The following is a 56,296-nucleotide window of genomic DNA, read 5'->3' on the forward strand; positions in this document are numbered from 1 at the left end:
CATAGAGACCACCGTCGATCGCCAGGCCGGTGAGCAGAACGTCCTCAAATCCCAATGCAGGGGCATCACCCCGAGTACTGATATATCTCACGATGGTTTCCTGTTAACTGAAGTTTTCTGCCCGGATGCGCACCACGCGGCCGTCCACGTCGGCCAGAGCCTCAAGTTCCTCGATCGCGAGGTTAACCTGCCGCTCTTGAACGGTATGGGTCAGGATGATGACCGGGATGCGGCCGTCCTCCAGTTCGGACTCCTTCTGAACGATGGACTCGATGTTGATGCCCTGCTCACTGAGGATCGAGGCGACCTTGGCCAGCACACCCGGGTGGTCCAGCGCCTGGATCCGCAGGTAATAGGCCGACTGGATTTCCTCCATCGGCAGCACGGGCAGGTCGGCCATGGCGTCGTTGCTGAAGCCCAGGTAAGGCACACGCTGGGTGCTGTTGTTGGCAACGGCACGAGCCACGTCCACCAAGTCCGCAATCACCGCTGAGGCGGTGGCTTCATCGCCGGCACCGGGGCCATAGTACATAGTCTGGCCAACCGCATCGCCATCCACCAGCACAGCGTTGAGCACGCCGTCTACCTGGGCAATGAGGTTGTCCTTGGGCACCAGAGTGGGATGCACCCGCAGCTCGATACCGCTGTCACGGCGACGGGCGATACCGAGGTGCTTGATGCGATAGCCCAGGCCTTCGGCGTGGGTGATGTCGTACGGGGTAATGCCGGAGATGCCCTCGGTGTAGGCTTTCTCGAACTGCAGCGGCACGCCGAAACCGGTGGACGCCAGGATGGTCAGCTTGTGGGCGGCATCAATGCCCTCCACATCGAAGGTCGGGTCCGCTTCGGCGTAGCCCAGTGCCTGAGCCTCTTTCAGCACATCGGCGAACTCACGGCCGGCGCGCATCTCGGTGAGAATGAAGTTACCGGTACCGTTGATGATCCCGGCAATCCAGTCAATGCGGTTACCTGCCAGCCCTTCACGAACCGCCTTGATCACCGGGATACCACCAGCCACCCCAGCCTCAAAGGCAACGATCACGCCCTTGGCCTCGGCAGCCTCAAAGATCTCATTGCCATGGACAGCGATCAGCGCCTTGTTGGCGGTCACCACGTGCTTGCCATTATTGATGGCGGTCATCACCAGCTCACGGGCAGTTTCGTAACCACCGATCAACTCAACCACAATGTCCACGTCCGGATCGTTGACGACGTCAAAGATATCGGTGGTAAAGGTAATGTCCCCCAGCTCCAGGTCTTCGCGGGCAGTGCGGCTGGCAATCCGGCTAATTCGGATGTTGCAGCCTGCGCGACCGGCAATCTGGTCCGCGTTCCGCTTGAGGACATTGAAGGTACCGCCACCGACTGTACCCAGCCCGCAGATTCCGACATTGACGTCTTTCAAACTCTCACCTCTGTTCCTGTTGATTGGGGAACTCTTGACGCCTGATCACCGACCTGAACCTTTGCCGACCATCACCAGCTTCAAGAAGCTCCTTCGCTGTGGGACGGCATAGTATAACGACTATACCGGCCAATGTGTGCACATCCTGACCAGCCTGGCGCTTACAGTACGCCAAGCCCCTTGGCGAGCTGCTCCGCAGGGACATAGCCGCGAACCATGTTGCCGTCTTCCAGCACGATGGCCGGGGTGCCGGTGACGCCAAGCTGCCGGCCCAGTCGATACTGCTCCATCACCGGGTTGTCGCAACTTGCCGGCGTCACTGACTCGCCCTGTTTGGCCGAATTCATCGCAGACCGCTGATCCTCGGCACACCAGACCGATTCGTACTTGGCAAATGAGGAGGAACCGGGACCGGAGCGCGGGAAGGCGTAATAGTTGACGGTGATGCCAAGCTCGTTGAGGCGGGGAACATCGGCATGGAGTTTACGGCAGTAGCCACAGTCGATGTCGGTGAACACGTTGATTGCCGCCTTTTGCTCGCCGTCGGCAGCAAAGCGGATCACGCCGTCATCGCCCATGTCTGCCAGGGCGTTGACCCGCAGTTCGGACTTGGTCGCCTCGGTCACATTGACCAGCCCGCCCTCGGTTACCTGCAGCAATTCGCCGCTGATCAGGAACTGGCCGTCAGCGGTGGTGTACACCACCTCGTTCTGCTCGGTGATTACCTGATAGAGCCCCTCCGCTTCCGTTGGCTGGATATCCAGCTCCCCCAGCGCAGGCAGGGCCTGAGCAATCTGCTCGGCGATGGCATCCTCCACCTCGCCGGCAGAAACGGCCTGGGTAAAAAGTACCGCGCCGCCCAGGACGGTCAACGTCAGCGACCGGATCGCCTGTGTGCATACTGTCATAATAAATCTCGTGTGAATTGGGGTCCATGAATCCCGCCAGGCCAGGATGCCAGCGGTGAGCTCAGACAACAGTCATGCCCAACACTCACCGGGGATTCAGACAAACTCCCAATGTATCAGGCCCAACCGGCATTACCAAACCAGTGGCTCTCGCGGCCACAGCTCTGAAAACACGTCTAGCCCCGGGGATGGTGCTCCCCGTGCAGGGTTTTCAGGCGATGGCGGGCCACATGGGTATAGATCTGCGTGGTCGACAGGTCGGCGTGCCCCAGCAGCATCTGCACCACCCGCAGGTCGGCACCGTGGTTGAGCAGATGGGTCGCAAAGGCGTGACGCAGAGTGTGGGGTGACAGCGGCTTGTGGATACCCGCGCGGGCGGCGTAGCGCTTGACCCGGTGCCAGAAGGTCTGGCGCGTCATCGCACGGGCGCGATTACCCGGGAAAAGGTCATCCGAAGCCTGCCCCTTGAGCAGCACATCCCGCCCCTGATTGAGGTAGCTGAGCAACCAGTCCACCGCTTCCTCACCCAGTGGCACCAGCCGGTCCTTGCCGCCTTTACCGGTGACCCGGACCACCCCCTGGCGCAGATTGACCTGATCCACCCGCAGGGTCACCAGCTCAGTGACCCGCAATCCGCAGCCGTACAGAATCTCCAGCATCGCCCGGTCGCGCAATTCCAGCGGGATCTCGACATCCGGCTCACTGAGCAGCGCCTCGACCTCCTCCTCTGACAACGCATCGGGCAACCGCTGAGGCTGGCGAGGGCTGTCAATGCGCAGCGTCGGGTCTTCGGAGATGATCTGCTCCCGCAGCAGGTAGCGGTAGAACCGCCGCAGGCAGGACAGACGGCGGGCCGCTGTACTGCTCTTGCGCCCCTGCGCCAGAGCCTGGGACATCCATCCCAGCAGATCGGTGCGGCTTGCGGCCGCCAGGGGCACTGCGACAGGACGCTGATCAAGCCAGGCCGCCAGGCGAAGCAGGTCACTGCGGTAGGCGGAACGGGTCTGCTCACCGAGCCCCTCCTCCAACCAGATAGCATCACAGAACCGCTCTATCAGTTGGCTGTTGTCAGCCCCGGTCGTAGCCACTTGCGCCTCTCACCTCCCGCCATCGCCAGCTGCGACAGCCATAAAAAAAGGCAGCCAATGGCTGCCTTTTCTGATCCTGAACTGCCACAGCAGCCCAGTATCCTTGGATCTGTTCGACGCCCGGTCGCCCGGGCTGTCGACTCAGCTCAGCTTCTCTTTGATACGAGCAGCCTTACCAGACAGGTCGCGCAGGTAGTACAGCTTGGCCTGACGCACGTCACCACGACGCTTGACGCTGATGCTGTCGATCAGCTTGGAGTAAGTCTGGAAAGTCCGCTCAACACCCACACCGTAAGAAATCTTACGCACGGTGAAGGAAGAGTTCAGACCACGGTTGCGCTTACCGATAACAACGCCCTCGAACGCCTGCAGACGCTCACGGTTGCCCTCAGTAACACGAACCTGAATAACCACGGTGTCACCCGGCGCAAAGGCAGGGATTTCCTTGGTCATCTGTTCTGCTTCAATCTGACTGATGATGTTGTTCTTGCCGCTCATCGTATGCTCCTGATACCCAATCTCTCAATGCCCTGAACGTTCAGTGGCACCCGGTTCATTTAAAAATTCATCCAGCAGCTCACGCTCTTCGTCCGTCAACACCCGCTGTTCCAGCAGGTCCGGGCGTCGCTCCCAGGTTCGCCTCAGCGACTGCTTCAGCCGCCAACGCCGGATCTGATCATGGTGACCGCCTAACAAAACATCCGGCACCGCCTGACCTTCGTACACTTCGGGCCGGGTGTAGTGCGGACAATCCAGCAAACCGTCGGCAAAGGAGTCCTGCTCCGCCGACTGCGCATGACCCAGCGCTCCGGGGATGAGGCGAGTAACCGCATCAATCACTGACATCGCTGCCAGCTCACCGCCGGACAACACGAAGTCGCCCAGCGATACCTCCCGGTCGACTTCCGTCGCTATCAGGCGTTCATCCACACCCTCGTAACGACCCGCCACCAGAATCAGGTTTTCTGCAGCCGCCAACGACTCCACCACGGACTGGTTGAGCGTCTCACCCTGCGGTGACAGATAGACCACACAGGCCTTGCCTGGTGCCGCCGACCTGGCCGCATGGATGGCATCCCGCAACGGCTGAATTTTCATCAGCATGCCGGGACCACCACCATAGGGACGATCATCCACCGTACGGTGCCGATCGTGGGTAAACTCCCTGGGATTCCAGCTCTGGAAACTCAGCAACCCGTCACGAACCGCCCGACCGGTGATGCCGTAATCAGTAACGGCCTGAAACATCTCCGGAAAAAGACTAACTGCTGCAATCCACACCAGTCAGAACTCCGGGTCCCAGTCCACCACCATTTTTCCGGAAGCGAGATCAATCTCCCGGACCACCTGATCGGGGAGATAGGGAATCAAGCGCTCCCGCTGGTCGATGGCATCGACCGTCGCGTGAACCACCAATACGTCGTTGGAGCCGGTCTCAATCAGGTGATGAACCTTGCCAAGGCATTCGCCTTCGACCGTTTCAACCACCAGCCCCTCCAACTGATGCCAGTAGTACTCCCCGGCAGGGAGTTCTGGCATGACATCAGTGGGGACGACAATATCGGCACCGCAATAACCGCGAGCGACCTCGCGATCGCTGACACCCTTGAGCTGGACCACGATGCCCGGACCGTGCCGACGCCCCTGCTCCAGCTGGACGGGTACCCGCTTGCCGTCCTGAACCAGAGTCCAGTTCGGATAGTTCAGAATACCTTCAATGGGATCGGTATAGGAAAAGACCTTGACCCATCCCTTGACCCCATACACCGAGGTAATCCGGCCTATCACAGTTTCCTGCGAACTCACTGCCATGCCCTACCCCGGTCGAGAGTCGATCTTACTCAGCGCCTTTCAGCAGCTGCGCGACGCGCTCGCTGGCCTGAGCGCCCTGGCCCAGCCAGTAGTCAACGCGATCACGATCTACGCGCAGACGCTCTTCCTGACCACGGGCAACCGGATTGAAGAAACCTACACGCTCAATGAAACGACCGTCGCGGGATTTGCGGCTGTCGGTGACTGTCAGATGGTAGAACGGGCGCTTCTTGGAGCCGCCACGAGCCAAACGGATTGTTACCATTTCGACCAATATCCTGTTCAGTTGTACGAACTTTGTACGATTCGCATCAACCGCCTAACAGTCGATACGAAGACCCATACTCGAAAGGGGCGCTATTCTATGCCAAAAGAGCGCCAAAGGAAACAGCTAATACCTTCGACTTTTACATACGCCCGAACGGAGGCATACCGCCACCTCCGCCGCCCGGCGGCATCATCCCGCCCATGCCCCGCATCATGTTGGCCATGGCGCCTTTCTTGCTGAATTTCTTCATCATCTTGGCCATCTGCTTGTGCTGCTTGAGCAGCCGGTTGACGTCCTGGATCTGGGTACCTGAGCCTGTCGCGATGCGGCGCTTGCGGGAATTGTTGATGGTATCCGGGTAACGACGCTCTTTCGGCGTCATCGAGCAGATAATGGCTTCCATCTGCCCCATACTCTTGTCATTGACCTGCTGCTGCGCCACCTCGGCCATCTGCCCCATGCCAGGAAGCTTGTCCAGCAGGCCGCCGACACCGCCCATGTTCTTCATCTGCTGGAGCTGGTCGCGGAAATCCTCCAGATCGAAGCTCTTTCCTTTCTTGATCTTCTTGGTGAGTTTTTCCGCCTTCTTCTGGTCCAGCTTGCGCTCGGCGTCCTCAATCAGGGAGAGCACATCCCCCATACCGAGAATCCGAGAGGCAACCCGGTCCGGATGGAACGGCTCCAGGGCGTCACTCTTCTCGCCGACACCAAGGAACTTGATCGGCTTGCCAGTGATGTGTCGCACCGACAGCGCGGCACCGCCTCGGGCATCGCCGTCGGTCTTCGTCAGCACCACGCCGGTCAGCGCCAGGGCGTCATTAAAGGCCTTGGCGGTGTTGGCGGCATCCTGACCGGTCATGGCGTCGACCACAAACAGCGTCTCAATCGGGTTTACCGCCTGATGGAGCCGACGAATTTCCGACATCATGTCCTCATCGACATGAAGACGGCCGGCGGTATCAACGATCACCACGTCCAGGTGCTTCTTACGCGCCGCGTCAATCGCGCCCTCGGCAATCGCCACCGGGTCCTGGTCAGCGCTGCTGGGATGGAACTCAACCTCGACTTCCCCCGCAAGGGTCTCCAGCTGCTTGATCGCAGCCGGACGGTAGACGTCCGCACTGACCACCATGACCGACTTTTTCTCGCGCTCCTTGAGCTGGCGCGCCAGTTTGGCCACGGTAGTGGTCTTACCGGCCCCTTGCAGGCCCGCCATCATGATCACGGCCGGCGGCTGAGTGGACAGGTTGAGGGCCTCGGAACCATCCCCCATGACCCGCTCCAGCTCCTGCTGGACCACTTTCACAAACACCTGGCCCGGCGTCAGGCTGCGACGAACCTCCTGGCCCACCGCGCGCTTACGCACACTTTCAATAAAGGCCTTGACCACCGGCAGGGCGACATCCGCCTCCAACAGTGCTTTGCGGACCTCACGCAGGGTCGCCTTAATGTTGTCGTCCGTCAGGCGGGCCTGACCGGAAATTTTCCGCAGACTGCCAGAGAGTCGGTCTGTCAGGTTCTCAAACATAGTGAATCCGTACCCTGAAAAAATGGATGCATGAACAGGGAACCGGTTGATTCCGGTTGCACAATCGCGACATTATAACCAGACTATCGCGCTGAAACGACCAACCCGGTCAAATCTGCCCTCTACTGATGCCCGACCCGAGCAACTTGATTAAGGACGACATGGGAACGCTGATCCTCGCGGTAACCTCGCTTTTCCTCTATAGCGTCGGAACAGCCTTGCAGGCCCTCAGCTTTCGCGGCCGAGTCCACACCAATATCGCCGTCACCAGCCTGATCGGTACGCTTGCGCTGATCGGCCACGGCCTGTTGCTGTGGCAGACCCTCCATCACGACGGCGGGTTTGATTTCGGCTTTTTCCAAAGCTCCGTGCTGATCTCCTGGCTCATCGTTGCGCTGTTGCTGCTGTTCAACATCCGCAAGCCGGTGCAGAACCTTTCTCTGGGCGCTTACCCCCTGGCTGGTATCACCATCCTGATGCTGCTGGCGAAACCGGAATCCGCCCAATTGGTGGCGGCTGACAACTACGGCATGCTGTCCCACGTAGCCCTGTCGATCACCGCCTACAGCCTGTTCACACTTGCTGCCGCCCAGGCCGTGGTACTGTATTTCCAGAACCGCCAACTCAAGCACAACTACAACAGCCTGCTGGTGCGCAACCTGCCACCACTGCAGACCATGGAATCGCTGTTGTTCGAGATGGTGTGGGCCGGCGTGGTGCTGCTGATCCTGGCCATCATCACTGGCGCCCTGTTCGTCAATGACCTCTTCGCCCAGAACGTTGCCCACAAAACCATCTTCTCGCTGATGTCACTGGCGGTGTTTGTGGCACTGCTGATTGGCCGCTATACCAAGGGCTGGCGCGGCATTACCGCCAGCCGCTGGACCCTCACCGGCTGCCTGCTGCTGATGCTGGGATTCTATGGCAGCAAATTCGTGCTGGAACTGGTCTTTCACCGCATCGGCTGATCCGGTACCCGTCAGCGAATTCGCCAGACGTCACGCAGGACAAGGAAACGGGGTTGACAGCGAAAACCCCGCCCCCTATGTTCGCATCTTATCCGCAATATAAGGACACCATCTGTTGAACGAGGCATCGCTTACGGCGCTGTTTTCGCTCCTCGCGGGGCTGATTCTGCTGTCCGCGTTCTTCTCCAGTTCAGAGACCGGCATGATGTCTCTGAACCGTTACCGTCTCAAGCACCTGGCCAAGACCGGCAATCGCGGCGCGAAACGGGCCCAGGGCCTGCTGCAGAGAACGGATCAACTGATCGGGGTCATCCTGATCGGCAACAACTTCGTCAATATCCTGGCCTCCTCCATTGCCACGGTCATCGCCATCCGCATCTGGGGCGACGCCGGCATCGCCATTGCCACGCTACTGCTGACCATCACCATCCTGATTTTCGCCGAGGTCACCCCCAAGACCCTTGCCGCGCTGTTTCCGGAAAAGATCGCGTTCCCCGCCAGTTACGCACTTGGCCCGTTGCTCAAGGTGCTGTACCCCGCGGTCTGGCTGGTCAACCTGTTTACCGGCGCCATCCTCAAACTGATTGGCGTGTCCGCCCAGGATGCCGCCAGCGACCATCTCAGCCGCGAGGAGCTGCGCACCCTGGTTAACGAAGCCGGCGCTCTGATCCCCAGCAAACACAAAGACATGCTGGTCAGCATCCTCGATCTGGAACACGTCACCGTCAACGACATCTTTGTGCCCCGCAACGAAGTGGTGGGCATCGACCTGGATGACGACCTGGACACCATCATCCGCCAGATGCGCAGCAGCCAACACACCCGCCTGCCGGTGTTCAAAGGCGACATCAACAACATCCAGGGCGTGCTGCACCTGCGTAACGCCACCAAGCTTCTGATGGAAGAAGACCTGAACAAGGCCAAACTGATGCAGCTGTGCCGCGAACCCTACTTCATTCCCGAAAGCACACCGCTGAACACCCAACTGATCAACTTCCAGAAAGAAAAGCGGCGGTTCGGCATTGTGGTGGACGAGTACGGCGAAGTGCTGGGCCTGGCCACGCTCGAGGACATTCTGGAAGAGATAGTTGGCGACTTCACCACCGACTACGCCGCCACCAGCCCGGACATCATTCCGCAGGACGATGGCACCTACATTATTGATGGCTCCACAGCGATTCGCACCATCAACAAAACGCTGGGCTGGAAACTGTCCACCGATGGCCCCAAGACCCTGAATGGCCTGATCACCGAAACCCTGGAAACCATTCCGGAGAGCAATGTCTGTCTGACCGTCGAAGGGCACCGCCTGGAGATTCTGCAGATCAAGGACAACGTGGTGAAGGCCGCCATCGTTCACGCTGCGCCGCGCCGGCCCAGACCACTCAGATCGTAGACGGGCCAGCCTGTCCCTCGCCAACCAGGGCGCGGAGCAGGCTGCCAGCAGCTAGCTATAGAGTGATTGGTTATAGCCGGCCAAGAACTCGAAAGATTATCATTTAACCCGTTACTTGACCTGGCGAAGACTCTGAACGAAATTGAAGCTGAGGTTCCCTATAATAAGAACTGGAGTGCGTTCCATGAGTCCAGGACTGGCCCATCGCCAATCCGCTTCTGTGTTGCGGAGTCCCAACCATGGTCATGATGGCCGGGCCCGTCACCGACTGACGCCCACACCCATTCATCGCTCTCCCCCGCGGCTGATCCAAGGTCCTCAGCGGTGTGCTGTTCGCCACGACGACGACCACGGACAGACCGCAGAGGTGTATTTTCGGTCATTTTACCAGGCCGGGAATTGCGGTAGATTAACCACAATAATCATAAACGAAGCAGTTCGGCTCGGTCATGTATCCGGTTGAGGCGTAACAGGAGTCGGCCATGAACAAGCAGTCCGGCATACATTATCTCCACGAGCGCAAGGACGCCGGCAGCCAGAACGGGCTGCCCAGCGAGGTTGTTCGCATTCGCGATACGGTGTCTGCCGGGTTGGGAGATCTCTTGCAGGGCGCGTTTGACGCCGTTGACGACTCATTGTTCGAGCTGGCCAACAACGCCCGCAGCAACAATGAGCAAAACCGCTATTTCGAAGCGATGCGCGAAATCCGTATCAAGCGCAAGGGTATCGAAAAGCACTTCCAGGGCGCAGTGGTCAAACTGTTCAACCACCCATCCCGCATTGGCGCCACACCTTTCAGCCAGCCCGAAGGGCAGCAACAGTCCAGTGCCGACTCCCTGTCCCTGGTTCAGAATGAGGAGCTGGAAGAGCAGGTTGCGCTCAACGCCATGGTCAGCAAGTCCCGCGCTCATTTCCAGGGGCCACTGCTGCAGCTGCAAACCCGTTTTTCCAGCGTCTACCCCGGCGCCAACGATGACGCACCTGTAAACCCCCTGGCGCCGGAGCTGCTGTGCGCCGCGTTTGTCGAAGCCGCCCAGGTGCTGGAAATCCAGATCCGGGAACGCCTGATTGTCCTCAAGCAGTTTGACCGCTACGTGGTGTCCAACCTGGGCATGCTGCTGGATGAAGCCAATCGCATCCTGGTCCAGGCCGGCGTGATTCCCAATTTCCGCTATCACAGCAAGACCTCTGGCACCTCGACAGCCACCAGTGCCAGCACCGCCCGCTCCCCGGAGAGCGTGGGTGAGCAGGCTGCCGGTGACAGCGCCTCCCAGTACGAAGACGAGGTTCTGTTCGAGCAGATCCGCCAGTTGCTTGGCCGGCACCGGGCCGCCAGCGGCCAGATGCCCAGAGCCGCCGATCCCACCATTCAGGTCATCGGCACCAGCGAACTGTTCCAGCTGATGAACCAGTTGCAACAGCCGCCCCGGGATCTGGGCCATCGCAACCTCAGTGCCGGCGAACCCGTGGTGCTGGATCTGCATCAGGTGATGGAACAGTTGCTCAGCCACACTCAACCGGCGGAAGGGAAAAAGCCGGCACTGAACGAGATGGACGAGGATCTGATCAACCTGGTGTCGATGCTGTTCGAGTTCATCCTCGACGACTACAACCTGTCGGCGCCCATCCAGGTCCTGATCAGTCGACTGCAGATCCCCATTCTCAAGGTGGTGATCAAGGACAAATCCTTCTTCAGCAAAGCCACCCACCCGGCCCGACGGCTGCTTAATGCCCTGGCCAAAGCCGGCATAGGCTGGAGTGAGAGCGACGAAAAGAGCCGCGACAAACTCTACGAACAGATCCATAACATCGTGCTGCGGATTCTGGAAGAGTTCGAGGGCGACATCAGCCTGTTTGAACAGCTGGGCGAGGAGTTCGACCAGTTCCTGGCGCGGGAAAACCGCAAGGCATCATTGGTCGAACAGCGCACCCGGGAGTCAGAGCGTGGGCGGATCAAGTCCCGCAAGGCCCAGGAGACGGTCGACAAACTGCTGCAGGAAAAGCTGTCACATCAGCCCATACCGGACACGGTGCGAGACATCCTGACCAACGGCTGGAGTCGGGTCATGTTTCTGGCTTACCTGCGCAACGACGTAGAGAACCGCTGGAACAGCGTGGTTCGGGTAGTGGACGACCTGATCTGGTGCCTGCACCCACAACAGGATGACAACGACCGGGATCAGTGGGTCCGGGTCGTGCCCGGGCTCCTCAAGTCACTTCGGGCCGGTCTGGAGGAAGTGTCCTACAATTCCAGCAAGCTGGATGACATGATGGGGGAGCTCAAGCATGAGCTGACCGAGGCGTTCCGCGCCCACGCCCTCGCCGAAGCCCGCGGCCAGAGCCGGGAGGAACCCGAGGCCACCGAGCCGGAGCCCAGCGAGACCACCCAGCAGGCCACTCAGGACGACGCGGCACTCGCCGAGCATGTGACGGTGATTGACGGACTCACCATCGGGACCTGGGTGGAGTTCGGGCTGGTCAATGGCGCCCGCTTCCGCTGCAAGCTTACGGCCATCATCGAAGAAGCGGACAGCTTCGTATTCGTCAACCGTATGGGCCTGAAAGTGGTGGAGAAATCCCGGCTCGACCTTGCTCGCGAACTGCAACGGGGCCGACTGACCGTACTGGAACAGGGCGCCCTGATCGACCGGGCACTGGATGCGGTGGTGGGCTCGTTGCGGGGCCATACCGCCCAGGCCTGAACACTCACTGGTTACGATGAGCAGTTACTCGGAGTATCGTTACCTCAATGTCTGACACCGCCAGCCACACCGTCCTTCCGGCCAATTACCGGATTGGACTGGCGGTTTCGATCGCCCTTTTATTGCACACACTGGTGGCCACCCTGGTGCCTCCGGTGACCACACCGACCATTCCCGAGTTGCGGACCCTGCAGGTCACCCTGACGGCCACCCCGCAACCGGCCACACCCGCTCTCGAACCGGCACAGGAAACTCCAGCAACACCGGAGCTGGCGCCAGCACCCGCGCGACCGAGAGACACCGCTGCCGACACCGCCCCAAGCCGGCCAGCCACCGTCGTGACCACTCGCGCCGCCTCATCATCCGCAGCACCGCCGCAATCTGAGCAAACGCAAACCAGCGACAGCAATCCCAAAGACACGTCGCCGCCGACGCCGCCCACTCAACCTCAACGGCAACCGGCGACATCGACCCGCAGCCCCCGATCTGCGCCAGCGCCGAGCGCCAGCCAGAGCCGAGCCTCCGCTCCGGCAACACCCTCACAACCCTCGACCGCAACCACCAGCCCGACTGCGACGCCCAGCGAGCCGGAAGCGACCATTACCCAATTGGGGGACATTACCCAGCAGTCGCCCTACGAAGCCGCCCTGGCCCGCCGCATCTCCGAGCATTCGCGGCAATACCTGCAGGTGCGGACGGATCGCCTGATGGTAGTGGAGCTGGAACTGAACCTGTTGAACAACGGGGCGTTGATTGCGGCAAACGTCGCCCAGTCCTCCGGCAACGATCTGGCGGACCGGGCAGCCTACCGCGGCGCACTGAACGCCAGCCCCTACCCGGCTCCGCCGAGCGGAAATCAGCAGGGCAACCGGTTTCGGGTGAAGATCGTGTTTACGCCAGAACGGCTCTGAACAACAAGGAAGGGCAATCAGGCCCGGAGGCCACCAGACGGGACAGGAGGCTGTCGGCAAGACGGGGGAAAAGAGATGGGCCAGGCAGCGCCCGGCCCATGGGGATCTCTCAGGCTTCGGCCTGCTTTGACGCAGCCTTGACCATGGTTTCCAGCTCACCACTCTCGGACAGCTCAAGAATGATGTCGCAGCCACCCACCAACTCACCGTTGATATACAGTTGCGGGTAAGTGGGCCAGCTTGAGTAGACCTTCAGCGCCTCACGCAGCTCCTGATTGTCCAGAATATTCACGAAGGCAAACCGCTCACCACACGCCATCAGGGCCTGCACCGTACGGGCGGAAAAGCCACACTGGGGCGACTGGGGAGTGCCCTTCATATACAGGATGATCGGGTTCTCATCCAACTGGCTTTTGATCGTTTCATTGATATCCATGAACACTCCTCATCATTCACTTCGGGCCGATGTGACGCCACGGACCTGAGCGGTCTCAGCGCCAACACCGGCGGATTTGCTTCTATTGTACACACCCACCAGAACCAGCACCAAGCGAGCCTCCGATTAACCCCGAATCGGCTGCGCTGGTATCCCGCCAGAGCATCGCATTGTGTTCCCCGGGGTTACCGGATAGACTCTGAAACCTGCCCAGGAATGGGCCACCATGGAATCCCCCTTAAGTCCCCCTGGCCATGGCCGGTGCCTAACGTGCACGCCGGCCTCTATTGCTATTTGACTCAGGACCACCAGGGGGCCGAACCTGCACGCCCGGGCCGATGCCTCCGGGAACCAACAAGGGCCGTCAACATGGCAGTAAGACACTTTCTGACCCTCGAAGACCTGTCACCCAGCGAACTCAATGATCTGCTGGACCATGCCAGCCACCTGCGCGACACCTGGCGCCAGGGCAAAACCCGCGATTCCCTCAAGAACCGCGTGCTGGCCATGATCTTCGAAAAGTCCTCTACCCGAACCCGGGTTTCGTTTGAAGCTGGCATGACCCAGCTTGGAGGCTCAGCCCTGTTCCTGTCTCCGCGGGACACCCAACTGGGCCGAGGCGAACCGATTGAGGATTCAGCACGGGTGATTTCCAGCATGGTGAGCGCGGTGATGATCCGCACCTTCGCCCACGACACCGCCGTGCGCTTTGCCGCCGCATCCCATACCCCGGTAATCAACGCGTTGACTGACGATTACCATCCCTGCCAGCTGCTCGCCGACATGCAGACCTACCGCGAGCACCGGGGCAGCATTCAGGGCGGCACCGTGACCTGGATCGGCGACGGCAACAACATGTGCAACTCCTACATCAACGCCGCCATCCAGTTTGACTTCCAGTTGCGCATCGCCTGCCCGGCCGGCTACGAGCCGGACAACGCGCTGCTGGCCAAGGCCGGCGAGCGGGTGACCGTCTGCCCAGACCCGTGCGAAGCCAGCCGTGACGCCAACCTGGTGGTAACGGACGTCTGGGCCTCCATGGGCCAGGAGCAGGAACAACAGGCACGGGAGTCCGCGTTCAACGGCTTCCAGGTCAACCCCGAGCTGATGGCGCTTGCCGACAAGGATGCCCTGTTCATGCACTGCCTGCCGGCGCATCGGGGCGAAGAAATCTCCGAAGGGATGCTGGAGCACCCCAGTTCGGTAGTCTGGGACGAGGCTGAAAACCGCCTGCACGCCCAGAAAGCCCTGCTGGAATTCCTGATTCTCGGCACCCTGGACTGATCTTCCATGACCGACAAGCATCGCGGCGACAACGCCTGGCTGCTGGAAGTGGACGATCTGGCCTGCGGCTACGACAATGGCGCCGTGGTCAAATCGATCCACTTTGCCCTCGGCCACGGTGACATCGGCTGCCTGCTGGGCCCCAGCGGCTGCGGCAAGAGCACCATCCTGCGAGCACTGGCCGGCTTCCTGCCCCTGAGCGCCGGCGAAATCCGGCTCGATGGCCGCACCATCAGCCTGCCGGGCCGGGCACTGCCTCCGGAGCAGCGACGGATTGGCATGGTGTTCCAGGACTACGCACTGTTCCCACATCTGACCGTCGCCGCCAACGTCGGCTTCGGTCTCGGCAAGCTCGCGGCCGGCGAACGGGAACGCAAAGTGCGGGAACTGCTGGAACTGGTTCACCTGCAGGACCTGGCCCAGCAGTACCCCCACGAGCTTTCCGGTGGCCAGCAGCAGCGGGTCGCCCTGGCCCGGGCACTGGCACCAGAACCCACCCTGATCCTGCTGGACGAGCCGTTTTCAAACCTGGACGCCGACCTGCGGCGACGCCTCAGCCTGGATGTGCGGGAAATCCTCAAAAGCCTTGGCATCAGCGCCATTCTGGTCACCCATGACCAGCAGGAAGCCTTTGCCATGTGTGACCAGGTCGCGGTACTGAAAGACGGTCAGATCCAGCAGTGGGACGTTCCCTACAACCTTTACCACGAACCGGCCAACCGCTTCGTCGCCGGGTTCGTCGGCCAGGGCGGCTTTGTGCCCGGGCGGGCGCTGGGCCCGGACACCATTGAGTCGGAACTCGGCGTTATTGAAGGCAATCGGGCCTATAACTGGCCCCAAGGCACCTTGCTGGATGTGCTGATCCGCCCCGATGACATCGTCTACGACGCCAACTCCGAGCTGACGGCCAGGGTCATCGAGAAAACCTTCGCCGGCACTTCCACTCTGTATCGCTTCCGCGTTTCCGAGGACACCGAGTTCGACGCCCTGTTCCGCAGCCACCTGGATTTCCATCTGGGCGAGCAGGTACCGGTACGGGTCGAAGCGGAGCACCTGATCGCCTTCGAACGCTGAGCCCCAAAACCTCTGCGCCAGGGGCCGGCGTTTTGAGAGATCCTTCGTGGTCCCCGCTTAACAGGCACTACCCGCGTAACAGGCACTAATGGTGGCGCACCCGCTCCACCGCATCCTCCCAGCCGGCGTAGAGAGACTCCCGCAAGCCCGGGGCCATTGCCGGCTGGAAACGCCGCTCCCGCTCCCACAGCTCGGCGATGTCGTCCAGCCCCTGGTACACCCCCACCTGCAAGCCAGCCAGGTAAGCCGCACCCAGGGCGGTGGTTTCGGTAATCCGCGGCCGGTCCACCGGCACATTGAGAATGTCCGCGAGAAACTGCATCACCCAGTCATTGACCGCCATGCCACCGTCCACCCGCAACTCCTGCAGCCGGGCGCCGTCGTTCTGGATTGCCCGGATCAGGTCCTTGGTCTGGTAACACACCGACTGCAAACCGGCCGTCACCAGTTCGGCAATGCCGGTATCCCGGGTCAGCCCGAGAATGGCACCGCGGGCATTGGGGTCCCAGTGGGGAGCGCCCAGCCCGGTGAAAGCGGGCACCATGTACACCGGGTTCTCGGCCCCGACAGCCTCGGCATGCGCGGTGGACTCGCTGGCGTGATCGATTAGTCGCAACCCGTCCCGCAGCCACTGCATGGCGGCACCGGCAACAAAAATGCTGCCCTCCACGGCATAGTAGGCCTGCCCCTGCAACCGGTAGGCAACGGTGGTGAGCAACCGGTTCTCCGACCGCAACGGCTCAGTCCCGGTATTGAGCATCAGGAAACAACCGGTACCGTAAGTGCTCTTGGCCATACCGCGCTCAAAACAGGCCTGTCCCACCAGAGCTGCCTGCTGATCACCGGCGATGCCCGCGACCGGCACAGCGGCCCCCAGCAAACCGGCATCCACCTGACCAAAGTCTGCCGCGGAATCGCGAACCTCCGGCAGCAACGCCCGAGGTACCCGGAACAGGCGCAGCAAGTCATCATCCCACTCCTGCCGGTGAATATTGAACAGCGCCGTTCTGGAGGCGTTGGTGGCGTCGGTCAGATGGGAACGGCCGCCGGTGAGATGCCACAGCAGCCACGTGTCGACGGTCCCGAACGCCAGCTCCCCGGCTTCGGCCCGCGCACGGGCGCCCTCCACCTCGTCGAGAATCCAGGCAATCTTGGTGGCGGAAAAGTAAGGATCGATCAACAGTCCGGAACGCTCCACAACCCTGCTCTCCTGTCCCCGGGCCCTCAGGCCGGCACAGATATTGGCGGTTCGCCGATCCTGCCAGACAATGGCCGGATGGATCGCCTCACCGGTTTTCCGGTCCCAGATAATTGTAGTCTCACGTTGATTGGTGATGCCCACCGCCGCCAGCTGAGAGGCCTCGAGCCCCGCCGTCGCCAGTACCTCACGGCACACGGCCAGGCTGCTTTCCCAGATCTCCCGGGGATCGTGCTCCACCCAGCCATCGCGGGGGAAAAACTGCCGGAATTCCTGCTGGGCGACCGCCACGGTCTTCCCCTGTCGTTCAAAGATGATGGCCCGGGAACTGGTGGTTCCCTGATCGATAGCCAGCAGATAGGTGGGCATGGGATGATCCTTTTATTTTCGAAAACGAAAATTATAATGAAGCTGTTATCGCTAGCCTAGCCAAAAACCGGCACCCATGTCACAGAACGGACCCTTTCAATGACCCTTAACGCCCGTCACGAACAGATCGTCGAACTGGTTGGAGAGCGGGGCTTCATGACCATCGAAGCTCTGACGGAACACTTCAACGTCACACCGCAGACTATCCGTCGCGACCTCAACACCCTGGACGAGGCCGGTCGTTTGCGCCGCTACCATGGCGGCGCCGGGCTCAGCGCCAGTACCCGTAACCTGGCCTACGCCGAACGCCGCATCCGCAATCTGGACGAAAAACAGCGCATCGCCGCCACCATCGCGGAACGGGTGCCGGACAACAGCTCGCTGTTTATCAACATCGGTACCACCACCGAAACCATTGCCAAGGCTCTGCTGGAAAAGCAGGGACTGACAGTGATCACCAACAACCTGCACGTGGCCAGCATTGTTTGCAGTCGCGACGATTTCACCGTCATCATCGCCGGAGGCATGGTCCGTAACCGGGATGGAGGTGTCATTGGTGAAGCCACGGAAGAGTTCGTGCGCCAGTTCAAGGTGGACATCGCCATCATCGGCATCAGTGGCATTGACGGCGACGGCGACCTGCTGGACTTCGACTACCAGGAGGTGCGGGTGGCCCAGGCGATCATTGAACACAGCCGTCAGGTCTACCTGGCCGCCGACCACACCAAGTTCGGCCGCAACGCCATGATCCGGCTCGGCCACATCTCCCAGGCCACCCACCTGTTTACCGACAGCCGCCCCCACCAGCGACTGAGCGATGTCATCGCTCAAGCGGGGGTAAAGCTGGTTATTGCGAACTGACCCCATTCGGAAACGAAAGTTTAACTTGATGAAATTGACTAAAAACGCCTAAAATTCGCTCAAATCATTTTCGAAAACGAATATTTGGGTAGAATTTTGATGACCACCAACGCTTCAGCGCCCCCTCTCACGGTTACCGACACTTACGACCTGGTGGTGATCGGCGGCGGCATCAATGGCTGCGGTATCGCCGCCGATGCCGCCAGCCGCGGACTCAAGGTGCTACTGTGCGAACAGCACGACCTCGGCTCCGCCACCTCGTCAGCCAGCAGCAAGCTGATCCACGGCGGCCTTCGCTATCTTGAACATTACGAATTTCGCCTGGTGCGGGAGGCATTGGCAGAGCGGGAAGTGCTACTGAACATTGCCCCCCATCTGGTCAACCCGTTGCGCTTCACCCTGCCCCACCAGTCACACCTGAGACCAGGCTGGATGATCCGCACGGGGCTGTTTCTCTACGATCACTTGGCCAATCGGGATACCCTGCCAGGCTCCCGCAGCGTTCGATTTGACGGCACAGGCCCCCTCGCTCCGGATATCCGGAAGGGATACAGCTATTCAGACTGCTGGGTAGACGACGCCCGCCTGGTGGTGGCCAATGCCCAGGCCGCCCGTAACCAGGGCGCCAGAATTCTGCGGGATACCCGCTGCGTTGAAGCCCGGCGATTGGCGGAGCAGGCGCTCTGGTCGGTGGCGCTGGCGGGCACCCGCTCCGGCCAACGCCAGACGGTGTACGCCCGTGCACTGGTGAACGCCAGCGGTCCCTGGGCTGCCAAGCTGTTCGATGACGCCCTGGAACAACCCAGCCCGCATCGCGTCCGGCTGATCAAGGGCAGCCATATCGTGGTGCCGCGCTTTATCGACCAGGAGGGCTCCTTCATCCTCCAGAACAGTGATCGGCGGATTGTCTTTGTGCTGCCCTATGAGGACCACTTCAACCTTATCGGCACAACCGACAAGGAATACCAGGGAGATCCAGGCAACGTCACCATCGACGACGAAGAGATCGATTACCTGCTGGCGGTGGTCAACCGGCATTTCATTCACCAGGTGGCGCGGGAAGACATCGTCCACAGCTACTCGGGCGTGCGCCCACTGTTGGACGACGAATCCAGCGATCCATCCGCCATCACCCGGGACTACACTCTGGAGATTCAGGGCGACCCGCAACAGGCGCCGCTGTTAAGCATCTTTGGTGGCAAGATCACCACCTATCGCAAGCTGGCGCTGGCGGCGGTGGAAAAGCTGCGGCCCTGGTTCCCCACCCTGGCCGCCTCGCGTACGGAGTCACTGGCGTTGCCCGGCGCCACCCGCCAGATTCATACCCGACCGGCAATTCTGGAGTGCCTGCGCAGTCTCTACCCGGGACTCCCGGACGCCATGATCCGCCGGTTCAGCCGCAGCTATGGCCTGCTGGCGATTCGCTTCCTGGGAGACCGGCAGACGCTGACGGCACTGGGCGAGCACTTCGGCGATACGCTGTATGAGCGTGAAGTGACTTACCTGATGGACCAGGAGTGGGCCAGAACGCCGGAGGATGTACTGTGGCGCCGGACCAAACTGGGACTGCGGCTGACCACAGAGCAGGTAGACAAGCTGGGGCTGTGGATGGCGAATCATCAGGGCGAAAGCGCTGCTCCCGAACCCCATGATCAGTGCGGCTAGGACGCCGTCCGGCGAACGCTCAGTGAAAAACAGCCATAAAAAAAGGGCTGGAAAGATCCAGCCCTTAAAATGACGAATGAAACAAGGAAAGTTCGTAAGAACTACAACCTCAAAAGTCATCCCTTACACTGTCAGTATCGCTGCTTCAGCCCCGGCCATCAGTGGAGGTTGTGTATCCCTTTGTTACAACGGGTGATTAAGCGGTACAGCCGTCACAGAAGTGAGTCCACCGGCTTCTTGCGGGGCCATACCAAGCTGAACTTCGCACCACCGAGATCGTCGCTGCGGCTGACAAACGCCTGGCCACCATGCCAGTACAGAATTCTACGAACGATGGACAACCCCAGACCATAGCCGCCGGACGTCCGGGTACGGCTGTCATCCAGCCGGGCGAAAGCGGTAAACACCTTCTCCCAGTCCTCTTCCGGTATGCCCGGGCCGTTGTCCTCCACATCAATCCGGCAGTTGGACTCATCCAGCTGGCAGACCACCCGCACCTTGCCATCGGCATAACGGGCGGCATTGCCCACCAGATTCTGGATCGCCCGGTGAATATGCCGTGGCTCCACGTCTGACAGCGCCCAGCGTTCCGACGCCTCGGGAATGTCCGATTCAATCACCGTCTCCGGGCGGATCAGCTGCTGCTCATCCACCACCTGCCGGACAATATCCGTTACCGAGGTTTCCACCAGGGTGAACACCGGCCCACCCTGTTCCAGACGGGCGTAGGTCAGGATTTCATCAATCAGCTCGTCGAGCTCCTGGATGTCGCCATCAATACCGTCGAGCTGTTTCTGCAACATCTCGGGGTTGTTACAGCCATCCAGCATCTGTACCCCAAAGCGAATGCGGGCCACCGGGGTGCGCAGCTCATGGGACACCGCATGAATCATCTCCCGCTGCACCCCGACCAAACGCTGAATGTGCTCCGCCATGCCATTGAAGGCGTTGGCCAGACGGGAGACCTGACTGCTGCCGTTCTGGTCAACCCGGGCCCCCAACTCACCACGGGCGATGCGAACCGCCACCGATTCCACCGCCCGGAGGTTACGGTCTACATCCCGCATCAGCAGGCACAGGGCCGCCGCCAGCACGGCGGACACCAGCACCAGCATCAGCATCCACACGCCCCAGTGCCAGGGGTCAAACGGCGCAGGCAGAGACAGGGTTACCAGGGTGCCGTCCTGCAATCGCAGCAGGATGGTGGCCGCATCACTGTCATCGTGAGGCCGGTAGAACGCCAGCCCGCGTTCAGACACCCGCGCCAGCACGTCGTCGGCTGGCAGCATGGCGTCGTCGTCCAGCGGGGCCAGGGTGATCGCCAGGGTCTTGGATAGCCGCGCCATTACCTCCTGACGTTGTTCCGGCAGGCTTTGATTGAGATGCGCGAGGGCAATGTAGGCCATCGACTCGGCCACTTCCCGGTAGCTGTCCCGCAACTGGAGTTCCAGCACCATGCCGTGATGCCCCTGTACCAGCACTCGCCACCCGAGACTGGTTTCCAGGGCCACCACCTGGCCATACCCCAAGCGCTCGAGGGTCACCGATGACAGCGTCAGGTTTTCAGGTGGCACCACCCGGAAGTCGTGTAACTGGCCAAGCCAGTGGTAGGAGTCCTGAGGGTTTGGCAACGCCGCCAGCCATCGCAACAGCGGCTCCGGGTACTGCTCCTGCCAGGATTGCAGGCGGACACTGTTAATGCCGGAGAACAGGCCATAACACAGCAGCAGCACAACAACGGTGAGTCCGAGCAGCCGCAGGTACAACTTGAGGAAAAACTTCAGGGGCATGGGGACCAACCCGGGGCAGGAACGCCGGCCTCCGGCCGGCGCTGTCGGTATCAATCAGGCTTCCTTTACAAACAGATAGCCCTTGCTGCGAACGGTCTTGATGCGCCGGGGATGAACCGGATCATCACCGATCTTGGGCCGGATACGGGACACCCGGACGTCGATCGAGCGGTCCTGGCCGTCGTACTCGATTCCCCGCAGCGCGGTGAAGATTTCTTCCCGGCTGAGCACCCGGCCGGCACTGCTGGCCAGCAGCCAAAGCAGGTCGAATTCGGCGCTGGTGAGATCGATGCTGGCACCATCCAGCCAGGCCTCACGCATCGAGCGGTCGACCACCAGATCATTGAACTGCAGCCTTACCGGCTCTTCCCCCGCTTCCGCCTCAGCGCCATTGTTGCTGTTTTCACCCACCCGGCGCAGTAACGCGCGGATGCGGGCCAGCAGCACCCGGGGCTGGACCGGCTTGCCGATGTAGTCGTCGGCGCCCATCTCCAGGCCAAGGACCTGATCGAGGTCGTCGGTGCGTGCTGTCAGCATGATAATGGGGCCGGAGAAGAACGGTCGCACCCGCCGGCAGATGGACAGACCATCCTCGCCAGGCAGCATCAGGTCCAGAACCACCAGATCCGGCTGCTCATTGCGGATACGCTCTACCGCGTGTCCGCCGTGAGTCTCTATGGCGACCGTCAACCCGTTGCTTTCCAGGTATTCGCGGGTCAGGTCCGCCAGCCGTTCGTCGTCCTCAACTATGAGGATACGCCAACTTTCATTCGTCTGTTCCACGCCATCCATCTCTGATATTGATTTCCGGAACGGGCTCTCGTGAATCGTGGGCCCGGTTTATTGTGGTGTCCCGGACTCGCCCGGAACCCCGGTGACATCCAAAGACTGCACAGGTCATTCCGGGCCAGATTGTCTCATTCCCGGAACAGCTGTTCATGGCTCAGAGCCTGGCAGCAGGCTCCTCAAGTAAGTTCTAAAACCATACAGGCAACGCCCTGTAACAGCAATTATACATGCTATTCAGAAATATACATGGAACCGGGAAAACGTTACACCGAGTGACATTAACGGAACCCCGATCACAGCCCATCCGGATGTCACAGTCCCGTCACCACCAAGTCATCCCGCTGTCACAGCCGCTTCATAGCCTTGTCTGAAAATGGAAACAAAGAGACAACGCCATGACCGTACAAACCGCTCGCGCACCTCGTTCGGCACGTCGACTGCAGACCGTGATCACCCGCCAGCCGGAATTGGTCGAAGCCGCCCAGCGGCTGCGTTACGACGTCTTCTCCAAGGAATACGACTCCGACCTTGGCAGCTGCACGCCAGGCCTGGATGCGGACCAGTTCGATGAATGGTGCGATCACCTGATCGTCACCGATGAGAACACCGGCCACCTGGTGGCCACCACCCGCATCCTGCACCGCAGCAGCGCCGACCAGGCCGGCGGTTTCTACTCCGAGGGCGAGTTCCACCTCGACAACCTTTACCAGCTGCCCGGCACGGTTGCCGAACTGGGTCGTACCTGCGTTCACCCGGACTACCGTAACGGCGCCACCATCAGCCTGCTGTGGGCCTCGGTGGCGGAGTACCTGGTGTCCCACCAGGTCGACTACCTGATTGGCTGCGCCAGCATCGGCATGTCTGACGGCGGTCTGAAAGCCTGGCGGATCGCTCGCTACCTGCAGCAGGAGTACCTCGCCGACGACAGCTGCCGGGTAACGCCCAAGCGTGAATTGCCGCATCTCACCCATCCGATCAATGAAGACCGGCCAGTGGAGCCTCCGGCACTGATCAAGGCCTACATGCGCCTGGGCGCCCGGGTCTGCGGTGAGCCCTGCTGGGACCCGGACTTCCGCTGTGCCGATCTGCTGGTGATGCTGGAAGTGAACAGGCTGGCGGATCGTTACAGCCGCCACTTCATGCGCAAGGCCAAGGCCTGACGTCATCCGGAACCAAGGGAGGAGCCAATATGGGCATGATTCGACTGACGGTGCGGTTACTGCTGTTTGTGCTGTTTCTGGGCTTCACCGCTCTGGTGGCGGTAGCGGTATCGCTGACTGAGTGGTGCCTGCGCCGGCCCCTGGACCGCACGCCTTACGCCCGCTTCTGTTTTGCCGGCGCCGGCCGCTGCCTGGGCTTCCGCCTGCGCCATCGGGGCGAGCCTGCCGAGGCCCCGGCGCTGTTTGTCAGCAATCATATCTCGTGGTCGGACATTCCCGTGCTGGGAGGACTGGCGCCGCTGCGGTTTCTGTCCAAGGCCGAGGTGGGACGCTGGCCCGTGATTGGCTGGCTGGCCCACCAGGCCGGCACGCTGTTCATTCAGCGTGGACGCGGCAAGGCCGGCCAGAGCCGGGAGGAGATTGCCCGCACCCTCAACGCCGGCCAGTCGGTGCTGGTGTTTCCCGAAGGCACCACCACCGCTGGTCTGACCGTGCTGCCTTTCCATGGCCGGCTGCTGAAAGCGGCGGTGGAAAGCGGCCGGCCGCTGCAGCCCATCAGCATAGGCTATCTGCGCAATGGCCTGCCGGATCATCTGGCGCCGTTCATCGGCGACGATGATTTCCACACCCACCTGCTGCGGATGCTGCGCCAGCCGGCGGTGGAAGTGGCGGTGATCTACCACCCACCGGTTACGGTCAGCCAGGACAGCGACATCGAAACGGTTGCCGCCCAACTGCAGCAGACCGTCGCCGATGGCCTGCGCCAGATCCACCAGGCCGGCGGTCTCCAGGCCAGCGGCCAGGCCGGGGCTGCCGGGTCGGCGATGGTGCCCTGAGACGGGGCGGCAACGCCGGAATCAGGTCAGCGGGTGGCCGGCCTCGAGTTCGGCCTCGGTGGCCTCACGACGGTCGATGATTTCCAGATCAAAATACAGCGTCAGCCCCGCCAGCGGGTGGTTGGCATCCACTTTCACCAGGTTGCCATCGATCGCCACCACCTTCACCACCTGCGCTTCCTCGCCGGTGTTGGTCTGGAACTTCATTCCCACCTTGAGGTCCTCAATGCCCTCGAAGGCGGATCGCGCAACCTTGCGCACCAGCTCGGGGTTGTGTTCACCGTAGGCCATGGCGGGTGGAATGGTGACTTCCAGACAGTCGCCTGGCCCGCGATCACGAACCGCTTCCTGAATGCCTTTGATGACGTTGTCGCTGCCCATCAGGAAACGCAGCGGCTCACCTCCTTCTGAGGTATCCACAACTTCCCCGACTGGGTTCTTGAGCCGGTAATGTACGGTATAGACGGCGGTTTTCTGCATTACGATGTCTTGGTCTCCAGGGCGCTGACCGCGCCTGTCTGTGTCAGGCCCAGGATCAGCAGACGCTGATCCAGCTTCTCCCGCCAGGTGGTGGGAGACTCCAGGCCCATGCGTTCCAGCAGGGGCTGCAGCGCCGGTTGCGACTCCGAGGCTTTCAGCGCCTGCCAAAGGGTCGCGAGTTTACCACGCCGGCTTGCCGTTGCGGCTTTCAGATGCTTCAGCGCTTTGCCGAGTACCAGCTCCTCGTCGGTGAAATCACAGCCGAACGGGAAGGCCGGGAACAGGTTCTCGCCGCCCTCCGGGGTAAAGGCCGCTTTCAGCGCTTCCGGCGTGTTCTGGCGCCAGGCTTCGGGCAGCTCCACATCCGCCGCCACCTTGCCGGCCTTCTTGGCCTGTTTCAGCAACTCCGGCTGGAACCGGGCATCGGCGATGCGGATCATCTCCAGGTAGACCTCCTGGTCGGAGCGCCCCCGCAGGTCGGCAATGCCGTACTCGGTGACCACCAGATCCCGCAGGTGGCGGGGAATGGTGCAGTGGCCGTAGCTGAACACAATGTTGGAGACCGTTTGGCCGGCACTGGTGCGGGTGCTTCGCAGGGTCAGAATCGAACGCGCACCCGGCAGTTCGTGGGCCATGGCGACAAAGTTGTACTGCCCGCCAACACCGCTGACCACTCGGCCATCCTCCAACCCATCCGAGATCGCCGCGCCGCCCAGGGTGTACATCATCGCCGAGTTGATGAAGCGGCTGTCCCGACGCTGGGCCGCCTTCAGTCGCTGATTCCCAAAGGTATGGTCGTAAAGGTGGTTGATGTAGTTGACGCTGGTCATGCAGATCCGCTCACGCTGTTGCGGTGTCAACTCCCGCAAGGCCTGATAGAAGTCCGCCGGCCCCAGGTAAAAGCCGCCGTGCATCACCACGCCACCGCGCAGGCGGTCCCCCAGGGCCAGGTCGGCCAGCCGGGTCCGGGCCTCATCACTGTCGAGGTCCGGCTCCAGGGTGTAGTCACGCACCACCAGACGGCCACCCTTGAACACCACGTCTTCGTGCAGCACGCCGTAACGCTGCAGCCACTGCACGTCACGGGCACGCAGGGGCGAGTCAATCAGCTCTGCCTGTCGCAGGGTATCCAGGGTGGCCAGTGACACCGTGGGTTCCAGCTCGCCGGCGTTGACCAGCTCCTGCAGCCCGGCGTGGTCGTACACTTCACGGCTCAGCACCCCGGCTTTCATCAGATGCGCAAAGCCGTCCACCATCATCTCGCTGCAGCCGTACAGCCCTTGCTCGAAGGGGCCAGTGCCGCCGTCACGCACCGCCGCCGGTTGGCGGCCGGCGACATGGATACGACGGTAGAGCGCCTGCCAGGCGTCATTACGGGTATGACGGAGGATCGCGCTGTGAACCAGGGCGGCTCCCAGCGACCCGATGCCTACCTGCAGGGTTCCACCATCCCGCAGCAGGGTACTGGCGTAAAACCCGATGGCATGGTCTGCCAGGCTAACGGCCATCTGCGGTACCGGAAACAAGGGGTGGTCGGAGGCTTTATGGTCCAGCACCAGATCAAATTCCGACAGCGGCACCTCGGCGTCCCGCCCCAGGTACGGCAGTTGCCGGTTGAGCTCCGCCACCAGAGCCACGGGCTGCCCCTGCTCGGCGCGCTCACGGAATGCCGGTAACAAGTCCAGGGAAAGGTCCGGGTTGCAACTCAGGCTGACCAGCGGTTGCTCCGGGTCGTCATGGGGAGACACCATCTGCCCCACCACATTGACTCCCATCGCCAGCAGGTCACGGGCGGCGTGGGTGTAGTTGGTGCAGACATAGTTCTGTTGCTGCTGCCGGTCTCCCAGGAAACTGCCAGCCTTGAAGAAGAATTCGGAAACTCTGACGTTGTCTGGCAAGCACCGATTCACCACATCGCGGGCGTACTCCAGCTCTGGAATCTCACCGTAGAGGCGCTGGACAAAGGGGTCCAGAAAGCGTTTCTCCAGTGACGACGCCCCCCGCGGGGCCAGCATCGAGATGGCGGTGACAATGTGCAGGTTCAGGGTGGAATCCTGCTGCGCCCGCCGATAGAGCGCGTTGGCGAATAGCACCGGTTTGCCCAGACCCAGCGGCAGCCCCAGGACAATGTCCCGTCCCACCCGCTCGATCACTGCATCAACACACGCTTCCGTATCGGCCGAAACCAACGGCGCCCTCTTCTGCTGCCCTTCTGCCATCGCTGTCTCCCTTTCGTGCGATTCGCCGGATGGTTGCGATCATCACACGATCCACACCCCCAGACAATGCGATCGGTCAGGGCAAACAGGTCAATTCTGGTGTTGCTACGCAGTCACAGCGGCGGCGAAAAAACGAGTAGGGGTAAAGCAGGGAGGGAAATCAGGAAGAACAGGCTGAGCGAAACCGTCCGTGGTCAGTGAACGCCGATATCAGAAGTTCCACTTGAAGTTGAGGCAGGCCCCTTCTTCCAGCAGTGCCAAGCCGTGATCCGGACGGATCGCTTCGGAAGCGTAGCGGCGGCCCTGGTCCTGGCGACTGACCAGGCTCAGGCTCAGCAGCCGGGAACCAATTTCGGTGACAGCATCCGTGTTGTCTCGTTCAAAGTCGCCGGACATCTGCTCCTGAAGCAGATAGACATTGTCGGGTCGCGGCTCCTTGTTCAACTCAACGGCGTCGGCAGCTTCGGCGCGAACGACGAACGCAAGCATGTTGAGTACCAGTAAGGCGAGAAACAGACGAATGACCATGTATAGCCTAGCTATTAATTGACGGTTCGAATTGTAGGTTTTGTTACGCCTAAAGTCTAATCCAGACGCGTTGGATATCTGTGAAAAAGAGCACACTTGCCTCGCTTTCCTGTAGTGAATTGGCAAGCACTTGGTCACCGACTGCAGTGGTTCTATTTCAGACTGTAACCAGACGGATGCCGGGCCGGCATCCAACGCGGCAAAACAGTATCCAACAGCCAGATTTCAGAACCGTTTCATGTCGCTCCAGGCCCCGTATGGCAAGGGCTGGCGGGTAAACAGAATGTCACCGGAGTGTCTCGCGACTGTCACACTGGACGCCCATAGTGAATGACAACACGGTGAAAGATTGACCAGTCCCGGTTTGGCCTGGACAACCATCACCCGCCTGAACCACCGGCATGGTAAGCGCATGACAGATACACCGAAAACCACCCGCCCCCGTCACATCGCCATCGTCTCTGAGACCTTTCCTCCGGAGATCAACGGTGTGGCCAACACCCTCAGACACCTCTGCCAGGGGCTGATGAAGCAAGGGCACAGGGTCTCGGTGGTGCGCCCCCGTCAGCGCCACGAGCAGGCCGGGGCCGTCGCCAGTGCTGGCCAGGCGCTGTTCACCTCGGAACAGGTGGTGACCGGCCTGCCGCTGCCGGGCTACCCAGACCTGCGCTTTGGTGTCACCCGCAGTCGCCGTCTGGTGAACCTGTGGCGGGAGCAGCGACCGGACGCCATCTACGTGGCCACCCAGGGGCCATTGGGGGTTACGGCGGTCAACGCCGCACGTCAGCTCAGCATTCCGGTCAGTTCCGGTTTTCACACCAACTTCCACACCTACAGCCGCTACTACGGCGCCGGATTCCTGGAAAAATTGTTGTGCAGCTACGGCCGCTGGTTCCACAACCGCACCTCAGTTACTTTGGTACCAACCCGCAAGATGCAGTTGATGGTACAGGCCATGGGCGTGAACCCGACCGGTCTCTGGAGCCGGGGCGTGGATTGTCACCGCTTTGCTCCCCACAAGCGGGACATGGCGCTGCGCAAGCACTGGGGCGTGGGCGAACACGATCGGGTTGTGCTGTACGTGGGCCGGCTGGCGTCGGAGAAGAACCTGCAGATGGCCACCGCCTGCTTTGAGCGTATCCGCAACCTGCATCCCCGCAGCAAGTTCGTACTGGTAGGGGATGGCCCACTGCGGCGACGGCTGGCGGAACGCCATCCTGACTACCTGTTCTGCGGCATGCAGCGGGGAGAGGATCTGGCCCGGCACTACGCCTCCGGAGACATTTTCCTGTTCCCCAGCAAGACCGATACCTTCGGCAACGTGGTCACCGAGGCCATGGCCAGCGGGCTGGCTGTGGTGGCCTATGACGATGCCGCCGCCAGCGAGCACATCCGCCACGAGGGCAACGGCATGAAGGCCGACCTCAATGACGACGACGGTTTCATCGACGCCGCCCTAAAACTGGTGGACCAGCCGACCCTGCTGAGCCGGCTGCGGGCCCAGGCGCGTCTCGACGCGCTGGACCTGAACTGGAGTTCCCAGATCGAACAGTTCGAACAACTGGTACTGAACCAGCAACACAGGGCCAAATATCATGCCATCAAGCAGAGCATCCCGCTTCTTTGACGCGGTCGACCAACGCGAGTACGCCCTCTGCCAGACCATCAACCGGTCGTTACGCTTTCGCCCGGTACAGACTTACTTCCAGGTGGTCAGCCGCCTGGGCGACGGCTGGTTCTGGTACGCACTGATTCTCACCCTGCCCCTGCTGGCACCGGAACAGGGCCTTGCCATCGCCCTGCTGATGGTGGCCACCGGGCTGACTTGCACCCTGCTGTACAAGGGCCTCAAGCGCTGGCTGATCCGGGAGCGGCCGTTTATCTCCTTCCCCACCATCAATTGCGGGACGCCGCCACTGGACCGCTACAGCTTCCCATCCGGCCACACCCTGCACGCGGTCTGTTTCAATACCCTGCTGGCCGTACTGTTACCGGGCCTGGCATGGCTGCTGCTGCCCTTTACCCTGTCGGTGGCCGCATCCCGGGTTATTCTCGGCCTGCACTACCCCAGCGATGTCGCCGCCGGCGCCCTGATCGGCATGACCCTGGGCCTGCTGGCAGGGCACGGCCTGGCCGAACCGTTTCTGACACTGTTTGGTTGAGTACCAAGACGCACGGGAACAGCACCCGGGCAAATCTTGACTACACTTGCGGGACGGATTTCAAGGAATCGAGACGCCCCAGGTGCCAATCATGAAGATGCCCCTAACCGCCCTTGCCCTGGCCGGCTGCGGCAGCGCCCTGCTGCTGGCCTGGACCTGGCATACCGAATCCCCCGCCCCCCTCGCTAGCGAGACGTCCGCATCAATGCCAGCTTCGGCTACGACTGCACCGGCAGCGTCGACAGCCGCCGGCGCACAGCCACCGCAACTGCCCGACCAGCCACTGACACCTCAACAGCAGGCGCTGCTGAACGATCCCCGCACCCAGGCCCTGGGTGATCGCCTGGCGTTCCAGGACCGGGTCCGCAGCCTGTTTGACCAGGCCGATACACTGACCGACCGCCAGCGCCAGCAACAGGCCGCGGCTGTCCGTCAACAACTGGCGGACTATGAGCAGGTCGGCGAAGTCAGTGCGCCGGAAGCACTGATGGTGAAGCTGGCGCTGCTCAATCTGACAGAGGCCGACCCGGAGCAGCGCAAGCGCCAGGCGCAGGCACTGGTGAACCATTACCGGCAACAGGGCGAGCAACAGCGGCAGGCCTGGGCGTCCCAGTCCACTCCGCAGTTTGATCAGTACAAGACACAGGAACGGGCGATCGTGGCGGAAGTGATGGCGATGGAGTCGTTCCCGGGCAACCTGACCCGGGATCAGTACCTGCGACAACGATTGCAGCAGGCCCGTGAACAGACCATGGGTCAGCCCTGACAATCAAACCGCCAGAGTGACCCATGGGCCGACCGCGGAAGCGATGGCCGGCCCATCAAACCGTGAACTTACAACAACTGGTCGAGGGTCCAGTACAACAGGTTGAACGGCTTGTTGTAGTCCGCCTGGGTGTCGGTCTCGGACGCCTGCATCACCGCACCGCTGCCATCCAGCACACTGGCGATGAAATCATCCAACTCCAGCCCCTGCTCCTGGATATCGGCATTGGCGAACTCGATGATGCTGGTGCAGTGGCTCTCGTTCACATCCCGGAACATCGGCAGGTAGTAGCCAAAGTTATCCAGCCCCGCCAGAGTATCCCGCAGGCGGCGGGTATCCTTGCCCCAATATTCATGCAGCAAGGCCTCCTTGGTGGCCTGGTCCGGCGCGTTCTCGATTTCCGGATAGAACCGCTCGTAGGAATAGGACGAGTAATTGAGGTCACGCCAGAAATGGGTATGGCCCATCCGGTCCTCTGGCAAGGCCGACGACAGCGCCGGATAGAGGCTGCCCAGGTCGTCGGTATCAAGCCCCGGCAACTGGGCCTGCAGGAAGTCCAGCGGACCGTCGGGCTGATCCAGCCCCCAGACCTGGCGGATCAGATTCTGCAACAGCACCGACGGGTACTGCTCCGGATCAGCGTCCACCGGCGCACTGAAGGCCGGTCCCGAGTCGTTGATCAGATACCCCCGGGTCGGGGCCAGATCCTGCCGTGACGGGAAGTAGTTGGTGAAACTGCCGATGCCGCCGGCGCTGCAGCCGGTGGCCAGCATCTGCCCGGGACGCTGGAGGTTATCCTTGAGCCAGGCAATGACCGCCCGGGAATTGCGCAGGCCGTTGTGGTGCCAGACCAGCGGTTCGGCTTCCCCATCCGGGTCTTCATACACCGCGACCCGGTCGCCGGAATAGATGTCCCCGGTACAGTACGGCACATACACCATGTTCCAGTTCTGGGTCTTGACCCGGCTCCAGGGATGCAGACGCACCACGAACGGACTGACGATGCTGGCCGACGGGTTCATCAGGGACATGTAGTCGTCGGGTATACCGTTGGGATTGCGGGCACCGCGAATGCCGGTCTGGCCGGTGCAGCTCTCATAGTCCCAGCAGGCGCCACCACCCTCAAAATAGAGGATGGTATTACTGGAATTCGGCACCCGATTGACGAAGAATTTGTACGGCGAACCGTTACCGCATACGGCCCCGGTTTCCGGCGCCAGGTCGATGGTCTGCCAGGCGTAGTAGTTACCGGGGGAGAAACCATCATTGAAGCCAGGCGGATTGGCCAACAACGGGTAATCCCCCTGGCGCTGATCGGCGGTGACCGGATTGTCCGCCCCCGGCGGATTTACCAGATTACCCAGGGTATCCCAGAACCCGTAGTCACCCAGTTCAGCCGCTGCCGGCGACGGCGGCACCAGGCAGGCCGCCAGCAGCGCCCAGCACAGAGTTGTGATTGCCTTATTCATAGTCCTTTTCCCATGTTGTTTTTATTTGCATGGCATTGTGTGTCCACGGGCAACCGCTGCGGACGCCCATGGACGCCCGACGCAGACAGCAGGACTACGTCAGCCTGAAAACTAGACGTGACAACCTGTTAGATCAATCTCGTGCTCTAGATGAATTACGACTAAAAAGTGACGGGTTATTCGCTAAGGAGTCTCGGTTTAATCGAAGAGGCGCAACTGCTGCAGCGGCGACCGGTCGTTGCGGAATCGGACCCCCAATCCCAGCAGGCGTACCGGGCGTTCACTGTCCTGCACCAGCTCCGCCAGCAGCGGCTGGTAGTCCTCCGGTTGAGGAACTGCAGACAGGTCCCGGACCCGTTCCAGGGTATGGGTGGAGAAATCGCTGTAACGAATCTTGATGAAGAGTTTGTGGATGGCTTTCTCCGACGCCTTGCGCGCCAGTCGCTGCTGTAGGTCCAGCGCCAGCTCGGGTAACAATGCCTCACAGGCCGCCCGCCCCGGCAGGTCCTGGGCGAAGGTGCGCTCCACACTGACCGACTTGGCGTCACGACTGATCACCACCGGCCGGTCATCGCGACCGTGGGCCATTTCGTAAAGCCGGTAGCCCTGGCGGCCAAACGCATCCACCAGGACTTCCGGCCGCTGCTGCCGGAGATCACCGCAGGTGCTGATCCCCATCCGGTGCAGCTTGCCGGCAGTAACCGCACCGACCCCGAAGAGCTTTTCAACCGGCAACGCCGCCACAAACTCCGCCACATCCCCGGGCCGGATCACGAACAGCCCGTCGGGCTTGTCCCAGTCGCTGGCAATCTTGGCCAGAAACTTGTTCGGAGCCACTCCGGCCGACACCGTGATGCCCACCTCGTCCCGCACTCGCTGACGCAGGTGACGGGCCATCAGCGTCGCGCTGCCCTTGTGCTCAGACACCTCACTTACATCGAGAAAGGCTTCATCGAGGGACAGCGGCTCCACCAGATCGGTCAGCTCGCGAAAGAACCCCATGACCTGGCGGGACACCTCGCGGTAACGCGCCATGTTCACCGGCACGATCACCAGGTCCGGGCACAGTCGCCGGGCTTCCGCCGTTGGCATTGCCGAGCGCACCCCATAGGCCCGGGCCTGGTAGTTGCAGGTGGTGAGCACCCCCCGGCCACCATCGCCGCCGACCGCAAGGGGCACCCGGCTCAGCGACGGATCATCCCGCATTTCCACCGCAGCGTAGAAGCAGTCGCAATCGATGTGAATGATCTTGCGCTGTGTCGCTGATGCTGACAGCGCTTGAGTTGAAGGTCCGTGTGACACTGGCCGGTCGCTCTCCCGCAAGGCATTTCCTCTACCCTGTATCTTGGGTACCATTCAGAGGTTCCCTACAACCCCCGGTCTTCCACAGCCCGAGCGGGGATGCGGAGTTGATCAGAGGCTCCCTAGTTTACCATCCCCTCACGCTGGAAGCCGGTGTCGGATCGACCACGCCCATTGATGAAGGAACCAGCCCGGCATGACCACCCCGATCCCCGAGCCCACCCAGACCGAAATCGAGGCCGCCGCCTTCCGTCGCCTGGTCGCACACTTGCGGGACCACCCGGAAGTCCAGAACATTGACCTGATGAATCTGGCCGGCTTCTGTCGTAACTGCCTGTCGAAGTGGTATCGCGCCGAAGCCGCCGAGCGTGGTGTTGAGCTGAGCGATCCCGATGCCCGCGAGCGGATTTACGGCATGCCCTACGACGACTGGAAAGCCCGCTACCAGAAGGGCCCCAAACTCGACCATAAAGGTACCCCCGAATCATGACCGTGACTGAAGCGATCAATATCCACCTGGCCGCACTGGATGCCGGCCGGCACGACTTTGAAGACACCCTGGCGCTGATCGAGCGCTACTTCGAGTACACCGCCAGCGCGTTCCATAACGGCCCGCTGTACAACCAGGCCAGCGAGAACCAGGGCTCGTGCAAGCTGTTCGCCCTGGGCCAGTTCTGCAACCTCACTGAAGCCCAGACCCTGAGCTGCTTTGGCCGCCACTATCGGGACGTTCTGGAAAACCCCGCTGGCACCAGTCACGGCAACATCCGCCAGTTCATCAGTACCGGTTGGTCCGGCATCCATTTCGATCGGCCACCGCTGCAATTGCGCACCTCCCCGCAGGCGGAAACGGAAGCCAGCTCATGAGCCAGGACACCCAGACCGCAGCCAGCTTCCAGCTCAAGAGTGCCTCAGTCTCGCTGACGGCACTGGAGCTGTACCACTTTGATCCGGACGACTTCGAAGCCACCCTGCGGGACAAGATCAGTCAGGCACCCGGTTTCTTCCGCGACATTCCGCTGATCATCAGCCTGGACAAGTACGAAGGCCCCAACGCCGAACTGGATTTCTTCAAGCTAATCGGCAGCTGTCGCCGCCACGGCATTCAGGTGGTGGGGGTGCGCGGCGGTGACGACGACCAGCGTCGCCTGGCCCGCAATGCCGCCCTGGCACTACTGCCTGGCGGTGGTCGCCGGGACAGCAACCGCAATGCCCAGAGCGAAGACGACAACGGTGACGAATCAGCAGCAGCTAACGAAACCGTAACCGAATCCCCGGCCGCCGCCGAACCGGCCCCGGTGGAGAGCGGAAAACCGGCGAAAATCATCAACCAACCGGTACGCTCGGGTCAGCAGATCTGTGCGCCAGACGGCGACCTGGTGATATTGGCCCCGGTGCAGGCTGGCGCCGAGGTGCTGGCTGCGGGTAACATCCACGTTTACGGTCCTTTGCGCGGTCGTGCGCTGGCAGGTATCCACGGAGCCACTGAGGCCCGGGTGTTCTGTCAGTCCCTGGAAGCCGAGCTAGTCTCCATCGCCGGACACTATAAAATCTCTGAAGACCTGCAGGAAAACGGCTGGAAAAGCCCGGTGCAGCTTCAGCTGAAAGATGAGGTGCTGGTGGCCACGCCGCTGGACAAAGCTTAAGACACTCACGCAATAGGGATTGCAACCTTGGCTAGAATCATTGTCGTTACTTCAGGAAAGGGCGGCGTCGGTAAGACCACCACCAGCGCCTCAATCAGCACCGGGCTGGCCCGCCGTGGTCACAAGACGGTGGTAATCGATTTTGACGTTGGCCTGCGCAACCTCGACCTGATCATGAACTGCGAACGTCGCGTGGTGTACGACTTCGTCAACGTCATCCAGGGCGACGCCACACTCAACCAGGCGCTGATCCGTGACAAGCGGGTCGAATCCCTCTACATCCTGCCGGCGTCCCAGACCCGGGAGAAAGAGGCGCTGACCAAAGACGGCGTTGAGGCGGTGATCAACGAACTGTCCGAAACCTTCGACTACATCGTCTGCGACTCCCCCGCTGGCATCGAGCACGGTGCCCAGATGGCGCTGTACTACGCCGATGAAGCCATCGTGGTCACCAACCCTGAGGTCTCCTCGGTGCGGGACTCCGACCGCATTCTGGGCATTCTCCAGAGCAAATCCCGGCGCGCTGAAATGGGCCAGGACCCGGTCAAGGAGCACCTGCTGCTGACCCGCTACGACCCGATCCGGGTGGAGAAAGGCGAAATGCTGTCAGTGGGTGACGTGGAAGAGATCCTCGCCATTCCCCTGCTGGGCGTGATTCCAGAATCCCAGGTGGTGCTCAATGCCTCCAACCAGGGCACCCCGGTGATCCTGGAGGACGAGTCCGACGCCGGCCAGGCCTACGATGACGCCGTGGCACGCCTGCTGGGAGAGGAGCGGGAACATCGCTTCATGACGGCCCAGAAGAAGGGCTTCTTTGCACGGATGTTCAAGGGGTGATAACGGATGAGTTTCCTGGATTACTTCAGAAGCAAGAAGACCACCTCCGCCAACGTCGCCAAGGAACGCCTGCAGATCATCGTTGCCCATGAGCGTGGCCAGCGTGACCAGCCGGACTACCTGCCCCAGTTGCAGGCGGAACTGCTGGCGGTGATCCGCAAGTACGTGCAGATCGACGATGACATGGTCCAGGTGGAAGTGGACCGCAACGACAGCTGTTCGGTACTGGAACTGAACGTCACGCTGCCGGAACACTCCCACTCGCACTGAATCACGCGGGGCCCGACCGGGCCCCGCGCTCACCCCCACTCCGCACCTGGCCCTCCGCACTTGGCAGGTCCCACCTACCAGCGGGCGAAGTGATCCTCCATCAGCCCCCGCAGGCCGGAGACCGCCAGCGTCTCGCCATTGTCATCACGGACCCAGCCTTCAAAAGTGCCGCTGAACTGACGAAAGTTCGACGCCATCACCACCGCATCCAACCGTTCCTGCCGCACCCCTGCCGGCTCAAACCGCAGATCCACCCGGCCGTCACTGGTGATCACCCGCCACGGTGCCGTGGGGTCCTGCCGCTGGAACTCGAACCGGGCCTGGTCCAGCTTGAGACAGCGGCCGTCCAGCCACAGCGCATTCTCCGTCATCCCGGTCTCATTGACCCCGGACGCCAGGTTCAGCCCCAGCGAGCGACCGTCCTCCAGCACACCGGCCAGGCAGGCCCAGTTCCAGGCGGTCTCCCGGCGCATGTAACCGCAACTCCAGTCGATCGACCCTCGCTGGCGGGCGTCGCAGTCGTACCTTACCCCGTCCCAGGTGATCGAGCCGGTCACCGGCAGGCCTGCCGACTTGCGGGTGAACACCCAGCCGTTATAGCCCGCCGGGCAGGTCAGCCGTAACGGGTTCTGATCCTGGCTCAGCGTCAGGTCAACCTTCACGCCAGCGCGATCGGACACCGACACCCGGCGTTCACCCGCATCGGTCGGGCAGATCTCGATCCGGCTGCCACCACCGGCAAACCGGGCCACGCCATCCTCCGGGCGGGGCTCGATCTGAGTGTGACGGGCCAGTGGTTGCAAGCGGCTGCACTCGCGCATCTGGCCGCTGCGAAAATCGTAAAGGTAGTAGAAGGCGTTGCTGACCAGCTTGAGATCGACGATCGCCAGCCCGAACAGCCAATCCGGCCCCATGGCACTGACAAACTGGAACTGATTGAAACGCCAGCGCCGGGCCAGGGCCGAACGGGGCCGATCCATCACCGAACGCAGATCGTAATCGAGGTAATTGATCCGCTGCACCGGCTCCTCGTGGACCCCGGTCCTGACCCGGCCCTTGTCATCTATCAGCTCGTTCATGACGGCATTGCTCTTGTTATGGTTGATGTATTGACGGCCTGCGGCGATTGCAGCCGGCCATTTACCAGCCTCTGACGGTCAGCTGTCATCCTCATTTGAGGCCAAAAATCGGCAGGGACCAAGCAGTTCACAAACCGCCGGCAAGAACGCCCGGGCCATTCGTCGAGTCGTGATAGACTCGGCCAAAAACCAAGGAAGTCTACCCCATGACATCGCTTTGCACCCGAATGGCTGGCCGCTGGATGATTGGCGTTGCCGCCGCGCTGCTGTCGCCGCTGAGCCTCGCCAGCCTGCCGCCGGAAGATGCACCGGACTGGTCGCTGCGCAAGACCGAAGGCAACATTCGCGTCTACACCATCGAGCAGCCGGACTCCAGCTTCAAAGCCTTCAAGGCCATCGCCCTGATGGACGTGCCGCTGGAGAACCTGATGGCGGTGATGGTCGATCCCACCTCCTGTATGTCATGGGTCCACGGTTGTACCGAAGCCTACGGCCTCGAGGGGGGTAGCTTCCAGGACCGCTACGCCTACTCCATCAACGACATGCCCTGGCCGGTCACCGACCGTGACTACGTGTTGCACATCACCACCGCCGGCAGCGAGTCCCGCGGCGAAGTGATCATGGAGCTGAACGCGGTACCGGACTACCGCGAGCCCGACGACGACTTGGTGCGGGTGGATCGCTCCGATACCCGCTACCGCTTTGTTGCCGAGGGCGACCAGACCCGGATGATCTGGCTCCAGCACACCGACCCCAACGGTTCCCTGCCCGGCTGGCTGGTCAACAACCTGCTGGTGGACATTCCGGTCAAGTCGCTGCAGAGCCTGGAACAGCTGGCAACCGAGCCCCGGTACGCCAATCACCGCCTGCAGTTTGATGCCGATGGCCAGCTCACCGGCGTGGCGACGGTGCAGAGCGGGGATGACGAGTAGGCAAGGAAAGGCTAAGCTCTGTTACAAAGGAACTGACTGCGCAGGACCCCGGAAATGACCGTTCTCGCCCACGAGATCATGACCCCCAGCATCAAGGCGGTGCCCCAAACCTGGACCATGGAAAGGCTGGCCCGCTTCCTCACCGACAACGACATTGCCGGCAGCCCCGTCACCGACGACAGTGGTGAGATTGTGGGCATCGCCACCCTCAAGGACATCACCGAGTTCCGCTGGAACGCCACTCGCAATGACGCTGATGCCGAACTGACACCAGAAGAGCAGCAGGAAGCCCGGCGGCTGCGGATGGCCATCTTCGAGGAAATGGGCAAGGTCCCGGTGGAGGTCCGCGATATCATGACCCCAAGCGTGCTGTCGGTGGACGAGAGCACGCCGGTCAAGGACATCGCTGATATCATGATGAAAGAGCACCTGCACCGGATCTTTGTCACCAAAGATTCGAAAATAACCGGTATCATAACCACTTACGATATGCTGAAATTGATATCAGACAAGGCACTGACCCAACGCTGCGCCGACGAGTAACACCCCGGCGCAGCGTGACTGCCGGACCCGACAGCCGCCTGCCAGAGAGGTATCGAGCCTATGCCCAGAGCATCCCAAGCTCACCAGAAGATGTACGTCCTCGACACCAACGTCCTGATCCACGATCCCAACGCCCTCCTGAATTTCGAAGAACACGATGTCATCATTCCCATGACGGTGCTGGAAGAGCTCGACAGCCTGAAGTCCGGCAAACAGGCGGTCGCGGCGGACTGCCGCCAGGCCATCCGCACCATCGACAAGCTGCTGGGTGACGCCACCCCGAAAGAGATCGAACTCGGCGTCCCCATCGTGCGGGCCAAGAAGGCTGCGCCCCTGGGCACCCTGTCGATCCTGATGAACACCGAGCTGAAGAGCAGCCACTCGCTGCCCGACAACCTCAACGACAACAAGATCATCAACTCCCTGGCAGCGCTGCAGGAACAGTACCCGGACCGGGACATCCTGCTGGTCAGCAAGGACATCAACATGCGCCTGAAAGCCCGGGGGTTTGGTGTTGAGGCCCAGGACTACCATAACGACCAGCTGCTGGACGACATCGATCTGCTGCCCCAGGGCTACCGCGAGTTCCCCAACTCGTTCTGGGACACCATCGAGAAGGTCGAGACGGTCCAGCGCGAAGGCATCACCGAGCACATCCTCAAGCGCGAAGGGGACCTGGCCAAACTCAACATCAACGAGTTCGTGATTGACGAGCAGGGCTTCGTCGGCAAGGTCACCGACATCCGCGATGACCAGCTGGTGATGCAGGACCTGCACCAGGACGACCTGATGAACGAGGAAGTCTGGGGTCTGGTGCCCCGGGACATCTACCAGGCCATGGCACTGAACCTGCTGCTGGACCCGGAGATCCACCTGGTGAACCTCACCGGCTCCGCCGGGTCGGGCAAGACCATCCTGGCACTGGCGGCCTGCATCGAGATGACGGTGGCCAGCAAGCAGTACAAGCGCATCATCGCCACCCGCAGCACCCAGGGTCTGGATGAGGACATCGGCTTCCTGCCCGGCACCGAGGCGGAGAAAATGGAGCCCTGGCTGGGCGCCATCGTCGACAACCTCGAAGCGCTGCACGAGGACGACGAGAACATGACCGCCAGCGTCGACTACATCCTCAGCAAGGTGCCGCTGCACTTCAAGTCAATGAACTACATCCGCGGCCGCAGCTTCCAGCACAGCCTGATCATCATCGACGAGTCCCAGAACCTGACGCCACACCAGATCAAGACCATCATCACCCGGGCCGGTAACGGCTCCAAGGTGATCTGCCTGGGCAACCTGGCGCAGATCGACACCCCGTACCTCAGCTCACTCAGCTCCGGTCTCACCTACATGACCGAGCGCTTCAAAGGGTTCCGACACGGCGGCCACATACACCTCCAGGGTGTGCCCCGCTCGGTGCTGGCGGAATACGCCGAAGCCAACCTGTAACCCCGCAACCGGTAGGCTGGCGTTTGCCGGCCTACCCTCTCCCCCCGTTGCCGCACGCACTGACCAAACGCCAGACGCAAAAAAGCCAGGGACAGGCCCTGGCAAAGGGAACAGTGTGTGGTTGCGCCGGCGGCGTACCGCCGGCAGAGGCCTTACTGGGCCACTTCGGCGGCTTCTTCCTCAGCCTGCTTGCGCAGCATGAAACGCTGGATCTTGCCGCTGGAGGTCTTCGGCAGTTCCTCCACGAACTCGATCTCACGCGGGTAGGAGTGGGTGGACAGCCGCGTACGCACGTGCTGCTGCAGCTTTTCCACCAGATTCTGATCGTGATCGAACTCCGGACGGGTGACCACGTAGGCTTTTACGATGGTGCCACGCTTCACATCCGGCTTGCCGACCACCGCGCTCTCGATCACCGCCTCGTGTTCCAGCAGAGTGCTCTCCACTTCCGCCGGCCCGATCCGGTAACCCGCAGAGGCGATGATATCGTCGTCACGGCCGGTGTAAGAGAACGCACCGTCGCCGTTGTTGATCACGATATCGCCGGTCAGGTAGTAGCGGTCACCATGGAACGGCCGCTTCTCGTTCCAGGCGTAGCCCTGGAAGAAGTACAGCGGTGACTCCTGCATGTCCACGGCCAGCTCGCCGGTCTCGCCCTCACCCACTTCGTTGAAGTGTGCATCCAGTGCCACCAGGCGATAGCCCGGAATCTGGTAGCCCATGCTGGCATCCCGGTGCGGGTGCTCCAGCTCGTGGAAGTTGGCGGCTGTCATACCGGTTTCGGTCTGGCCATAGTGGTCACAGACCACGCAATCGAAGGCCCGCTTGACCCAGGAGATGACTTCCGGATTCAGCGGCTCACCGGCACTGCTGGCCACCCGCAGGTCGATTTCCGGGTAGTCCTTCACCAGGTGGTCGTTGGCCATCAGCAGACGGTAGGCCGTCGGCGCCGCCGCCAGATTGGTGATGCGGTGCTTGCGCAGGAATTCCAGGGTGTTGTCAGCGGTAAAGCCGGCTTCGTTGAAGTGCGTGGTACAACCCAGCAGCATCGGACCAACCACCGCGTAGTACAGACCGTAGGCCCAGCCCGGGTCGGCAACGTTCCAGAAGTTGTCTTCCTGGCGCAGGCCGATGGCGTAGCGCATGTACATGTAGAACGCCGGCAGCGCCTTGGTGGGTACCGTCACGCCCTTGGACTTGCCCGTGGTGCCGGAGGTAAACATCTGCAGGAACGGGTCTTCCGCCCCCAGCAATACCGGCTCGAAGTCTTCCGGCTGCTGCTCCAGTGACGGCCAGAACAGGTTGTCGGCTTCCTTGGCGGCCGGATCACTCTCATCCGCCACCAGCAGGGTTTCCGGCAGGCCATTCACGTCGGCCAGTTTGGGCCACTGCTCCGGGTTGGTCACAATCAGTTTGGAACCGGCCTTGCCCAGGCGGTACTCGATGGCGCCAGAACCGAACGCGGTGAACAGCGGCTGGTAAACGGCGCCGACTCTCAGCGCGCCCAGCACGCAGATCATCAGTTCCGGGGTTCGGGTCAACAAGCAGGCAACACGATCGCCCTTGCCAATGCCGCGGGACTTGAGGAAGCCGGCAAACTGGGCGGAACGACGCTTGAGTTCGGCGAAGGTCATCTCGCCGCTGGTTCCGTCCACCCGTTCGTAGCGCAAGCCAACCCGGGACTCATCCTCGGCATAGCGGTCACAGATCTCAACGCAGACATTGATGCCGTCGTTATAATTGCCCACGAAATTCTGTAAGATCGATTCCACCGAGAAATCTTTGGCAAATTCGTCGTAGCTGATCGCGTCCATAGCAACACCTGCTTGTTTGAATTGTTGTTTGGAGTCCCTGAACCACGCCCCCTACACCACTGCGGACAAGGTGCCTGCAGCGGCCTGGTGATCGCGGCCCTTACTCTCTTATCAGCAGGTTAAGGAATGCCCTGCCGTAACAGAATGACAGGATTCAGCAGATAACTTGACAAGTTTTGCAGTCAGCAGAGTTTCCCATTCATGAAAAACCTGACCTTCTCATCCCACTATGCCCGGGCCATCGTCTACGGGCTGGAGAAGAACGGCTACAACGTCCAGAACCTGCTCACCGACCGTGACATCGACCTGGCCCTGATTCGCGAACCCAAGGCCCGGGTGCCCACCAAACAGTTCATCCGGCTGTTCCGCCTGACCTGGAAAGAACTGGACGATGAGTTCATGGGCCGCACCAGCCGTCCCTGCCGGGTTGGCCATTTCCATCTGATGGGGTCCCTGGTGGTGCACAGCACCAACCTGGAGGAAGTGCTGCGCCAGAGCATCCGCTGTTACCGGCTGTTCAATGAGGACATTGAGATTACCCTCAACCTGGAAGGGGACGAGGTGGAACTGAGCCTGGCTCACCACCATCCGGAGCTGGACCCGGACAACTTCCTGGTGGAATGGCTGTTGCTGGTGTGGCACCGGCTGGTGGGCTGGCTGATTGGTCGCAAGATCGTGCTGAGCCAGGCCACCTTCACCCATGAGCTGCCGCCGCATTTTGACGAGTACCGCTTCGTGTTTCCCTGCCGCTGCGACTTCGGTCGTGAGCGCAACAGCCTGTTTTTCAGCAAGCAGTACCTCACCATGCCGGTGGCCCGCACCAGCAAGGAGCTGGACGACTTCGTACTCAGCTCCCCCCGGGACCTGCTGATCTGGACCGACGAGGACGACAGCATCACCACCCAGGTCCGCCAGGCGCTGGAACTGTGTGACGAAGAGAAGCTGCCCAACCAGGACTGGATCGCCAGCCAGCTGCACATGACCGCCTACACCCTGAGCCGAAAGCTCAAGGCCGAGGGCAGCTCCTATCAGAAGATCAAGGACAACCTGCGCCGGGACCAGGCAGTGACCATGCTGACCCGCCAGAACCTCAGCGTAGCCGACATCTCCAGCCGCCTCGGCTTCGCCGAACCCGGCGCCTTCTCCCGCGCCTTCAAGCACTGGACCGGCGTCAGCCCACTGGCCTACCGCAAACAGGACCAGTAGAACGAAAAAAGGCCGCCTGAACAGGCGGCCAAACACGTCCCGTGACACGGAACAGAGAAGCTTCCGGCCGGGCCGGAAGACATCCCAAGGGGAGTCGTTGCGGCCCGCAGGCCGCCAAATCGTGTTACAGCAGCTCGACCGCCACCGCCGTACCTTCACCGCCACCGATGCACAGTGACGCCACCCCACGCTTCAACCCCTTCTGACGCAGGGCGTTGATCAGCGTGACCAGGATACGGGAGCCGGAGGAGCCAATCGGGTGACCCAGGGCACAGGCGCCGCCGTAGACGTTGACCTTGTCCTGATCCAGACCCAGCTGCTGGATTGCCAGCAAAGACACCACCGCAAAGGCTTCGTTGATCTCGAACAGGTCGACGTCGTCCTTGCTCCAGCCCGCTTTCGCCAGCACTTTCTCAATGGCGCCAATCGGTGCCAGGGTGAACTCCGCCGGCAGGCGGGCGTGGGTCGCGTGGGCGACGATCCGGGCCAGCGGCTTGAGGCCGCGATTGCCGGCTTCCTCGGCCGTGGTCAGCACCAGAGCCGAACCGCCATCGCTGATGGAGCTGGAGTTGGCCGCAGTGACCGTGCCGTCCTTCTTGAACGCCGGCTTCAGCGTGGGAATCTTGTCGGGGCGGGCGTTGCCCGGCTGCTCATCGGTGTCCACCAGAGTCTCGCCCTTGCGGCCCGGCACCGCCACCGGCACGATTTCCTCGGCAAACCAGCCCTGCTCGATGGCAGCCAGCGCCTTGTTGAGGGAGGCCACGGCGAATTCGTCCATGGTTTCCCGGCCGATGTTGTACTCGTCGGCACTGCGCTGGGCGAAAACACCCATCAGGCCACCTTCGTAGGCGTCTTCCAGGCCATCGAAGAACATCGAATCAATCACCTGGCCATGCCCCATACGCATGCCGGCACGGGCCTTGGGCAGCAGGTACGGCGCCTGGCTCATGTTTTCCATACCACCGGCAATCATGATGTCGTTGGTGCCGGCCATGATCTGGTCGTGCGCCATGATCACCGCCTGCATGCCGGAGCCACACATCTTGTTGATGGTGGTGCAACCGGAGGCATCAGGAATCCCCGCCTTGCGGGAGGCCTGCCGGGCCGGCGCCTGGCCGAGACCACCGGGCAATACGCAACCCATCACCACTTCCTGAACGTCTGCCGGGGTCAGCCCGGCGCGCTCGATGGCGGCCTTGATCGCAGCCGCGCCCAGATCCGGGGAACGAACCGAACTCAATGCGCCCATCATGCCGCCCATCGGGGTGCGGGCGGCACCGGCAATCACTACAGACTTGTCTGACATAACCTTACCTCTCGATTGTTCAGTCACGCCCCAGCAGGGAGCGGGCAATCACTTCTTTCATCACTTCCGAGGTGCCACCGTAGATCCGCTGTACCCGGGCATCCACAAAGGCGCGGGAGATGGGGTACTCGGAGGTGTAGCCGTAACCGCCGAACAGCTGCAGGCAACCGTCGGCCACCCGGCACTGCATCTCGGTGGCGCTGTACTTGGCCATGGATGCGGTCGCGGCATCCAGTTCACCACGGCTGTACTGGCTGATGCACTGATCAATGAACGCCTGGTTGACGCGGTAATCGGTCTCCATCTCGGCCAGGCGGAAGCGGGTGTTCTGGATCTGCTTGAGCTTCTGGCCAAAGACAATGCGCTCGTCGACGTACTGCAGAGTCAGGTCCAGCGAGCCGCGGGCGGCGGCGGTACCCAGGGCACCGATCACCAGGCGCTCACGGGGCAGTTCCTGCATCAGGTAGACAAAGCCCTTGCCTTCCTCACCCAGCAGCGCCGAACGGGGCAGACGCAGATCTTCAAAGAACAGTTCGGAAGTGTCGCCACAGTGCTGGCCGATCTTGTCCAGGTTGCGGCCGCGGGCAAAGCCGGGCAGCGTGGTATCCACCAGGAACAGGCTGATGCCGCGGGCGCCGGCGGAGGGATCGGTCTTCGCCGCCACGATCACCAGATCCGCGTGTTGGCCGTTGGTGATGAAAGTCTTGGAGCCGTTGAGGACATACTCGTCGCCGTCCAGCACCGCGCTGGAGCGCATGGCCTGCAGGTCGCTGCCAGCACCGGGTTCGGTCATCGCAATGGCGCCCACCGCCTCGCCGGTCACCATCTTCGGCAGCCAGTGCTGGCGCTGGGCTTCGGAGCCCAGGTGGCTGATGTAGGGGGCAACGATGTCGGAATGCACCATCACGTTGGTCGCCAGGGCACCGAAGCCCATGCGGGACATCTCCGCACCCACCATCACGGAATACTCAAACGGCACGCCGCAGCCACCGTCGGCCTCGGCCACATCCACGCAGAGCATGCCGGCCTCGCCCAACTGGTTCCACAGCTCGCGCGGCACAATGCCTTCTTTGTCCCAGCGCTCGTAGTGCGGTGCCACTTCACCTTCCAGCACCTTCACCACCATGTCGCGGAACAGGTTCATTTCTTCACGGTCGATTGTATCGGTCATGGTTCTCTCCTGGCCGGTGAGTCAGCCGCGCTTAGCGCGGCGCCATGCGCAGGGCGCAATCGAGACGGATCACCTCACCGTTGAGGATCGGGTTGCGCACCATCTGTTCCACCAGCATGCCGAACTCCTCCGGCTTGCCGAGACGTTTCGGGAACGGCAGGGTCGCCGCCAGGCTGTCCTGCACTTCCTGGGGCATGCCTTCCATCATCGGTGTCATGAACAGACCCGGTGCAATGGTGTTCACCCGGATGCCTTCCCGCGCCAGTTCACGGGCGGCCTGCAGGGTCATGGCAACCACGCCACCCTTGGAGGCACTGTAGGCAGACTGGCCGACCTGACCTTCGTAGGCCGCCACCGAGGCGGTGGAAATCACCACGCCGCGCTCGCCATCGGCGTTGGGCTCACGGGTAGCCATGTCTGCCGCCGCCAGACGCATGATGTTGAAGGAACCAATCAGGTTCACTTCAATCACCTTGCTGAATTTCTCCAGCGCCATCGGCCCTTCCTTGCCCAGGATCTTCGCCGCCGGCGCAATACCGGCACAGTTCACCGCCACACCACAGGGGCCGTGGGCTTCACGCGCCGCGGCCACCGCCGCTTCGGCACTCTCAGCGGAGGAGACATCACAGCGGATGAAAATCCCGCCCACGTCACGGGCCACCTGTTCGCCGCGCTCTTCCTGCAGGTCCAGAATCGCCACCTTGCAGCCAGCGGCCGCCAGTGCCCGCACCGCGCCTTCACCCAGACCGGACGCGCCACCAGTAACAATCGCAGGTACGCCTTGAAATTCCATGATTACCCCCTTCGAACTCAATTACGCCCGCCGCGCCCAGGCGCCGCCGGCCAAATGTCACAATGGAGGCAAGTGTGTGCCACAGCCGCCCCCAGGGCCATGACATATTTAGGCAGGAAATTTGTTAAAAAGTGCGATTGGGAGCGATTCAGAAACCGCTGATTACTCCCCCTGCACCGTCACCACCACCGTGCGGGCGCCGCCGTGGTTGCGGTGTTCGCACAGGTAAATGCCCTGCCAGGTGCCTAGGTTGGGGCGGCCGTTGGTGATGGGGAGGGAGACGCTGGTGCCGAGCAGGCTGCTCTTGAGGTGGGCGGGCAGATCGTCGCTGCCTTCGTAGGTGTGGGTGTAGTAAGGCGCGTCTTCCGGTGCCAGGCGGTTGAAGTAGGCCTCGAAATCGTCCCGCACCGTGGGGTCGGCGTTTTCGTTGATGGTCAGCGACGCTGACGTGTGCTTGATGAACACCTGCATCAGGCCCACCTGCACATTCGCCAGCTCCGGCAACTGGCGCAGGATGTCGTCGGTGACCAGGTGAAAGCCGCGGGGGCGGGGCGTCAGCCGGAGTTCTCTCTGGAGCCACATGGTCGGTCTCTCCGTTGTCGAGGGTGATCACTGTAGCCTGTGGAGCCTAGCGTTGCATTTCGTCCCAGGGGTGGACCGGCACCACCTCTTCGCCAAGCTCTGATTCGTAGCTGCTGCGGAAGTAGTCCATGGCCTTCTCGGCCTCACCGAGTTCGTCGAACCGGGCCACGTGGTAGATCGCTTCGCCCTCATTCACCAAAGGCAGGTTGTTGACGCAGATAACGATGCCGGAGAACGGGGACACCACGGCGGTTTCCACCTCACCAAACGGGTCCGCCAGCATCGCCAGTTTCTGGCCCTTGTTGACCCGCTGCCCCAGTCGCGCCACCGGTCGCATGATGCCGTCAATATCCGCCCGCACCCAGGACGACATGGCTGCGGTTTCGGATCGCTTGCGCGGCGCCTTGGGCCCCTTTTTCACCGGGATCATGTCCAGGGCCCGCATCACCCGCACCACCCCTTTGACGCCACTGGAGATCACCACGTCGTCAAAGCGCAGGGCTTCGCCACCTTCAAAGGTGATCACCGGGATGTCGAGGGAGTCGGCGTAGGCCCGCAGGCTGCCCTCCCGCAGGCTGGCGTTGAGGATGATGGGGGCACCGAAGGCTTCTGCCATACGTTCGGTGTCGGCGTTCTTCAGTTCGGCACGGATCTGCGGCAGGTTGAAGCGGTTGATGGCGCCGGTGTGCAAATCGATGATGTGGGTGACGTGTTCCATCACCTGGGTCCGCAACAGATAGGCAATGCGCCCGCCCAGCGACCCGCTTTCCGAGCCCGGGAAGCAGCGGTTGAGGTCGCGACGGTCCGGCAGGTAGCGGGTGCGCTGGATAAAGCCGAAGATATTGACGATCGGCACCGCCACCAGGGTACCCCGCAGATGACGCAACGCCGAGTTGCGCAGCACCCGGCGAATGATCTCCACCCCGTTGATCTCGTCGCCGTGAATGGCGGCGCACACCATCAACACCGGGCCATCCCGCCGGCCATGAATGATCTCCACCGGCAGGTGCAGCGGGGTGTGGGTGTAGAGCTTGGCCACCGGAATCTCCACAGTGGCGCGGGTACCGGGTTTCACCTCGGTGCCGGCGATGACAAACGGGGCTCTGGCCATGGCTTATCCCTGTCCTTTGGTGCGGGTCTTCCAGGGTTTCTGGTTTTTCTCGGTCCAGTTGATGATCATGCCGGCGACGTTCTTGCCGGTGGCGTTCTCGATGCCTTCCAGACCCGGAGACGAATTCACTTCCATCACCAGCGGCCCCCGGGATGAGCGCAGCAGGTCCACGCCGGCGACATTCAGCCCCATGGCCTTGGCGGCAGCGACCGCGGTCCTGCGTTCTTCCGGGGAAATCCGCACCAGCGAGGCGGTGCCGCCCCGGTGCAGGTTGGAGCGGAACTCCCCTTCTCCGGCCTGGCGTTTCATCGCGGCAATCACCTTGTCGCCGATAACAAAGCAGCGGATGTCCGCGCCACCGGCTTCCTTGATGAACTCCTGCACAAGAATGTCCGCCTTCAGGCCCATGAAGGCCTCAATCACACTCTCAGCCGCCTTGCGGGTTTCCGCCAGCACCACACCAATGCCCTGGGTGCCCTGCAGCAGTTTGATCACCACCGGCGCGCCACCGACCATCTTGATCAGCTCCGGCACGTTGTCCGGCTTGTTGGCAAAGCCGGTAACCGGCATGCCCACCCCTTTGCGGGCCAGCAGCTGCAACGAACGCAACTTGTCGCGGGCACGGGTAATGGCGACGGACTCGTTCACCGGGAACACGCCCATCATCTCGAACTGCCGCAACACCGCGGTGCCATAGAAGGTGACGGAGGCGCCGATGCGGGGAATCACCACATCGTAGTCTTCCAGAGTTTCACCGTGGTAATGGATCTTTGGACTGGCGGAGGTGATGTTCATGTAACAGTGCAGACAGTCGATCACCTGCACCTCATGCCCCCGGTTGAGGCTCTCCTCAACCAGGCGACGGGTGGAATACAGCGAACGGTTGCGCGACAGGATGGCAATTTTCATGTCTGATCCCTTAGCACCGGCTTTCCGGCGAGATAGGAGGATTCGGGGGACACCACACAGCGTCCGGCCATGGCAGTTCGACCAATCAGCATGCGGAAGCGCATGGAGTCCCGGTTGGTCAAGGTCATTTCAATCGGCCAACTGGTGTCACCAAGCACCAGCGTAGTCTCAATCACCAGTCTCAGCTCCTGGTGGCCGCCGGAATCGGTGACCTGGCGCTCATCAATCACCCTGGCATCGCACTCCACGCTGGCGTGAAGGTTGTTCTGCTCCGGGTGCACCCAGAAGCGGACCCGGCGTTCGCCGTCCTGGGTATAGGGTTCGGTTCGATAAGCATGGAGACAGGACGTGCGTGCACCGGTATCCACCTTGGCCTTGATGCAGGCAATGTCCAGGGCCGGCAGCGCGGCCCACTCCCGCCACCCCAGGCACAGTCGCTCGGCGAGGTCGGCCGGGGGGTGTGGGCTGGCGGACTGACCCGCCGTGTCAGGGCTTTGGCTATCAGGGTCCCGGTTATCGGAACGGCTATCGGGACGGTTAATCTCTGCCTTAGTGGGACACATCGCTCGCTTCCTTCTTCTGATTGTTATGGACGTGCTCTTCCTGCGCGTCGGATGCCACCTCCGCCGGCGAGGCGGACAGCAGCTGAACTTTGAACGGCTCCGAATGGCTGCCGGCGTAGACACTGGTGTGGGGGAACGGAATCTCCACTCCCTCGGCGTCCAGGGTCCGCTTGACCGCCACCATCATGTTACTGCGACCTTCCAGCACCTTGTCACGGGGGACCCAGAATGAAAACTGCAGGTCCACCGACGACGGCCCGAACCCGGTCACCAGCACAAATGCCTTGGGTTCCTCCAGGCATTCCTGGCTGCGTTCCGCCAGCGCCAGCAGCAACCCCTCCACCCGCTCCACGTCCTCGGCGTAAGCAATGCCAATGACCAGATCGATGCGCCGGATGGGAAACCGGGAGCGGTTCACCACCCGGGTCTTGATCAGGGTTTCGTTGGGAATTCGAACATACAGGTTGTCCGCGGTGCGCAGTTTGACGCTGAGCATGTCGATGCCGACCACTTCGCCGATGGTGGCTTCCACCTCGATGAAGTCTCCCAGCTCGAAGGGCCGTTCCACCAGCAGGAACAGGCCGCTGATCATGTTGGATGCCGAAGTCTGGGAGGCAAAGCCGATCGCCACCGTGAGGATGCCCGCCGCTCCCAGCAACACATCCAGGGAGAAGCCGGCCTCGCGCATGGCCGCCATCACAAAGATGGCCAACACCAGGTAGAACACCACCCGCCGGAACATCACCGTGTGGTGCAGCGACAGCCGGTTCCGCGCCATACGGGACACCGCCCGCGCCGCCAGCGATGCCAGCACGACACCCGCCACCAGCAGGAACAGCGCGGCGAACCATTTGGCCCAGGGAATCGCGGTCAACACCTCCCACAGGCTTTGTTCAACATCTTCCAGCACTGACGGTCTCCTTTTCGTGCTGTGGGCGAACTCAGTGGGCCGCCCCAAACATACGGTCAAACGCGCGGGTCAGACCGCCGCCATTACTCTTCTCCCGCGCTGGCGTCATCAGCTGACACTCGCCTGCCTCGGCCACCAGCGAGGTATCAATCTTCAGCCGGGCGGATTTCATTTCGGTTTCACACACCACCGTCACCCGGGGCGTCCACAACTGGTCCCGGTCATTCCGATACAGCGCCAGTAGCGGCGTGGGCAGACTGAAGCGCTCCAACAGCAACGGCTCCGGACGCCGGTTGCACACCCTCACCGGGGTAATGGCCCGCCAGGGTCGCTTGGGCACGGCCTCCAGTACCATGCGGCCATAACTGGGCGCGGTGTAGCACAGTTCGCCCTCCATGGTGGACGGTCCCACCCAAGTCAATGAGGGTTCTGACAGCGGAATCTCCGCGAGCACCGTGGCCAGATCGCCGGCGCACACCTGCACCCAGACCTGGGTACCAACATAGATGGTGCACTCGCCGTCGGCCGGGATGGTCAACGGCTGGTAAGGGCGAATAACCGTCGGCAGGCTGGCCAGCGCCGGCCGGTACCGCACAGTGTGATTGCCATCGGTGCGCACGAAGCGCTGCAATGGCACCTCCTGCCCCGGCACCACATGGCTGACCGAGGCCGCCCAACGCACCGGTTCGGGTTGATCCTGCAGGTACTGGGAGCGCACCTGCCACTCTTTGTCGAGCAGGGTGACCCAGAGCCGCACCTGGCCCAGTTCGTGGTACTGGGTCTGGCCGGATTCCAGGCTATAGGGTTGGTCCCAGCGACCGTCCTGAGGGGTATCGGAGCGGGTGGCCGGGGCAGCTTCCGTAACAGTGGCCATGATAGTTTCCAGTCAAAAAGTGTCGGGGGACAGCGTCAGGCGCGCGCATTAGAGTGCCAGACGGGACGACGCTCAATACGCATAAACGCTCACCGCTGTGCGGGCTCTGCATAAGCGGCCTAAGCGTGTGTTCTGGCGCATATTTTTGTCCCCTTATCTGTAAACTATAATCCAAAGCCCCGGTGTCGGCGAATATAGAAGACGCCCGTTTTTTCCGCTTTACCTATTCTGCATCAGGACACGTCATGACCCACCTCGTCTGGTTCCGCAACGACCTTCGCACCGCCGACAACGCCGCCCTGACCGCGGCCAGCCAATCGGATCAGCCTGTCATCGCCTGCTTTGTGCTGGCGCAGGAGCAGTGGCGAATGCACGACTGGTCGCCGGCCCGGATACGTCTGGTGATCGATCATGCCAACGCTCTGGCAGAAGCGCTGGCGAAGCTCGGCATAGCCATGCATTTCCTGGAAGCGCAGCAGTTCGACGACAGCCAGGATGCCCTGATTCGTCTCTGTCACGACCAGAGCGTCACCACGGTGCACTTCAATGAGGAATACGGCGTCAATGAACGTCGGCGGGATAAGCAACTGGCCCAGCGACTGGGCGAAGCTGGCGTCACCATCCACAAATACCGCGATCAGTGCGCGGTACCGGTTGGTCAGATACTGACCGGGCAGAACCAGCCCTACTCCGTGTTCACCCCCTTCTCCCGCACCTGGCGTCGCTGGCTCGACGACCAACAGCCAACTCTGTACCCACAACCAGCCGCGAAAGGAGACCCCGTAACCCCCAGCCGTATTGATCCCACCCCCATTGCCGGCTACGACCAGGCCCCACCGCCACTGGTCGCCACCGGTGAGGCCGCCGCCCACGATCGTCTGGAGGAGTTCCTGGCGGACCCGGTGGCACACTACAAGCAGCAGCGGGATTTCCCGGCGAAGGACGCCACCAGCCTGCTTTCACCCTACCTGGCCAGCGGCATTCTCAGTGGCCGCCAGTGCTGGGCCGCCGCCCAGCAGGTTCCGGCCACCGCCGCCAATCAGGAGGGGCTGGCGTGCTGGGTGAATGAAATCGCCTGGCGGGATTTCTACATTCACATCCTGTATCACTTCCCGCGGGTGAGCATGAACCGGGCATTCAAACCCGAAACCGAGGCGCTGGACTGGAACTCTTGCGGAGAGAGTTTCGAAGCCTGGAAGGAAGGCCGTACCGGGGTGCCGATCGTGGACGCCGCCATGCGTCAGCTCAACCAGACCGGCTGGATGCACAACCGTCTGCGCATGATCACCGCCATGTATCTGAGCAAGAACCTGTTTATCGACTGGCGGCTGGGAGAGGCCTACTTCATGTCACAGCTGGTGGACGGTTTTCTCGCCTCCAACAACGGCGGCTGGCAGTGGAGCGCCTCCACAGGGACCGACGCCGCACCCTACTTTCGCATTTTCAACCCGGTGACCCAGGGCGAACGCTTCGACCCCAATGGCGACTTCATTCGACGCTACGTCCCGGAACTGGCCGCGCTGGATGGCGATGCGGTCCACCAGCCCTGGCGCAGCGGCAAGCTGCCCAAGGGCTACCCGCGACAACTGGTGGATCTGAAGAAGAGCCGAAAAGAGGCCATTGCCCGATTTCAGGCGTTGAAGGAGGAGAATCAGGTCGCCGCTGACTGAGTCGTCAGCAACCACACACCGGGCAACCCGGATCACGGGCCAGGGTCATTTCACGCCAGGCCATCTGCCAGGCGTCGAGGATCAGCAGCCGGCCGACCAGCGGGGTGCCCACGCCGGTGATGACCTTGATGGCCTCCATCGCCTGGCTGGCACCAATCATGCCGACCAGCGGGCCGATTACGCCGGCTTCCGAGCAGGTCAGGTCTTCGTGGCCGGTCTCGTCGTAAAGGCAGTGGTAACAGGGGCTGTCATCCTGGCGGGCATCGAACACCGCCAGCTGGCCTTCGCCGCGGATGGCGGCACCGGACACCAGGGGTACCCGGGCGGAAACACAGGCCCGGTTGAGGGCAAAGCGAGTGCCGAAGTTATCGGTGCAATCGACCACCAGGCTGGCCTGGGCAACCTGTTGCGCCAGCGCCTGCTGTTCCAGGCGCTGGCGCAGGGCGCTGACCTGGATCGCGGGATTGATGCGCCGCACACGTTCCGCCAGGGCCTCGGCCTTGCTGTGGCCCAGATCGCCCTGGTCGAACGCCACCTGGCGCTGAAGGTTGGCCAGCTCGACCTGATCGTCATCCACCAGGGTCAGCTGGCCGACGCCGGCCGCTCCCAGGTACAGGGCAACCGGGCAGCCCAGACCGCCGGCCCCCACGACCAGCACCCGGGCGTCCTTGAGCCGGAGCTGGCCGGCAATGTCGAAACTGGGGATCAGTAGCTGCCGGCTGTAGCGCTGCAGTTCATCGTCAGTCAGCATGGTTCGGGTCCTCCTGCCAGCGGCCCAGGGTCAGGCGATCCTGGCCTCCGTAATCTTTGCGCCCCTCAATGGCCTCAAACCCGGCAGCCGCAAACAGCGCCTGGACCGCCTCGGCCTGGTCGTAACCGTGCTCAACCACCAGCCAGCCGCCGCTGTTCAGCCAGCCACTCGCCTGGCCGACGATCAATCGCAGATCGTCGAGGCCGTCGGGGCCTGACACCAGGGCAGAACCGGGCTCGAAGCGCACGTCGCCTTCCTCCAGGTGATGGTCATCCTGGCGAATGTAGGGCGGGTTGGACACAATCAGATCAAAACGCTGGGGCGCCAGGCTGTCAAACCAGGCGCTCTGGCACACCGTGACAGCAAGCTTCAGGGACTCGGCATTCTGCCTGGCCAGGGCCACCGCCTCCGGCACCAGATCACAGGCCTGAACCTGCCAGCCCGGCCGCTCACTGGCCAGGGCCAGGGCAATGGCGCCAGTACCGGTGCCCAGGTCAATCACCTGGGCCCGGCCAGGCAACGGCAGCGCCAGAGCGGCCTCCACCAGGCACTCGGTATCGGGGCGGGGGATCAGTGTGGTGGCGTTCACCGCCAGAGGCAGGGACCAGAATTCCTGCTCACCGAGCAGGTGGGCCACCGGTTCACCATGGGCCCGACGCTCCACAAGCGTCTGGAAGTGCGCCAGGGCATCATCTGGAACAATACGCTCCGGCCAGGCACGAAAGCTGGTGCGGCTCCAGCCGGTAACTCTGGCCAGCAGCAGCTCGGCGTCGAGTCGGGGCGAATCGCCAGCAATGGCCATCATTGCCTGGCGAATCACCGCCTCGCAACTGGCCGCCGACTCAGTCATCGGAGAGGCTGGCCAGCAGTTCGGCCTGGTGCTCCTGGAGCAACGGATCAATCACTGGCGACAGGTCACCGGCGATCACCTCGTCCAGCTTGTACAGGGTCAGGTTGATGCGATGATCCGTCACCCGGCCCTGGGGAAAGTTGTAGGTACGGATACGCTCTGAGCGGTCGCCGCTGCCCACCAGACTCTTGCGGGTCTCAGCCTGGGATTGCTGGTGCCGCTCCCGCTCCGCATCCTGCAGCCGGGTGGCAAGCAGGCTCATGGCCTTGGCCCGGTTCTTGTGCTGGGAGCGCTCTTCCTGGCACTCCACCACGATACCCGTGGGCAGGTGGGTCAGACGAATCGCTGAATCGGTCTTGTTGACGTGCTGACCACCGGCGCCGGAGGCCCGGAAGGTGTCCACCCGCAGGTCGCCCTTATTGATCTCGATGGCCTCAGCTTCGTCGGCCTCGGGCATCACCGCCACGGTGCAGGCCGAGGTGTGGATGCGGCCCTGGGATTCGGTTTCCGGCACCCGCTGGACCCGATGGGCACCAGACTCAAACTTGAGCGAGCCGTAAACACCGTCCCCCGCCACCCGGCTGATGATTTCCTTATAGCCGCCGTGCTCACCCGGGTTCTCACTCAGCACTTCCACCTGCCAGCGTTTGCCTTCGGCATAGCGGGAATACATGCGGAACAGGTCACCGGCAAAGATCGCCGCCTCGTCACCACCGGTACCGGCGCGAATCTCAAGGAACACGCTCTTGTGATCGTTGGGGTCCTTCGGCAGCATCAGGCGCTGGAGCTCTTCGTCCAGCTCCTCGCTCTTTTTCTGGGCCGCGGCCTGCTCTTCTTCCGCCATGGCGCGCATGTCCTCGTCGCCATCGTTGGCCAGTTCCGCCGCCGCGCTGATGTCGTCCAGGGCCTGGCGGTAGGCGCGGAAGCACTGCACCACTGGCTCAATTTCGGAAAATTCCCGCGACAGATTGCGGAACTGGTCCTGGTCGGAAATCACAGCCTGGTCGCTGAGCAACGCGCTGACCTCCTCGAAGCGGTCAACCAGCTGCTCGAGTCGGCTCTGAATGGATGCTTTCATAGTTTTTCCGGAGTGGCGGAAACCTCGTCTTCCCGGGTTTCCAGCTGATGCAATTCCCGCAGCCAGTGGGTGACTTCCACCCGTCCCTCGGCGGTTGCCTTGCGCACCTGGATCGAGGGCTCGTGGAGCAGCTTGTTGGTCAGTCCGCGCCCCAGGCTGCGAACGACGGTTTCGGCGTCTGCGCCGTTCCGCAGGGCTCGCAGGGCCTTCTCCACCTCGGCGTCACGCCGCAGTTCGGCCTGCTGACGGAACTGTTTCAGGGTGGACACGGCATCCAGCGCCCGCAACTGTCCGAGGAATTCCTCGGCACCGGCAAGAATCAGGTTCTCGGCCTCACGGGCGGCGCCCTCGCGGGAGCGGACATTCTCTTCGATTACCTGGCGCAAGTCATCCACGGTGTACAAGTAGACATCATCCAGACTGGCCACTTCCGGCTCGATATCCCGCGGAACGGCTATATCCACCATGAAGTAGGGACGGTGTTTACGCTGTTTCAGCGCGCGTTCAACGGCGCCTTTGCCGAGGATGGGGAGGGGGCTGGCGGTGGAGGAAATCACAATGTCCACCTCCGTCAGGTACTC

General features: G+C 61.9%; 56 protein-coding genes (2 of these 56 only partly in view). 23 read left to right on the top strand and 33 right to left on the bottom strand.

What is annotated here, in order from left to right; genetic code table 11:
- The 9 genes from thrC to ffh form a co-directional block, all read right to left on the bottom strand.
- Positions 1-91 carry the 5' end (the start) of a threonine synthase gene (gene thrC / locus MLD24_RS13725; RefSeq protein WP_248167183.1) on the bottom strand. It extends 1,310 nt beyond the left edge of the window, so the window shows 91 of its 1,401 coding nt (coding positions 1-91); the start codon lies at positions 89-91; its stop codon lies beyond the left edge, outside the window.
- A 12-nt stretch (positions 92-103) separates the two neighbouring features.
- A complete protein-coding gene (locus MLD24_RS13730; RefSeq protein WP_227172091.1) occupies positions 104-1,405 on the bottom strand; it encodes a homoserine dehydrogenase in 1,302 nt (433 codons plus the stop codon).
- Positions 1,406-1,566: 161 nt separating this feature from the next.
- Positions 1,567-2,313, bottom strand: a complete 747-nt coding sequence (locus MLD24_RS13735) for a thioredoxin fold domain-containing protein (protein WP_248167185.1) — start codon at positions 2,311-2,313, stop codon at positions 1,567-1,569.
- A gap of 176 nt (positions 2,314-2,489) precedes the next feature.
- Entirely contained in the window at positions 2,490-3,401 is a 912-nt protein-coding gene (gene xerD, locus MLD24_RS13740; RefSeq protein WP_248167187.1) for a site-specific tyrosine recombinase XerD, read from the bottom strand.
- A gap of 141 nt (positions 3,402-3,542) precedes the next feature.
- Complete coding sequence (gene rplS, locus MLD24_RS13745; RefSeq protein ID WP_248167189.1) at positions 3,543-3,899, bottom strand: 50S ribosomal protein L19; 357 nt, start codon at positions 3,897-3,899, stop codon at positions 3,543-3,545.
- 24 nt (positions 3,900-3,923) lie between these two features.
- Positions 3,924-4,682 (bottom strand): tRNA (guanosine(37)-N1)-methyltransferase TrmD, encoded by a 759-nt coding sequence (gene trmD, locus MLD24_RS13750; protein WP_227172094.1) that lies wholly within the window; start codon positions 4,680-4,682, stop codon positions 3,924-3,926.
- A 3-nt stretch (positions 4,683-4,685) separates the two neighbouring features.
- Entirely contained in the window at positions 4,686-5,213 is a 528-nt protein-coding gene (gene rimM / locus MLD24_RS13755) for a ribosome maturation factor RimM (protein ID WP_248167191.1), read from the bottom strand.
- A 25-nt stretch (positions 5,214-5,238) separates the two neighbouring features.
- Positions 5,239-5,478, bottom strand: a complete 240-nt coding sequence (rpsP, locus tag MLD24_RS13760) for a 30S ribosomal protein S16 (protein WP_227172096.1) — start codon at positions 5,476-5,478, stop codon at positions 5,239-5,241.
- A 142-nt stretch (positions 5,479-5,620) separates the two neighbouring features.
- The gene (gene ffh / locus MLD24_RS13765) at positions 5,621-7,009 is read right to left on the bottom strand and encodes a signal recognition particle protein (protein ID WP_227172097.1); all 1,389 of its coding nucleotides are present in this window, start codon (positions 7,007-7,009) and stop codon (positions 5,621-5,623) included.
- Positions 7,010-7,170: 161 nt separating this feature from the next.
- On the opposite strand from ffh, the gene MLD24_RS13770 reads away from it, so the two are divergent.
- The 4 genes from MLD24_RS13770 to MLD24_RS13785 all read left to right on the top strand — a co-directional run bounded on the left by MLD24_RS13770 (position 7,171) and on the right by MLD24_RS13785 (position 12,986).
- The gene (locus MLD24_RS13770; protein ID WP_248167192.1) at positions 7,171-7,977 is read left to right on the top strand and encodes a cytochrome C assembly family protein; all 807 of its coding nucleotides are present in this window, start codon (positions 7,171-7,173) and stop codon (positions 7,975-7,977) included.
- A 115-nt stretch (positions 7,978-8,092) separates the two neighbouring features.
- A complete protein-coding gene (locus MLD24_RS13775) occupies positions 8,093-9,373 on the top strand; it encodes an HlyC/CorC family transporter (RefSeq protein WP_227172099.1) in 1,281 nt (426 codons plus the stop codon).
- Between the two features lie 482 nt (positions 9,374-9,855).
- Positions 9,856-12,075 carry a DUF1631 domain-containing protein gene (locus MLD24_RS13780; RefSeq protein ID WP_248167194.1) on the top strand — a complete coding sequence of 740 codons (2,220 nt, stop codon included), beginning with the start codon at positions 9,856-9,858 and terminating at the stop codon, positions 12,073-12,075.
- Positions 12,076-12,122: 47 nt separating this feature from the next.
- Complete coding sequence (locus MLD24_RS13785; RefSeq protein WP_248167196.1) at positions 12,123-12,986, top strand: energy transducer TonB family protein; 864 nt, start codon at positions 12,123-12,125, stop codon at positions 12,984-12,986.
- A gap of 109 nt (positions 12,987-13,095) precedes the next feature.
- Here MLD24_RS13785 and grxD read toward each other — a convergent pair whose 3' ends face one another.
- Positions 13,096-13,422, bottom strand: a complete 327-nt coding sequence (grxD, locus tag MLD24_RS13790; RefSeq protein ID WP_227172102.1) for a Grx4 family monothiol glutaredoxin — start codon at positions 13,420-13,422, stop codon at positions 13,096-13,098.
- Positions 13,423-13,791: 369 nt separating this feature from the next.
- On the opposite strand from grxD, the gene argF reads away from it, so the two are divergent.
- Together argF and MLD24_RS13800 are read left to right on the top strand one after the other, a co-directional pair.
- Positions 13,792-14,706, top strand: coding sequence for an ornithine carbamoyltransferase (argF, locus tag MLD24_RS13795; RefSeq protein ID WP_248167198.1), 915 nt, complete (start codon positions 13,792-13,794; stop codon positions 14,704-14,706).
- Between the two features lie 6 nt (positions 14,707-14,712).
- Positions 14,713-15,780, top strand: coding sequence for an ABC transporter ATP-binding protein (locus MLD24_RS13800; RefSeq protein WP_248167200.1), 1,068 nt, complete (start codon positions 14,713-14,715; stop codon positions 15,778-15,780).
- A gap of 85 nt (positions 15,781-15,865) precedes the next feature.
- Here MLD24_RS13800 and glpK read toward each other — a convergent pair whose 3' ends face one another.
- Complete coding sequence (glpK, locus tag MLD24_RS13805) at positions 15,866-17,347, bottom strand: glycerol kinase GlpK (RefSeq protein ID WP_248167202.1); 1,482 nt, start codon at positions 17,345-17,347, stop codon at positions 15,866-15,868.
- Between the two features lie 99 nt (positions 17,348-17,446).
- On the opposite strand from glpK, the gene MLD24_RS13810 reads away from it, so the two are divergent.
- Both MLD24_RS13810 and glpD read left to right on the top strand, forming a co-directional pair.
- Positions 17,447-18,208, top strand: a complete 762-nt coding sequence (locus MLD24_RS13810) for a DeoR/GlpR family DNA-binding transcription regulator (protein ID WP_248167203.1) — start codon at positions 17,447-17,449, stop codon at positions 18,206-18,208.
- Positions 18,209-18,307: 99 nt separating this feature from the next.
- Positions 18,308-19,873, top strand: a complete 1,566-nt coding sequence (gene glpD, locus MLD24_RS13815; protein ID WP_248167205.1) for a glycerol-3-phosphate dehydrogenase — start codon at positions 18,308-18,310, stop codon at positions 19,871-19,873.
- Positions 19,874-20,085: 212 nt separating this feature from the next.
- Here glpD and MLD24_RS13820 read toward each other — a convergent pair whose 3' ends face one another.
- Positions 20,086-21,663, bottom strand: coding sequence for an ATP-binding protein (locus MLD24_RS13820; RefSeq protein ID WP_248167207.1), 1,578 nt, complete (start codon positions 21,661-21,663; stop codon positions 20,086-20,088).
- A 54-nt stretch (positions 21,664-21,717) separates the two neighbouring features.
- Positions 21,718-22,455, bottom strand: a complete 738-nt coding sequence (locus tag MLD24_RS13825; protein WP_248167208.1) for a response regulator — start codon at positions 22,453-22,455, stop codon at positions 21,718-21,720.
- A gap of 392 nt (positions 22,456-22,847) precedes the next feature.
- Between MLD24_RS13825 and MLD24_RS13830 the strand changes: the two genes are divergently transcribed.
- Positions 22,848-23,612, top strand: a complete 765-nt coding sequence (locus MLD24_RS13830) for a GNAT family N-acetyltransferase (protein ID WP_227172110.1) — start codon at positions 22,848-22,850, stop codon at positions 23,610-23,612.
- Positions 23,613-23,647: 35 nt separating this feature from the next.
- Positions 23,648-24,448, top strand: coding sequence for a lysophospholipid acyltransferase family protein (locus MLD24_RS13835; RefSeq protein ID WP_248167210.1), 801 nt, complete (start codon positions 23,648-23,650; stop codon positions 24,446-24,448).
- A 21-nt stretch (positions 24,449-24,469) separates the two neighbouring features.
- Here the strand turns inward: MLD24_RS13835 and MLD24_RS13840 are convergent, their stop codons facing one another.
- The 3 genes from MLD24_RS13840 to MLD24_RS13850 all read right to left on the bottom strand — a co-directional run bounded on the left by MLD24_RS13840 (position 24,470) and on the right by MLD24_RS13850 (position 27,675).
- Positions 24,470-24,928, bottom strand: coding sequence for an FKBP-type peptidyl-prolyl cis-trans isomerase (locus MLD24_RS13840; RefSeq protein ID WP_227172112.1), 459 nt, complete (start codon positions 24,926-24,928; stop codon positions 24,470-24,472).
- Positions 24,928-27,147, bottom strand: coding sequence for an acetyl-CoA hydrolase/transferase C-terminal domain-containing protein (locus MLD24_RS13845; RefSeq protein ID WP_248167212.1), 2,220 nt, complete (start codon positions 27,145-27,147; stop codon positions 24,928-24,930). Before MLD24_RS13845 ends, MLD24_RS13840 begins: the two co-directional genes overlap by 1 nt.
- A gap of 210 nt (positions 27,148-27,357) precedes the next feature.
- Positions 27,358-27,675, bottom strand: coding sequence for a hypothetical protein (locus tag MLD24_RS13850; RefSeq protein WP_248167214.1), 318 nt, complete (start codon positions 27,673-27,675; stop codon positions 27,358-27,360).
- A gap of 412 nt (positions 27,676-28,087) precedes the next feature.
- Here MLD24_RS13850 and MLD24_RS13855 point away from each other — a divergent pair, with 412 nt between their 5' ends.
- From MLD24_RS13855 to MLD24_RS13865, 3 genes are all read left to right on the top strand, one after another.
- Complete coding sequence (locus MLD24_RS13855; protein ID WP_227172115.1) at positions 28,088-29,302, top strand: glycosyltransferase family 4 protein; 1,215 nt, start codon at positions 28,088-28,090, stop codon at positions 29,300-29,302.
- Positions 29,271-29,837: a phosphatase PAP2 family protein gene (locus MLD24_RS13860; protein ID WP_227172116.1), complete on the top strand. Its 567-nt coding sequence runs from the start codon at positions 29,271-29,273 to the stop codon at positions 29,835-29,837. Before MLD24_RS13855 ends, MLD24_RS13860 begins: the two co-directional genes overlap by 32 nt.
- A 91-nt stretch (positions 29,838-29,928) precedes the next feature.
- On the top strand, positions 29,929-30,603 hold the full coding sequence (locus MLD24_RS13865) for a hypothetical protein (protein ID WP_248167217.1): 675 nt from the start codon (positions 29,929-29,931) through the stop codon (positions 30,601-30,603).
- A 68-nt stretch (positions 30,604-30,671) separates the two neighbouring features.
- On the opposite strand, the gene MLD24_RS13870 is transcribed toward MLD24_RS13865, so the two are convergent.
- Together MLD24_RS13870 and dinB are read right to left on the bottom strand one after the other, a co-directional pair.
- The gene (locus MLD24_RS13870; RefSeq protein WP_227172118.1) at positions 30,672-32,072 is read right to left on the bottom strand and encodes a pectinacetylesterase family protein; all 1,401 of its coding nucleotides are present in this window, start codon (positions 32,070-32,072) and stop codon (positions 30,672-30,674) included.
- 198 nt (positions 32,073-32,270) lie between these two features.
- On the bottom strand, positions 32,271-33,374 hold the full coding sequence (gene dinB / locus MLD24_RS13875; RefSeq protein WP_344816426.1) for a DNA polymerase IV: 1,104 nt from the start codon (positions 33,372-33,374) through the stop codon (positions 32,271-32,273).
- A 196-nt stretch (positions 33,375-33,570) separates the two neighbouring features.
- Between dinB and MLD24_RS13880 the strand changes: the two genes are divergently transcribed.
- The 5 genes from MLD24_RS13880 to minE are packed head-to-tail and all read left to right on the top strand — an operon-like array spanning position 33,571 to position 36,127.
- Positions 33,571-33,864 carry a DUF1244 domain-containing protein gene (locus MLD24_RS13880; RefSeq protein WP_248167219.1) on the top strand — a complete coding sequence of 98 codons (294 nt, stop codon included), beginning with the start codon at positions 33,571-33,573 and terminating at the stop codon, positions 33,862-33,864.
- Complete coding sequence (locus MLD24_RS13885) at positions 33,861-34,241, top strand: HopJ type III effector protein (protein WP_227172121.1); 381 nt, start codon at positions 33,861-33,863, stop codon at positions 34,239-34,241. The genes MLD24_RS13880 and MLD24_RS13885 overlap by 4 nt, the downstream gene beginning before the upstream one ends.
- Positions 34,238-35,020, top strand: a complete 783-nt coding sequence (minC, locus tag MLD24_RS13890; protein ID WP_227172122.1) for a septum site-determining protein MinC — start codon at positions 34,238-34,240, stop codon at positions 35,018-35,020. The genes MLD24_RS13885 and minC overlap by 4 nt, the downstream gene beginning before the upstream one ends.
- Positions 35,021-35,047: 27 nt before the next feature.
- A complete protein-coding gene (gene minD, locus MLD24_RS13895) occupies positions 35,048-35,857 on the top strand; it encodes a septum site-determining protein MinD (protein WP_248167221.1) in 810 nt (269 codons plus the stop codon).
- Between the two features lie 6 nt (positions 35,858-35,863).
- Complete coding sequence (gene minE, locus MLD24_RS13900) at positions 35,864-36,127, top strand: cell division topological specificity factor MinE (RefSeq protein ID WP_227172124.1); 264 nt, start codon at positions 35,864-35,866, stop codon at positions 36,125-36,127.
- Positions 36,128-36,201: 74 nt separating this feature from the next.
- Here the strand turns inward: minE and MLD24_RS13905 are convergent, their stop codons facing one another.
- Positions 36,202-37,206 carry a DUF2804 domain-containing protein gene (locus tag MLD24_RS13905; RefSeq protein WP_248167224.1) on the bottom strand — a complete coding sequence of 335 codons (1,005 nt, stop codon included), beginning with the start codon at positions 37,204-37,206 and terminating at the stop codon, positions 36,202-36,204.
- A gap of 206 nt (positions 37,207-37,412) precedes the next feature.
- Between MLD24_RS13905 and MLD24_RS13910 the strand changes: the two genes are divergently transcribed.
- The 3 genes from MLD24_RS13910 (at position 37,413) to MLD24_RS13920 (ending at position 40,127) form a co-directional block, all read left to right on the top strand.
- Positions 37,413-38,138 (top strand): START domain-containing protein, encoded by a 726-nt coding sequence (locus tag MLD24_RS13910; RefSeq protein WP_248167226.1) that lies wholly within the window; start codon positions 37,413-37,415, stop codon positions 38,136-38,138.
- Between the two features lie 54 nt (positions 38,139-38,192).
- Positions 38,193-38,681, top strand: coding sequence for a CBS domain-containing protein (locus MLD24_RS13915; protein ID WP_248167228.1), 489 nt, complete (start codon positions 38,193-38,195; stop codon positions 38,679-38,681).
- 90 nt (positions 38,682-38,771) lie between these two features.
- Positions 38,772-40,127 carry a PhoH family protein gene (locus tag MLD24_RS13920; RefSeq protein WP_248167273.1) on the top strand — a complete coding sequence of 452 codons (1,356 nt, stop codon included), beginning with the start codon at positions 38,772-38,774 and terminating at the stop codon, positions 40,125-40,127.
- Positions 40,128-40,279: 152 nt separating this feature from the next.
- Here the strand turns inward: MLD24_RS13920 and MLD24_RS13925 are convergent, their stop codons facing one another.
- Positions 40,280-41,941, bottom strand: a complete 1,662-nt coding sequence (locus MLD24_RS13925) for an AMP-binding protein (RefSeq protein ID WP_248167230.1) — start codon at positions 41,939-41,941, stop codon at positions 40,280-40,282.
- A 201-nt stretch (positions 41,942-42,142) separates the two neighbouring features.
- Between MLD24_RS13925 and MLD24_RS13930 the strand changes: the two genes are divergently transcribed.
- Positions 42,143-43,147 carry an AraC family transcriptional regulator gene (locus MLD24_RS13930; protein WP_227172129.1) on the top strand — a complete coding sequence of 335 codons (1,005 nt, stop codon included), beginning with the start codon at positions 42,143-42,145 and terminating at the stop codon, positions 43,145-43,147.
- A gap of 124 nt (positions 43,148-43,271) precedes the next feature.
- Here the strand turns inward: MLD24_RS13930 and MLD24_RS13935 are convergent, their stop codons facing one another.
- The 9 genes from MLD24_RS13935 to MLD24_RS13975 all read right to left on the bottom strand — a co-directional run bounded on the left by MLD24_RS13935 (position 43,272) and on the right by MLD24_RS13975 (position 51,366).
- Positions 43,272-44,453 (bottom strand): thiolase family protein, encoded by a 1,182-nt coding sequence (locus tag MLD24_RS13935; protein WP_227172130.1) that lies wholly within the window; start codon positions 44,451-44,453, stop codon positions 43,272-43,274.
- A 19-nt stretch (positions 44,454-44,472) separates the two neighbouring features.
- Positions 44,473-45,624, bottom strand: coding sequence for an acyl-CoA dehydrogenase family protein (locus tag MLD24_RS13940; protein WP_248167232.1), 1,152 nt, complete (start codon positions 45,622-45,624; stop codon positions 44,473-44,475).
- A gap of 31 nt (positions 45,625-45,655) precedes the next feature.
- Positions 45,656-46,417, bottom strand: a complete 762-nt coding sequence (locus tag MLD24_RS13945; RefSeq protein WP_227172132.1) for an SDR family NAD(P)-dependent oxidoreductase — start codon at positions 46,415-46,417, stop codon at positions 45,656-45,658.
- Between the two features lie 162 nt (positions 46,418-46,579).
- Positions 46,580-46,999, bottom strand: a complete 420-nt coding sequence (locus tag MLD24_RS13950) for a secondary thiamine-phosphate synthase enzyme YjbQ (RefSeq protein ID WP_227172133.1) — start codon at positions 46,997-46,999, stop codon at positions 46,580-46,582.
- Between the two features lie 46 nt (positions 47,000-47,045).
- Positions 47,046-48,110: a succinylglutamate desuccinylase/aspartoacylase family protein gene (locus MLD24_RS13955; RefSeq protein ID WP_248167234.1), complete on the bottom strand. Its 1,065-nt coding sequence runs from the start codon at positions 48,108-48,110 to the stop codon at positions 47,046-47,048.
- A gap of 3 nt (positions 48,111-48,113) precedes the next feature.
- Positions 48,114-49,019 carry a 30S ribosomal protein S6--L-glutamate ligase gene (gene rimK, locus MLD24_RS13960; RefSeq protein WP_227172135.1) on the bottom strand — a complete coding sequence of 302 codons (906 nt, stop codon included), beginning with the start codon at positions 49,017-49,019 and terminating at the stop codon, positions 48,114-48,116.
- The gene (locus MLD24_RS13965; protein ID WP_248167236.1) at positions 49,016-49,582 is read right to left on the bottom strand and encodes an ATP-dependent zinc protease family protein; all 567 of its coding nucleotides are present in this window, start codon (positions 49,580-49,582) and stop codon (positions 49,016-49,018) included. Before MLD24_RS13965 ends, rimK begins: the two co-directional genes overlap by 4 nt.
- Complete coding sequence (locus MLD24_RS13970) at positions 49,569-50,492, bottom strand: mechanosensitive ion channel family protein (RefSeq protein WP_227172137.1); 924 nt, start codon at positions 50,490-50,492, stop codon at positions 49,569-49,571. The genes MLD24_RS13965 and MLD24_RS13970 overlap by 14 nt, the downstream gene beginning before the upstream one ends.
- A 31-nt stretch (positions 50,493-50,523) precedes the next feature.
- Positions 50,524-51,366: a hypothetical protein gene (locus MLD24_RS13975; protein WP_227172138.1), complete on the bottom strand. Its 843-nt coding sequence runs from the start codon at positions 51,364-51,366 to the stop codon at positions 50,524-50,526.
- 245 nt (positions 51,367-51,611) lie between these two features.
- On the opposite strand from MLD24_RS13975, the gene phrB reads away from it, so the two are divergent.
- Positions 51,612-53,036, top strand: a complete 1,425-nt coding sequence (gene phrB, locus MLD24_RS13980; RefSeq protein WP_248167237.1) for a deoxyribodipyrimidine photo-lyase — start codon at positions 51,612-51,614, stop codon at positions 53,034-53,036.
- A 4-nt stretch (positions 53,037-53,040) separates the two neighbouring features.
- On the opposite strand, the gene MLD24_RS13985 is transcribed toward phrB, so the two are convergent.
- The 4 genes in view from MLD24_RS13985 to hemA are tightly spaced (each overlapping or abutting the next) and all read right to left on the bottom strand, a layout consistent with a single transcriptional unit that may run on beyond the window.
- The gene (locus MLD24_RS13985) at positions 53,041-53,787 is read right to left on the bottom strand and encodes a HesA/MoeB/ThiF family protein (RefSeq protein WP_248167239.1); all 747 of its coding nucleotides are present in this window, start codon (positions 53,785-53,787) and stop codon (positions 53,041-53,043) included.
- Positions 53,777-54,637 carry a peptide chain release factor N(5)-glutamine methyltransferase gene (gene prmC, locus MLD24_RS13990; RefSeq protein ID WP_282450650.1) on the bottom strand — a complete coding sequence of 287 codons (861 nt, stop codon included), beginning with the start codon at positions 54,635-54,637 and terminating at the stop codon, positions 53,777-53,779. Before prmC ends, MLD24_RS13985 begins: the two co-directional genes overlap by 11 nt.
- Positions 54,630-55,715 carry a peptide chain release factor 1 gene (prfA, locus tag MLD24_RS13995; RefSeq protein ID WP_248167241.1) on the bottom strand — a complete coding sequence of 362 codons (1,086 nt, stop codon included), beginning with the start codon at positions 55,713-55,715 and terminating at the stop codon, positions 54,630-54,632. Before prfA ends, prmC begins: the two co-directional genes overlap by 8 nt.
- Positions 55,712-56,296, bottom strand: partial view of a glutamyl-tRNA reductase gene (gene hemA / locus MLD24_RS14000; RefSeq protein ID WP_227172144.1) — the 3' end only. Its footprint extends 705 nt past the window's final position; the window shows 585 of its 1,290 coding nt (coding positions 706-1,290); its start codon lies beyond the right edge, outside the window — the gene reads right to left on this strand; it ends in the stop codon at positions 55,712-55,714. The genes prfA and hemA overlap by 4 nt, the downstream gene beginning before the upstream one ends.

This window comes from Marinobacter xestospongiae, from assembly GCF_023156385.1.
Taxonomy (GTDB): domain Bacteria; phylum Pseudomonadota; class Gammaproteobacteria; order Pseudomonadales; family Oleiphilaceae; genus Marinobacter; species Marinobacter xestospongiae.

What these genes read in the sequence shown, in the direction of transcription:
- MLD24_RS13735 (WP_248167185.1), bottom strand. Translation starts at nt 2,313, where the DNA reads ATGACAGTATGCACACAGGCGATCCGGTCGCTGACGTTGACCGTCCTG.
- rplS (WP_248167189.1), bottom strand. Translation starts at nt 3,899, where the DNA reads ATGAGCGGCAAGAACAACATCATCAGTCAGATTGAAGCAGAACAGATG.
- rimM (WP_248167191.1), bottom strand. Translation starts at nt 5,213, where the DNA reads ATGGCAGTGAGTTCGCAGGAAACTGTGATAGGCCGGATTACCTCGGTG.
- rpsP (WP_227172096.1), bottom strand. Translation starts at nt 5,478, where the DNA reads ATGGTAACAATCCGTTTGGCTCGTGGCGGCTCCAAGAAGCGCCCGTTC.
- ffh (WP_227172097.1), bottom strand. Translation starts at nt 7,009, where the DNA reads ATGTTTGAGAACCTGACAGACCGACTCTCTGGCAGTCTGCGGAAAATT.
- MLD24_RS13770 (WP_248167192.1), top strand. Translation starts at nt 7,171, where the DNA reads ATGGGAACGCTGATCCTCGCGGTAACCTCGCTTTTCCTCTATAGCGTC.
- MLD24_RS13780 (WP_248167194.1), top strand. Translation starts at nt 9,856, where the DNA reads ATGAACAAGCAGTCCGGCATACATTATCTCCACGAGCGCAAGGACGCC.
- MLD24_RS13785 (WP_248167196.1), top strand. Translation starts at nt 12,123, where the DNA reads ATGTCTGACACCGCCAGCCACACCGTCCTTCCGGCCAATTACCGGATT.
- grxD (WP_227172102.1), bottom strand. Translation starts at nt 13,422, where the DNA reads ATGGATATCAATGAAACGATCAAAAGCCAGTTGGATGAGAACCCGATC.
- argF (WP_248167198.1), top strand. Translation starts at nt 13,792, where the DNA reads ATGGCAGTAAGACACTTTCTGACCCTCGAAGACCTGTCACCCAGCGAA.
- MLD24_RS13800 (WP_248167200.1), top strand. Translation starts at nt 14,713, where the DNA reads ATGACCGACAAGCATCGCGGCGACAACGCCTGGCTGCTGGAAGTGGAC.
- glpK (WP_248167202.1), bottom strand. Translation starts at nt 17,347, where the DNA reads ATGCCCACCTATCTGCTGGCTATCGATCAGGGAACCACCAGTTCCCGG.
- MLD24_RS13810 (WP_248167203.1), top strand. Translation starts at nt 17,447, where the DNA reads ATGACCCTTAACGCCCGTCACGAACAGATCGTCGAACTGGTTGGAGAG.
- glpD (WP_248167205.1), top strand. Translation starts at nt 18,308, where the DNA reads ATGACCACCAACGCTTCAGCGCCCCCTCTCACGGTTACCGACACTTAC.
- MLD24_RS13820 (WP_248167207.1), bottom strand. Translation starts at nt 21,663, where the DNA reads ATGCCCCTGAAGTTTTTCCTCAAGTTGTACCTGCGGCTGCTCGGACTC.
- MLD24_RS13825 (WP_248167208.1), bottom strand. Translation starts at nt 22,455, where the DNA reads ATGGATGGCGTGGAACAGACGAATGAAAGTTGGCGTATCCTCATAGTT.
- MLD24_RS13830 (WP_227172110.1), top strand. Translation starts at nt 22,848, where the DNA reads ATGACCGTACAAACCGCTCGCGCACCTCGTTCGGCACGTCGACTGCAG.
- MLD24_RS13835 (WP_248167210.1), top strand. Translation starts at nt 23,648, where the DNA reads ATGATTCGACTGACGGTGCGGTTACTGCTGTTTGTGCTGTTTCTGGGC.
- MLD24_RS13840 (WP_227172112.1), bottom strand. Translation starts at nt 24,928, where the DNA reads ATGCAGAAAACCGCCGTCTATACCGTACATTACCGGCTCAAGAACCCA.
- MLD24_RS13845 (WP_248167212.1), bottom strand. Translation starts at nt 27,147, where the DNA reads ATGGCAGAAGGGCAGCAGAAGAGGGCGCCGTTGGTTTCGGCCGATACG.
- MLD24_RS13850 (WP_248167214.1), bottom strand. Translation starts at nt 27,675, where the DNA reads ATGGTCATTCGTCTGTTTCTCGCCTTACTGGTACTCAACATGCTTGCG.
- MLD24_RS13855 (WP_227172115.1), top strand. Translation starts at nt 28,088, where the DNA reads ATGACAGATACACCGAAAACCACCCGCCCCCGTCACATCGCCATCGTC.
- MLD24_RS13860 (WP_227172116.1), top strand. Translation starts at nt 29,271, where the DNA reads ATGCCATCAAGCAGAGCATCCCGCTTCTTTGACGCGGTCGACCAACGC.
- MLD24_RS13865 (WP_248167217.1), top strand. Translation starts at nt 29,929, where the DNA reads ATGAAGATGCCCCTAACCGCCCTTGCCCTGGCCGGCTGCGGCAGCGCC.
- MLD24_RS13870 (WP_227172118.1), bottom strand. Translation starts at nt 32,072, where the DNA reads ATGAATAAGGCAATCACAACTCTGTGCTGGGCGCTGCTGGCGGCCTGC.
- MLD24_RS13880 (WP_248167219.1), top strand. Translation starts at nt 33,571, where the DNA reads ATGACCACCCCGATCCCCGAGCCCACCCAGACCGAAATCGAGGCCGCC.
- MLD24_RS13885 (WP_227172121.1), top strand. Translation starts at nt 33,861, where the DNA reads ATGACCGTGACTGAAGCGATCAATATCCACCTGGCCGCACTGGATGCC.
- minC (WP_227172122.1), top strand. Translation starts at nt 34,238, where the DNA reads ATGAGCCAGGACACCCAGACCGCAGCCAGCTTCCAGCTCAAGAGTGCC.
- minE (WP_227172124.1), top strand. Translation starts at nt 35,864, where the DNA reads ATGAGTTTCCTGGATTACTTCAGAAGCAAGAAGACCACCTCCGCCAAC.
- MLD24_RS13905 (WP_248167224.1), bottom strand. Translation starts at nt 37,206, where the DNA reads ATGAACGAGCTGATAGATGACAAGGGCCGGGTCAGGACCGGGGTCCAC.
- MLD24_RS13910 (WP_248167226.1), top strand. Translation starts at nt 37,413, where the DNA reads ATGACATCGCTTTGCACCCGAATGGCTGGCCGCTGGATGATTGGCGTT.
- MLD24_RS13915 (WP_248167228.1), top strand. Translation starts at nt 38,193, where the DNA reads ATGACCGTTCTCGCCCACGAGATCATGACCCCCAGCATCAAGGCGGTG.
- MLD24_RS13920 (WP_248167273.1), top strand. Translation starts at nt 38,772, where the DNA reads ATGTACGTCCTCGACACCAACGTCCTGATCCACGATCCCAACGCCCTC.
- MLD24_RS13925 (WP_248167230.1), bottom strand. Translation starts at nt 41,941, where the DNA reads ATGGACGCGATCAGCTACGACGAATTTGCCAAAGATTTCTCGGTGGAA.
- MLD24_RS13930 (WP_227172129.1), top strand. Translation starts at nt 42,143, where the DNA reads ATGAAAAACCTGACCTTCTCATCCCACTATGCCCGGGCCATCGTCTAC.
- MLD24_RS13935 (WP_227172130.1), bottom strand. Translation starts at nt 44,453, where the DNA reads ATGTCAGACAAGTCTGTAGTGATTGCCGGTGCCGCCCGCACCCCGATG.
- MLD24_RS13940 (WP_248167232.1), bottom strand. Translation starts at nt 45,624, where the DNA reads ATGACCGATACAATCGACCGTGAAGAAATGAACCTGTTCCGCGACATG.
- MLD24_RS13945 (WP_227172132.1), bottom strand. Translation starts at nt 46,417, where the DNA reads ATGGAATTTCAAGGCGTACCTGCGATTGTTACTGGTGGCGCGTCCGGT.
- MLD24_RS13950 (WP_227172133.1), bottom strand. Translation starts at nt 46,999, where the DNA reads ATGTGGCTCCAGAGAGAACTCCGGCTGACGCCCCGCCCCCGCGGCTTT.
- MLD24_RS13955 (WP_248167234.1), bottom strand. Translation starts at nt 48,110, where the DNA reads ATGGCCAGAGCCCCGTTTGTCATCGCCGGCACCGAGGTGAAACCCGGT.
- rimK (WP_227172135.1), bottom strand. Translation starts at nt 49,019, where the DNA reads ATGAAAATTGCCATCCTGTCGCGCAACCGTTCGCTGTATTCCACCCGT.
- MLD24_RS13965 (WP_248167236.1), bottom strand. Translation starts at nt 49,582, where the DNA reads ATGTGTCCCACTAAGGCAGAGATTAACCGTCCCGATAGCCGTTCCGAT.
- MLD24_RS13975 (WP_227172138.1), bottom strand. Translation starts at nt 51,366, where the DNA reads ATGGCCACTGTTACGGAAGCTGCCCCGGCCACCCGCTCCGATACCCCT.
- phrB (WP_248167237.1), top strand. Translation starts at nt 51,612, where the DNA reads ATGACCCACCTCGTCTGGTTCCGCAACGACCTTCGCACCGCCGACAAC.
- MLD24_RS13985 (WP_248167239.1), bottom strand. Translation starts at nt 53,787, where the DNA reads ATGCTGACTGACGATGAACTGCAGCGCTACAGCCGGCAGCTACTGATC.
- prmC (WP_282450650.1), bottom strand. Translation starts at nt 54,637, where the DNA reads ATGACTGAGTCGGCGGCCAGTTGCGAGGCGGTGATTCGCCAGGCAATG.
- prfA (WP_248167241.1), bottom strand. Translation starts at nt 55,715, where the DNA reads ATGAAAGCATCCATTCAGAGCCGACTCGAGCAGCTGGTTGACCGCTTC.